This window comes from Pseudomonas sp. 5P_5.1_Bac1 (genome assembly GCF_025466015.1).
In the GTDB taxonomy this organism is placed as follows: domain Bacteria; phylum Pseudomonadota; class Gammaproteobacteria; order Pseudomonadales; family Pseudomonadaceae; genus Aquipseudomonas.
Genome location: NZ_JANLNX010000117.1, coordinates 1 through 56,532, shown reverse-complemented (window position 1 = coordinate 56,532; position 56,532 = coordinate 1). Strand labels below are relative to the sequence as shown.

Genomic DNA, 56,532 nt, shown 5'->3' with positions numbered 1-56,532 from the left:
ATAGAAAAAGGTTATAGAAATTCTATTTTCATCCTTGATCGCTTTGATCTTATAACCAAAGAAAACAATGAAGTAAAGCCAAACCTCGGTTCTATTAATAAGTTAGGCGGAAGCAGTGCCGCCGTATGGTCCTTAGCGAAAAATGAACCCGCAATCGCAAAATGCATCGAAAAACTTTCTCAAAATCCTAACATTACCGGGGTGGAACTAGGTGATTTCCTTTCTTCTGAATATCAAATGCCTTGGACTGATGCCTCCAAATCAAGAAATGGTAATAGCCTTAAACAATGGTCGAGCTGGGTCAAGGATGGTATCGATTCATCTCTAATACCTGAGCCACCAGGACGGGCCAAGTAAAAATGCGCATCATTAACTATCAAATAAAAGGAGAATAAAAAAAGGAAAAGGGAACGGCTTTATTTTCAGAAAATAGATCCGCTCTCTTTTCGTTGAAACCAACTCTTACCAGCCGACAAATTATAACCCTAAGCTTTTCTTTAGAAAGCAGGAATAGGGGACAGATTTATTTATTGGGCAACAGTCCGCTTCTGGCCGTTTTCCGCCTGTCGTGACGGGCCGAAATCGACCCAATTGCTGGCTGTCGTAACAGTTGCCTGCCTAGCGTGGATATCTTTGCCAGCGCTATTGTGCGCACCATGTACCCACAAAAAATGGAGCCCAATGATGAGGGCAGAACGCTATCGAGTTCGCTTAATGTTCGAATGGGGCGGCGGTTGCCTTTGGTGTGGAAACAATATTGCCCGGGATAAATTTTCTGTAGGGCCTATTGAAGAGAGGCTACCACTCAGTAACGAAGTCCAGGCAATGCTTAACGAGCTTTCACAGTGGCATGACACCTCGCTGAACTGGGACTACCCACCTGATCCCGGCCCTTGGAGTGCAGATGATTACGCAAGATTTGACGAGGCCGCCGCTACTGAAATCCATCCAACAGGAATTGGGTGAAGAATTCGAGGTGGTGTACGAAAAACTTTGGCTTATCGGTGTGAGCCTTCGACCTGATTCTGATAACGAAAGGATGCAGCTATAGATCGGTAGCCCACCTTTGCAACAGGCCGCCACAACCCAAAGCAGACATTTCAGCTTCTTGATCAGTAGTAGCCCCCGCCAGTCCTAAAATCGAGACGGCGGTTCATTTCCAGCTTTGATCTGTGAAAAGACATGGTCTGGATCTGCCTGGCACCAATATCTGAACAGAAGGCGAGGTTCGGTATCCCCAAAATACTGACTCAGGAAGCTCTCGGCGGGGATTAGCAATTTAGTTTCTGGCCATTGCTGAGCTAAAACACCTATGTGCTTGCCTGACGAACAAATAATCCACGTCGCCTTGCCTCCACTGATGCCAGGCAGGTAACCCATACCTTGGATCGCTTCGAACAAAGCGCGCAGTGTTACTGCTGGATCAAGCCTGATTGATGTCCTATGACTTTCCAGATCATCCCCTGCATGCACGCTATCCCGATCAATTTGAATGACCAACATGAATGTTCCTTTTTAGCGTTGTGTAGTCACTAGAATGCCAGCGTAGGAATGCCAGCAGCTATCTGTCTACAGTCCGCTTCTGGCCGGTAGCAGCCCTTAAAGAAGGTCTACTTTGGGTCGAAAGCAGCAATCCACAACCGGCTGCTAACAACCCTTAGCGGACTGGCCTTCTGTTCATTTGCAGCCGTATGTCAGTGGCGTAGCCCTACTGCGGAGAACCTGTGGCGCCGCCGCCCTGGTTTTGATGCCCGCTCGGCAGGCACAAGCCCGAACGCACGTAAAACCGTCGGCCCCGCTGACATTTACTGGGCCGAAGTCATATTCGTCATGAAACGTAAACACCTGCAGCGGCTGAAGGCAGGGTATTCACGCTTGCTTGAACACAAACGGCTTCATGTCTTGGATATTCCCGACGATTACCGCTACATGGACCCCGAACTGATCACCATCCTGGAAGACACCTTGACGCCCTGCCTCAAGGGCTAGCCTTCGCGTCTATCTGGCGTCACGCGCATCAGATTGGCAGCTCAGCACCAAAACTGCCACTCACCGATTTAGTGCTTGATCCCGGCGAAGCAGTCGCCATCGGCGTCGAAACTTGGTACATCGAAGCGGTGCTGAAGGCTGTGCACCAGAGGTTGTGCTGAGCCGACGCCAGGGTGCTGCCATAGAAAATGCCGTAACCCACGCTCAACCACTACGGCCGACGCCATGCCCCAGCCCACAAGGCGGTTACCTAACCCCGAACGCCCTGCCGGCTCAGCCCTCAGGTATGCCTGCTTCACCGGGCCGTTGCCGGCAGTGAACGGTGGCCCCGCTGCTCACCAACTTCCACAGCGAAGTCGCTTCATCCCGCTCAATAACCCCCTGCGCTTCAAGCCGCTCAAGCGTGTCCACCGCCCGTTGATAACCAAACAACGCGATCCGCTGAACCATCGAGATGCCAAAAGTCTCATGCGCTTTCAGGTGCGCCAGAAGTTCCAGGTCGTTCATAGTTTCTGTCCTTTCATGAAGGGTGTAATCGTGCAATTGTCCGAAGCCCTTCAGGGGGTCGATTTGCGTCAGCACCACCAACAATGTGCTCCATTCCCGCCCACCATCGTCTGAACCCACACCTCCGCACCCCAGGCATTTCCCGATGCAAGCACTGCTGCAAGACATCCTCGACCAGGTCCGCCCGTTGCTCGGCCAGGGCCAGGTAGCGCAATACATCCCTGCCCTCGCCCAGGTCGAACCCGACCAGTTGGGAATCGCCGTGCACGGCCTGGACGGTCAGGTGCATTGCGCGGGCGATGCGCACACGCCCTTCTCGATCCAGAGCATTTCCAAGGTGTTCAGCCTGGTCCAGGCGATCGGCCACAGCGGCGAGGCGATCTGGTCGCGGTTGGGCTACGAGCCTTCCGGGCAGGCGTTCAATTCGCTGGTGCAGCTGGAAGTGGAAAAAGGTAAACCGCGCAATCCCTTCATCAACGCCGGGGCGCTGGTGATCTGCGATATCAACCAGTCGCGCTATGCCACACCAACGCTGTCGATGCGCGACTTCGTCCGCCGCCTGGCGGGCAATCCGCGCATCGTCAGCGATGCGCTGGTCGCCGACTCCGAATACCAGCACCGCGCGCGCAATGCCGCCATGGCCTACCTGATGCAGGCGTTCGGCAACTTCCATAACGAGGTCGAGGCGGTGCTGCGCAGCTACTTTCACCACTGCGCGCTGTCCATGAACTGCGTCGATGTGGCCCGCGCTTTTGCCTTCCTGGCCAACAGCGGTTACTGCCCGCACAGCGGCGAACAGGTGCTCAGCCCGCGCCAGGCGCAACAGGTCAACGCGATCATGGCCACCAGCGGGCTGTACGACGAGGCCGGCAATTTCGCCTACCGCGTCGGCTTGCCGGGCAAGAGCGGCGTGGGCGGCGGCATCGTCGCGGTGGTGCCGGGCCGCTACAGCATCTGTGTGTGGTCGCCCGCGCTCAACGCCTCGGGCAACTCGCTGGCGGGATTGCGCGCGCTGGAATTGCTGAGCGAACGCATGACCGGATCGGTGTTTTCGGCGGTGCCTTGAGCGGCCGTGACATCAAGCGATAGTGCCGCGAGGCGGGCCCCCGCGGCACGTTCGCCTGCTTAGAACTTCAGTTCCCACTGCCCCATCAGCGCATGATTGCGGCTGTTGCTGCCCAGTTCGCCGCTGTATCCCAACCCGACCGACTGCCGCGCGCTAACGCCCAATGTCAGGCCAGCCTCAACCACCAGGCTGTCGCGGTCCAGCGCGCTGCCTTCGACGCTGAACGCATCGCCGCCGGCGAGGAAGGCCTGGCGGGTGCGGGTGTCGAGGCTGCCGTAGGTGTGGCGCCAGCCGAGGCTGGCCCGCGGGGTCAGGCTCATGCCGTTGTCCAGTTGGCCGAGGTGGGCGATGCGCACGCCGAAGGTGCTGGTGAGGTTGTCCTGGGTGTCGGCATCCACTGCCAGCGCGGCGTTGCCGCCCTTTTCGCGGTAGCCGTCGCGGTGGTAGCGCTGGTAGCCGAGGTTGGCGAACGGCTCGGCGTTGAAGCGTCCGCTGCCCAGGGCATAGCCCAGTTCGGCGAAGGCTTGCTGGCTGTCGGCGTCGTAGTCGCCCTTGATCCGTTCGTTGAAACCGCTGAAGTCCAGGCTGCGCTTGCTGTCGCCGTCGTGGGCGCTGTAGGCGGCACCCAGGCGCAGGGCCAGCGGTCCGCTCTGACGCAAGGCGTAGACGCCGGCGTGCCAGCTATTGACCTTGCCGTCGAGGCCGGTGGCATCCAGGCGGGTGCGCGAGTAACCGCCCAGCACGCCGAGGCGCCAGTCGCTGCCGACCGCCCAGTCGAGGCCCAGCACCAGGCCGCCGGTGCGTTGTTCCAGGGCGCTGCCGCCGTGGCTGCCATCGACCTTGCCGTAGCTGCCGAGGGCTTGGGTCCACAGCCGGCCGCGGGCGTTCGGGTCATTGAGATCACGCACGCCCTGCGGCAGGCCGGTGGCCGCCAGCACCGGGGTGTCTTGCTCATCGAGGCCGACCAGCAGGCCCGCCGTGCTGCCCATCGATTGCATCGCACCAAGCATGCTGCCGCCGACCTGCGCGCTGCCGGCCAGGGTCGCGCCGGCAAGGTTGGCGGTGCTGCTGGCGCTCAGTTGCTCGATGGCGTTGCCCGCGGTGGCGGTGGAGGTATTGAGCAGCGCGTTGTACAGCGCGCTGTCGCTGCCGAGGCTGCCCAGCGCTCGGGCCGCGGTGCCGCCGTTGGCGCTTTGCGTGTACTGCGCGAACGACACGTCGTTGCGGGTGTAGTCCAGGCCAACCGAGGTGCCGCTGTAACTCAGATTCGGAGTGAGGAAGGCGTAGTCGCTCTCGACCTTGCCGAACGTGCCTTGCACCGCACCGGCGTTGAGCACGGTGTAATGGCTCTTCCACGGGTAATCGCCCGCCGACGGCTGCACATGCAGGGTCGCGCCGTTGAGGCGGGCGGTGCCGCCAACGCTGATCGGCGCGCTGCTGCCATCGGCATTGACGCCATACACCAGGCTCGCGCCGCTGCCGAAGTTGAGGTCGCCCTTGACCGTGACCACGCCCAGCCCCTTGTTGGTCTGCAGGCTGCCGTTGACCGTCAGGCCGCCGACCGAGCCGCCACCGGCATAGACGCCACCGGCATCCACCACCAGCGCGCCGAGGATGCTGCCCTGGTTGACCAAAGTCGCACCCGAGGTGACGCTGCCGCCCTGGCTGAAATCGTTCTGGCTGCTGAGGGTCCAGCGACCGCCGCTGACCACCAGCTTCTCGAAGTTGGCGCTATTGCCGAAGCTGCCACTACCGTCGAGGGTCAGGGTGTCGATCCCCGCCCCGCCGTCCACCAGGCCGTTGAATACACCGCCGGTGGTGACGATCAGGTGGTCGTTGCCGCCGCCCATGCTCAGCGCCAGGCCGTTGCCGCCGCTGAGGGTGCCGCCGTTGGTGACGGTATCGTCGTAGTCGCCGATCAGCTTGATGGCGAAACCGCGCTCGCCTTCGATCCTGCCGTAGTTGCTGATCGTGGTCGCGGCGACGCCGGCGCCTTCCGCGCCGTCATCCACCAGGATGCCGTTGTCGACGCTGCGGATCACGCCCGTGGCGGTGTTGACGATACTGCCGCCGCCCATGGCGATGCCTTCGCTGCCGTTGGGCCGGCCGCCGCTGTCGACGCCCTTGGCGCCCAGGCCCTGGATCGTGCCTTCGTTGTAGATGTGGCCGATCAGGTCGATGTCCACGCCGTCACCGTCGCCGTTGATCTTGCCGTCGGCAATGGCGCCTGTGATGACCCCGCCGGCGTAGTTGAACACGGTGCCGGAACCGTCGGAGCCGAAGCCCGAGCCGTTGCGCCCGGTGACAGCGCCATAGTTGTACAGGGTGGCGTCGGTCTTCAGGTCGATGCCGTGGCGGTCGGCGCTAACGGTGCCGTAGTTGTAGACGGTGACGCCGGTGGATTCGCCGATCTTGATGCCGTCGTATTTCTGGTCCTTGCCGTCCTTGTCCTGCGGCGCGGTGTCGGTGCGGATCAATCCGTAGTTGGTGATCACCGCGTTGGAGCCGGTCTTGATCGCGTCGTTGCCCACCGAATGGATCACGCCGGTGGCTTCGTTGGTCAGCGTGGTGGTGAACTTCGGAGTGTTCAGGGTTTCCAGGTCGATCGCCTGGCCATCCACGGTGGACTCGATGGTGCCGGCGTTGACGATCTTCAGGCTGCCGCCGGCAACCGGGTTGGTCTGGATCCGCAGGCCATCGTTGGTGCCCTGAATCAGCGCGCCGGCGCGGTTGTTGATGACGAAGTGGCTTTCGTCCTCGCCATCGCTCTTGGTGTCGATGCCGCGGGCGACGGTGGAGCGGATGATCCCGGCGTTGTCCACGCTGACCGTGGTGCCGCTGGTTTGCTTGGGCAGGATCACACCGTCATCGCTGCCGGCGACGATGCTGCCCTGGGCGGTGACCTTGAGGGTGTCGCCCTTCTTCAGTTCCAGCGTGTCGCGGGTGGCGCTGCTGATCAGGTAGTCCTTGGCGAAACCGGACGGGGCGAAAGAGGCACTGGCGAGTGCGACGCAGAGGGCAAGGCGATGCGGCGTGAAGAGCATGGTGAGCGACCGTTATCCTTATTGAAAGGCGCTCAATATGGCGGCGGGATATGACGGTTTGATTGATCGGCTCTATCGAACCGCGCCGGTCAGTTAACCGTCCCGCGAGCCGGTCTGCTCCAGTTGCTCCTCGAACCAGCGCAGCACCGCCTGGCACCCCGGGTGCGCCGCGCCGCTGTCGCGCAGCCACAGCGCGTAGACACCTTCGGTCTTGAGCGGCTCGCCGAACGGCAGGATCAGGTCGCCGCGGGCCAGTGCGTCATGGGCCAGCATGCGGTCGGTCATGGCGACGCCGAGGCCACGGGCCGCCGCGTCGAGGGCCAGGTCATCGAGGTTGAATTGCAGGTGCTTGTAGCTGCGCGGCTGGTGATCCGCCTGCGCCTGCAACCACTGGGTCCATTCGTGGCGCGCGGTCGAGCCGTGGATCAGCGCATGGCCGGCCAGCTCGTCGAGGGAGCGCGGCGGCAACTGACCGTCGCCCAGCACGGGCGCGCAGACCGGAATCAGGTATTCGTCGAACAGCGGCGTCAGCGCGCGGCCGTCGAGGCCTTCGCGCAGGTACAGCACGTAGGCGTCACAGTCGCCGCTGGTGTCCACCACTTCGCCGCTGACCGTCTCTATGGACAGGCACAGTTCCGGGTTGGCCGCGTAGAACGAACTCAGCCGCGGCAACAGCCAGCGCACCGCCAGCGAAACGAAGATGCGGATGCGGAACGGCCGCTCCGACGACGGCGGCGCGAGCCGTTCGCCGAGGGCGCGCAGGTCCTTGAGGATCGCGCAGGACAACGCATACACCTCGCGCCCCGCTTCGGTCAGCGCGACCTTGCGGCTGGTGCGGTCGAACAGCGCCACCCGGTAATGCTCTTCCAGTTGCTGGATCTGCCGGCTGACCGCGCTCTGGGTCAGGTGCAACTGGCGGGCGGCCTCGGTAAAGCTGCTGCTGTCGGCGACGTGAACCAGCGCCTGCAGGGCCTGGAGCGAGGGTGTGCGAAAGAAGTTATCCATGCGTTTTGAGAATGCCTGAATGAATTTTTAACGTTAGAAGACCGCCGCCAACGCTCGTAAATTAAGGCTTGTCCAGCGCCTCGCGACATCACTTCCGATAAGCCAGGGGCATTGATTGTGGAGAGCCCGATGTCAATTGACAACCGCTGTGGATGGATCGCCCTGGCCGGCGAATCACCGCCCCGGCAGCGCCTCGAGCGCAACCTTCAGGCCGACTGGCTGATTATCGGCGGCGGGATCACCGGCTTGTCGGCGGCGCACAGCCTGGCGGCGCAATTCCCCGACCAACGCATCGTCCTGCTGGACCGCCAGCGCGTGGCGCAAGGTGCTTCGGCGCGCAACTCGGGCTTTGCCGTCAGCCACGAATTGCCGGCGGCAAGCGAACTGCTCGGCACGCCCGGCTTCGCCGGTTATCAAGTCGCCTCGCGAATTGGCGTAGCGGCCGGCCAGGAACTGCGAGGGCGCATTCACGACCTGGGCATCGACTGCGAATTCGATGAAGGCGGCTATCACTTCGCGGTGCACCGGCCGGAGCACCTGCGCCACGCCGAAGCGGCCATCGAAACCCTCACCGCCGTCGGCGCCGACGCCCGCTACCTGGAAGGCGGTGCCTTGCATACCCGCCTGGGCAGCGCGTTCTACGCCCGCGCCATTCATTGCGCCGGCGGCAATGCGCTGCTGCAGCCGGCCCGCTATGTGCGCGGCCTGGCCGACAGCCTGCCGCCAAACGTGGAAGTGTTCGAGAACAGCGCGGTGCTCGACCTCAAACGCAGTGGTGGCCACTGGCACGCACGCCTTGAGGCCGGCGAGGTCCGGGCGAGCCGGGTGCTCGGCTGTGTCGGCGCGTTCCTGAACCGGGTCGGCGTGCACCGCAGCGGCACCTTCCCGCTCGAACTGAGCGCCAGCATCACCCGGCCGCTGTCCGAGGCGCGCTGGCAAAACCTGTTTGGCGAACGCACCTGGGGCGTGCTGTCGACCTTGCCGGGCGGGGCCACGGTGCGCCTGCTGCCGGGCCGGCGCCTGCTGATCCGCAATACCGTGGAATACCGTCAGGCCGACCTCGATCGCGCCGGCTTGCAACGCCGCCAGCACGAACACGTGCGGGGTTTGCAAAAACGCTTCCCCGGCCTCGACGCCAGGGACATCGAATACACCTGGACCGGCCACCTGAGCGGCACGCGCTCCGGCGAGCCGTACTTCGCCCGGGTCGACCAGGACTTCTACGCCGTGTCTGGCTGCAACGGCTCGGGCGTGGCCCGCGGAACACTGTGGGGCCGCTTGCTCGCGGACATGGCGATCGGCGCCAGCTCGCCGCTGCTCAGCGATGTCCTCGGCCAGGCCCACCCCGGCTACCTGCCGCCACGCCCCTTCTTCGACGTCGGCGCGGTTGCGCGGATGGGCTGGGAAGTGCGCCGTGCCCGGCTGGAACGTTGACGAACCCGGCGCTCGCGCCCCTTGCAACAACAAAAGAGAGAGCAAGATGATCACACGTACCTGCCTGCTCGCCGCCTCGGCGGCGCTGCTCAGCGTCGCGGCGCATGCCGCCGACAGCGTCAATATCGCCAACTGGAGCGGCTACGTCGCCGATGACACCCTCACCGAGTTCACCCGGCGCACCGGCATCCAGACCACCTACGACCTCATCGACAGCAACGAAACCACCGAAGCCAAACTGATGACCGGCGGCAGCGGCTACGACCTGGTCAGCCCGTCCAACCATTTCCTGCCACGGCTGATCAAGGCCGGCGCCATCCAGGAACTGGACCGCAGCAAGCTGCCCAACTGGAACAACCTCGATCCCAAGCTGATGAAGCTTTTGGAGAGCAGCGATCCGGGCAACCGCTATGCGATCCCGTACATGTGGGTCACGGTGGGCATCGGTTACAACGAGGACAAGATCAAGGCGATCTTCGGCAACACCGACGTCACCCAGTCCTGGCAACTGCTGTTCGACCCGGAAAATATCCGCAAGCTCAGCCAGTGCGGCGTCGCCTTCCTCGACAACCCGACGCAGATCCTGCCGATCACCCTGCGCACGCTGGGGCTCGACCCGCACAGCGAAAGCCCCGCCGACCTGAAAAAAGCCGAGGCTGCGCTGCTCGCGGTGCGTCCTTCGATCAGCTATTTCCATCAGTCCAAGTACGTCAGCGACCTGGCCAACGGCAATATCTGCGTGGCCATCGGCTTCAGCGGCGACGTGCTGCAGGCGATGAGCAGCGCGCAACATGCCAACAACGGCGTGCACCTGAACTACAGCATCCCCCGCGAAGGCTCGACCATCGCCGTGGACATGGTGGCCATCCCGAAAGCCGCGCCGCACCTGGACGCTGCCTACGCCTACCTGAACTACCTGCTCGACCCCAAGGTGATGGCCAGCATCAGCAACGCGGTGCAATACCCCAACGGCAACGCGGCCTCGCTGCCGTACCTCGACCCGGCGCTGCGCGACAACCCGGCCGCCTACCCGCCACAAGCGGTGCTCGACAGCCTGTTCCCGATCCAGACCCTGACGCCCTCGGGCATGCGCCTGAGCACACGGTTGTGGACGCGGGTCACCAGCGGCAAGTGAGTCAGCCGGCGCGTTCAGCCGCCCGCGTGGCGGCTGAACGCGCTCTTTATTACCCGCAACTGTAGGACCCTTCACATAATCGGCAATGAAACTTTACCGGCACTCGCCCTCTAAGCATGATCGACCGCCCGCACCCATGGAGGATCCTGCGCATGCTCGGCGCCCTGCTCGACAAAGTCTTCAACCGCCCCCTCACCCAGGACGGGTTCGCCCAAAAATTCATCAAGGCCGCGCGCGACGCCGGCTTCAGCGGCCCCCTCACCTATGCGCCGGATGACTTCCGGATCGAACACAGCGAGGGCGCCTACTTCAATCTGCACAACGCCTTCCGTGATTATCAGAACGCTGAGCGCCCGCAGCGGGCTGCTGCGCTTAACGGCTACATAGCGACCTTACTCAGAGCCCGCGACACCGGGCCGCGTTCGTTCGAGGAGGTCAGGTCGTTGTTGCGCCCGGTCGTTCGCAACCTCGGCATGCTTGAAGAGGTCCGCCTGCACACCGTCCGTACCGAAGGACTGGATGCGCCGTACAGCGTGGCCCAATTGCCGGTGGGCAAGGACTGCGTGGCGCTGCTGGCGGTCGACTCTCCCGAAGCCACCTCCACCCTGACCAAAGGCCCCGAGGAACACTGGGGCGTGAACATGGAACAGGCCATGGCGATTGCCATGGACAACCTGCGCGCAACCACTGCGGATGCCTTCGACGAGGTCGTGCCGGGGCTGTATGTCGGGCGCTGGGGTGACGGCTACGACACCAGCCGGGTGCTGCTGCCGGACGTGTTGCAGCGGGCGCCCGTCAAGGGCCGGCCGGTGTTCATGATCCCCACCACGGATGTCTTGCTGGTGGCGGGCGACAAGGACGAGGAGGCGATCCTGCACATGGTCGAAGTCAGCCAGAAAACCATGGAAAACGGCCGCACGCTGTCCAGCCAGGTCTACACCTACGACGATCAGCGCATCGTGCCCTTCCCGCCCGGCAACGAAGCTCTGGAAATACGCCGTGCAAGCCTGGAGCGCGTGCTGCTGCAAGGTGCCTATCACATGCAGAAGGAGTTGCTGGACAAGATCCATGAAGCGCACCAGCAGGACCTGTTCGTCGCGACCTACCAGCTTTTCCGTCAGTCCGAAGACGACGTCCGGACCTTCTCGGCGTGCAGCTGGACAGAAACCGTGGACACCCTGCTGCCGCGTACCGACCGCGTCGCGCTGGTGCAATTGCGCGACGACGGCACTGCCGACACCCGGGTGGTGGAATGGAATGATCTGGAAACCCACCTGAGCGAGTGGCTGCAACCGACGGGCACCTACCCGCCGCGCTACCGAACCCTTGGGTTTGCAACGCCGGAGCAGTTGAGCCGGTTGACGCCGCTTAGCTGATTTCCATGCGCCCTGCTGCGCGGATCACCAGCGCAGCAAGCGCGGCCCGAGCAGCGCGCCCAGCACTGTCGGCAGCGACATCCCCAACAGGTACCAGACACCCCAGAACGGCACGCCCATTTCCGGGCAATGCAGGCAGTAGACCAGCGTTGCCGTGGCGCCGGCCAGCAGGCCGCCGGCGGCACCCGCCTGGCGCAGGCGGGTCGGCGCCAGACCGCGCAGGGCCCAGAACACCGCGATGAAACTGGGTGCCGAGAGCAAGGCGATATTCAGCGGGCAGGTGCGCCAGGTGCGACCGAAGATCAGGTCGGCGCGGGCCTCGACCGGCGCACCGGCCAAGCTGATCGCAGCCCCCGCCCAGACCAGCACCAGCGGCAGGCCAAGCAACGCCCAGAGCGCGCCACCCTTGACGCCCGGGCGGGCCAGCCGCTGGGTCAAGCCGATGCCGAGCAGTGCCAGACTGCCGGGCAAGGCAACCTTGGCCCAGAACAGCGGCGTACGCACGACCTCGGCAAAATCACTGCGCACGCCATAGATGGCAACGATCAACAGCAGCGCGCAGGCCACACCGCCGAGCAACGCAAGGCCCAGACGCCTCGCCAGCGCATGGCGGTCCACCGGTCCTTCAGCGGCGGCCAACAGGGCAATCAGTTCATCGGTCTTCATCGTCGCCTTTACCTCGAATCAGCTTGGCGAGAGCCTTGAGCCCTCGGTGTATGCCCACCTTGACCGCAGAGCCGGAAAGCCCGGTGAGACGCGCGGTTTCCTCGACCGACAGGCCCTCCAGTTTGACGTGGACGATGGGCAGGCGCTGACGGTCCGGCAGTTGTCCGAGCAACTTGCCCAGGTCGCGACTGGCCTCGGCCGGCGCCTCATCGCTGGCGGCGAACAGGTCGCTGTCGTCGTCCAGCACGTCGTGCAGCGAATCACGCCGCGCGTGACCGCGAAAGTGATCGGTCAGCTTATAGCGGGCGATCGCCTGCACCCAGGCGGTCAGCGGCTGTTGCGCCTGGTAGGTATGGCGGGCGTTGTGTACCGCCAGCAGCACTTCCTGCAGCAGGTCTTCGACTTCCGCCGGACGCTGCGCCAGGCGCCGCCGCAGCAAGCCGCGCACATGCACCGCCAATGCCGCGAGGAATTCGCGATAGGCCACGGCATCGCCCGCCAGCCCGTTCAGCAGCAACGTCTGCAGGTGGGACTCGCGTTCGTCCAGCTCGTCCTGTGAGTTAGTTCGTTGCATTGGCCGCCAGGGTTACACCAGTGGGTTTCTTTTTTCATCGAAGCATCGCCGTCACCTGCGACGCAAGCGCGAGAAACAATTTCATCACTCCAGGGGCCACCGGAGAATGCTCAAAAAATATTTTCAGGGTGCTGTAACCCGATCGGCCAGCGCGGCGAATTACTCCATGAGCCGCCGGTAGATCACCACGGCACATCCCCTGGAGAAAGCACCATGAACAACTTCACTCGCCTCACCGCCGCCCTCGTCCTCGCTTCGCTGGCAGGTGCCGCCATGGCCGATGACACCACCAGCAAAGCCGCCAGCGGCGCCGCCATGGAGAAGTGCTACGGCGTCGCGATGGCCGGCAAGAACGATTGCAAGGCCGGTGCCGGCACGACCTGCGCCGGCAGTTCGAAGAAAGACTACGACGGCATGAGCTGGAAAAACGTCCCGGCCGGCACCTGCACCTCGATCAAGACGCCCACCGGCATGGGCTCGCTGACACCGACTCAGCACTAAGCGCAGGCCACCGACCATGAACGGGATCAACGCAATGGGCGCCGGACTCGGGCTCAAGGCCGAACACTACGCGCAAGCCCTGGCGTGCGAGGCTGAGGACCTGTGGTTCGAGGTCCATCCGGAAAACTACATGGTCGGTGGCCCACGCCTTGCGTGGCTGGAGCGGATCGCCGAACGGCATAAGCTCTCGCTGCACGGTGTTGCGCTGTCACTGGCAGCCGACGCCGAACCGGATGCGGCGCACCTGCGCCGCCTGCGGGCGTTGATCGACAGGGTCAGGCCGGCGCTGGTGTCGGAGCACCTGGCCTGGTCGACCTGGCGCGGCCAGTACCACCCAGACCTGCTGCCGTTTCCACGCAGCGACGAAGCACTGCAACGCATCACCGACAATATTCTGCGCACCCAGGACGCCCTGGGACGCTGCATCGCCATCGAAAACCCCAGCCATTACCTGCGCCTCGACGGCCACGACCGGGACGAAATCGACTTTCTCGGCGAACTGGTGCGGCGCACCGACTGCTCCTTGCTGCTGGACGTCAACAACGTCCACGTCAGCGCGCACAACCTCGGTTTCAGCGCGGCCGACTACCTCGCACGCTTTCCCGCCCAGGCGATCAGCGAATTGCACCTGGCCGGGCACAGCGAGGACAACCAGGGCGCCCTGTTGATCGACTCCCACGACGCCAGCATCGCCGAACCGGTGTGGGCCCTGTACCGCCAATTGATCCAGCGCATCGGGCCGCGCCCCACGCTGATCGAACGCGACGGCAATATCCCCGCGTTCAGCGAGCTGCTCGGCGAACGCGATATCGCCCAGGCCATCCTCGACCAGAACGGAGCCACACCATGAACCTGACCCTCGGCCAGTTCCAGGATGCCTTCGTCGCCTCGCTCTATGGCAACCCCGCAGAGGAGTTGGCGGCACTCACCGAACAACCGGCCTTCGCGGTGTACCGCAATACCGTGCTGGCCGGCGCCGTCGACGCGCTGTGCGCCAACTTCCCCAGTGTCGAGCGGCTGGTCGGCTACGACTGGATGCACGGCGCCGCAGCCGCCTATGCGCAACTCTCGCCGCCGGGCGATCCACGGCTGATCCGATATGGTGCCGGCTTCCCGGACTTTCTCGATGAGCAGACCGGCGCTCAAGGTACGCCCTGGCTGGCGGACGTTGCGCGCCTGGACTTCGACTGGGCGGCAGCCTTCAGCGCGCCCGTCGACCCCAGCCTCGACCTCACCGAACTGGCCGGCATGAGCGCCGCCGACCTTGCCCGCTGCCACCTGCGCCCCCGCCGCGGCGTGCGCTGGCGCTGGTTCCCGCTGCACCCGGTATTCAGCCTCTGGCGCCACAACAGAGAGGGCCTCGACTGGCCGCCCGCACAACCGTGGATCGCCGAAGGCGCGTTACTAACGGGCGACGCCGACGGCGTAATTCACCACCCGCTGGACGCCGGCGGCTGCGCCTTTCTCGATGCCTGCGCTGTCGGCCATGCCCTCGAACAGGCCGCATTGCTCGCGGAAAAAACCCAACCCGACCTGGACTTCAACGACCTGCTTGGCCGGCTGCTCCAGGCCAGGGTCTTCCTGCCCCTCTCACTCGCCTGAGGTTTCGCCATGGACATCACCCACCCCGCCGCCACCAACCGCTCGCTGCGCCAGCGCTGGAACCGCATCGCCGACTACCTGCAGCACCTGCTGGGCGATAGCGTGTTGTGCCTGGTGGCGCGATTGGGCATCGCCTCGATCTTCTTCCTCTCCGGCCGAACCAAGGTCGAAGGGTTCCTGAGCATCACCCCCAGCACCTACGAACTGTTCCAGAGCGACTACGCCCTGCCGCTGGTCTCGCCGTGGCTGGCGGCGCATCTGGCGACCTACGCGGAACACCTGTTCCCGCTGCTGCTGGTGCTCGGCCTGTTCACCCGTCTGTCGGCATTGGCGCTGCTGGGCATGACTCTGGTGATCGAAATTTTCGTGTACCCCGATGCCTGGCCGGTGCATTTGTCCTGGGCGGGGTTGCTCCTGCTGCTGGTCGCCCGCGGCGCGGGAGCAGTTTCGCTGGACTGGTTCTTGCGCGTGCGCTGAGCAGCGCGCGAGAAAAACTGTACAGGGAATTTGACTTGTACAGTTTTAGTCATACTCTCTAGGTATACCTGTACAAGATTTGTATTTTGTACAAGATTGCCTCGGAGATGCGAATGTCCAGCTACCTGCAATCCTTTGCCAACCGCTTTGCCACGCTGGATGCGGGCAGCCTCTCGCGGCTGGATGAGTTGTACAGCGACACCATCGTGTTTCGCGATCCCCTGCACGAAATCAACGGCCTGCCAGCACTGCGGGCCTACTTCGACCAGCTCTACGCCAATGCGCAGGACATCCGCTACGACTTCCACGACCTGGACGAAGTCGGCCCCGGCCGCGGCTACCTGCGCTGGACCCTGCACTTTCGCCATCCGCGCCTGGAGGGCGGCAAGCTGATCAGCCTGGACGGTTGCAGCCACCTGCGCTGGACCGACCGGGTTCACTTTCACCGCGACTACTTCGATGCCGGCGCCCTGCTCTACGAACACCTTCCAGTGATGGGCAGCCTGATCGGCTGGCTCAAGGGCCGGCTGGCATGAGCCGCTGCTGGCTGACCGGTGCCAGCAGCGGCATCGGCGCCGCGTTGGCGCTGCGCCTGCTGGAGCAAGGCCATCAGGTGGCGCTCGGCGGTCGCAATGCCGAGACGCTGGAGCCGCTGGCCCTGCGCTTCCCCGGCCAGGTGCTGCTGGCCACCGGCGATGTCAGCGACCCGCAGCAGGTCGCGGCCATCGTCACCGAGATCGAACAGGCCTGGGGCGCACTCGACCAGGTGATTCTCAACGCCGGCACCTGCGAGTACCTCGAACCCGGCCATTTCGATGCTGCCCTGGTGGAACGGGTACTGCACACCAACCTGCTGGGCGTCAGCCATTGCCTGCAGGCCGCGCTGCCGCTGCTGCGACGCGGGCAACAGCCGCATCTGGTGGTGACCGGCAGCTCGGTGACCTGGCTGGCCTTGCCGCGGGCTGGCGCGTATGGCGCGTCCAAGGCAGCGCTGCGCTACCTGATCGAGTCGCTGCGCATCGAGCTGATCGCCGAAGGCATCGACGTCACCCTGGTCAATCCGGGCTTTGTCGACACCCCGCTGACCCAGCGCAACGACTTCCCCATGCCACAGATCTGGAGCGCCGAGCGTGCCGCGCGGCATATCGCCGAACGCTTGCCGCGGCGCCCGCTGGAAATCAATTTCCCGACCCTTTTCACCCTGGTGCTGCGTCTGCTCGGCGCACTGCCGGCCCGCTGGCGCCTGAAGCTGGGCCAGCGCCTGGCGCGCAACGAACAGGACTAGAACCCATGCGTATCGCCATCATCGGCAGCGGCATCGCCGGCCTGACCTGTGCCCACTTGCTGTCCCGGCGCCACGAAATCACGGTGTTCGAGGCCGCCGACTGGATCGGCGGCCACACCCACACCGTCGATGTGCAGTGGCAAGGCCAGCACTACGCGGTGGACACCGGTTTTATCGTGTTCAACGACTGGACCTACCCCAATTTCATTCGCCTGCTCGATCACCTCGGCGTGGCTTCGCGGCCGACCGAGATGAGCTTCTCGGTGCACGATCCGCAAACCGGCCTCGAATACAACGGCCACGACCTCGACAGCCTGTTCGCCCAGCGGAGCAACCTGCTGTCGCCGGGTTTCTGGGGCATGCTGCGCGACATCCTGCGCTTCAACCGCCAGGTGCTGGCCGACCTCGACAGCGGACGGATCGACGCCGCCACCACCCTCGGCGACTACCTGCGGGCGCAGCGCTACGGCCAGCGCTTCATCGACCACTATGTCGTGCCCATGGGCTCGGCGATCTGGTCGATGTCGCGCGCCGACATGCTCGGTTTCCCTCTGCAATTCTTCGTGCGTTTCTGCCGCAACCACGGCCTGTTGTCGGTGAGCAATCGCCCGCAGTGGCGGGTTGTCGAGGGCGGCTCGCGCGGCTATATCGAGCCGCTGTGCCGGAGGTTCGCCGAGCGTATCCGGCTGAACTGCGCGGTAACCCGGGTCAGCCGCGACGAAGGCGGCGTGCCCCTCACCAGCAGCAACGGACCCGAGCGTTTCGACAGCGTGGTGTTCGCCTGCCACAGCGACCAGGCGCTGGCGCTACTCGACGCGCCCAGTGGCGCCGAACGCGAAGTGCTCGGCGCCTTGCGCTACGCCAGCAACGAGGTCGTCCTGCACACCGATACGCGCCTGCTGCCAAGGCGGCGCAAGGCCTGGGCCAGTTGGAACTATCGCCTCGGCGGTACGCAGCAGGCACCGGCCGCGCTGACCTACGACATGAACATCCTGCAGGGCATCGAGGCGCCGGTGACCTTCTGCGTGAGCCTCAACCAGACCGCGCAAATAGACCCGGCGCAGATACTCGCGCGCTTCGACTACGCCCACCCGCAATACAGCCTCGCGGCCGTGGCGGCGCAAGCGCGTCACGCCGAATTACAGGGCCAGCAACACAGCTTTTACTGCGGCGCCTACTGGGCCAACGGCTTCCACGAAGACGGCGTGACCAGCGCACTGCGGGTCGCCGAACACTTCGGAGAACACCTGTGAACAGCAGCCTGTGTCACGGCTGGGTCAGCCATCGCCGCCTGACCCCGCGGGTGCATGCGTTTCGCTACCGGGTCGGCATGCTCTACGTCGATCTGGACGAACAACCGCAACTGCTCGGCCTGTCACGCTGGCTCGGCACCTCGCTGCTGGCGCCGTTGAGCTGGCGCGAGCGCGACTTCCTGCCCGCCCTGACCCGGCAAGGCCAGTCGCTGGCCGATGCTGCGCGCACCCTGGTCGGCCAGGCCACCGGCGAAACGCCCGAAGGCGCCGTGCACCTGCTGACCCAGCCGCGCAGTTGGGGGTTGTCGTTCAACCCGGTGAGTTTCTATTTCTGCCATGACCGCGACGGGCGCCTGGCGGCGATCCTGCTCGAAGTACGCAACACGCCGTGGCGCGAGCGCTTCCACTACGTGCTGCCGGTGCAGGCCGGGCGACCCCGGCAGTTCGCGGTGGCCAAGGCCTTTCATGTCTCGCCGTTCATGCCGCTGGACATGGATTACCGCCTGCGCTTTTTCCTCGATGCGCAGCACATTCGCATCCACATGGAAAACTGGCGCGAGGGCCACAAGGTGTTCCAGGCCGACCTCGCCCTCAGCCGCCAGGCACTCACGGCCACATCCCTGCGCCGCCATATCCTGGCGTTTCCGTGGATGAGCCTGCGCACGGTGACCTCGATCTACTGGCAGGCCCTGCGCCTGCTGTTCAAACGCACCCCACTGCATGACCACCACGCCAGCCAGGACAGCCTGGGACTTGGCCGACACACCCGCGAGGAGTCCGAGCATGTCCATTCCCACCCTGACCGTTAGCAAGTCCACCGGGTTGAGCCCGCTGCTCGGCAGCCTGGCCAGAACCGCGGTGCTCGCGCAACTGCGGCGCTTGCGCCAGGGTCACTTGCGCCTGACCTGCAATGACCGCCAATGGACGTTCGGCGATGCCGACAGTCCATTGCAGGCCGAGGTCGAAATCACCGACGAGGCAGCCTGGAGCCTGGTCGCCAGCAACGGTTCGATCGGCGCCGGCGAGGCCTACATTCACGGCTACTGGCGCAGCCCGGACCTGGCGGCGCTGACCCGCCTGTTCGTCGCCAACCTGGAGGTCCTCGACGCCCTCGAAAGCGGTCTGGCGCGCCTCGGCCGCCCGGCGCTGCGCCTGCTGCACCGGCTCAACCGCAACAGCCGCCGCGGTTCGCGGCGCAATATCCTCGCCCATTACGACCTCGGCAATGCGCTGTTCGAACGCCTGCTCGACCCGACCATGATGTACTCGGCGGCGCAGTTCGAAAGCCCCGAACAAAGCCTTGAACAGGCGCAGTTGAACAAGCTCGACGGCATCTGCCGCAAGCTCGACCTGCAGGCCGATGAGCACCTGCTGGAAATCGGCACCGGCTGGGGCAGCCTGGCCATTCACGCGGCCACGCACTATGGCTGCCGGGTCACCACCACCACGCTCTCCGACGCCCAATACCAACACACGCAGGACCGCGTGCGAGCGCTGGGCCTGGAGCAACGCATCACGGTGCTGCGCGAGGACTACCGCGACTTGCGCGGAAGCTTCGACAAGCTGGTGTCGATCGAGATGATCGAGGCAGTCGGCCATCGCTACCTGCCCGCCTATTTCCGCCAATGCGCCGCGCGCCTGAAGGAAAACGGCCTGATGCTGCTGCAGGTGATCACCATCCGCGACCAGCGCTACGCCCAGGCGCGGCGCTCGGTGGATTTCATCCAGCGCTACATCTTTCCCGGCGGCGCCCTGCCCTCGCTGAGCGTGCTGCTGGACACCGCGAGCCGGCAGACCGCGCTGAACCTGATCCACATGGAAGACTTCGGCCAGGACTATGCGCGTACCCTGCGGCACTGGCGCGACAACCTGAACCAGTCCCGGTCTGCGCTGCTGGAGCTGGGGTATGACGAAACCTTCCAGCGCCTGTGGGAGTTCTACCTGTGCTACTGCCAGGGCGGTTTCGAAGAGCGGGCAATTGGCGTCGCCCAGTTGCTGTGGGCCGGTCCGACTGCGCGGCGAGCGCCGCTGCCGGGCGCCTGAGGTGTCCCGCGCCTGGCTGCTCGGCAATGCCCTGTGGTTGCAGGCGGGTTGGTGGGGTTGCGTGCTCGGCGCGCAGCGGCCGTGGTTGTTGTTGCCAGTACTGATCGGCCTGTTGATTCATGTGCGCTATTGCGACAACCCGAAAGCCGAGTTGGCGGCGTTGCTGCGGGTCGGCCTGGCGGGTTGCCTGCTGGACAGCGGGCTGGGGGCGATTGGCGTTTTCGCCTTCGACCAGACGCCGCTGCCGCTGTGGCTGGCGCTGCTCTGGCTGGTGCTGGCCAGCGGCATGCGCCACAGCCTGGCGTGGGCCGCACGTCCGCTCTGGTGGGGGGCCTTGCTGGGGATGCTCGGCGCGCCGCCAGCCTACCTCGCCGGCGCCCGTCTTGCCGGTATCGAACTGCCGCTGGGCAACCTCAACACCGCACTGCTGCTGGCGCCGCTATGGGCGCTCTGGCTGCCATTGTGCTTGCGTCTCTCCGCATGGCGCTGAGCGCGTCATAGCGCATCCCCGGCATCCAGCCGCGCCAGCAGCGACTCGCCGCGCAGCCACAAGGCGTCACGACGGGCGCTGTCCATCGCGTCCAGGCCCCGATAGATCATGCTCAGGCGCGGGTTATCGGCCAGCGGCTGGCGGTGACGCATGAGGAAATGCCAGTACAGGGCGTTGAACGGACAAGCGTCCTCCTCCACCGCCCGCTCGACCCGGTAGCGACAGGCACCACAGTGGTCGGACATGCGCTGGATATAGCGCCCGCTGGCGCAGTAGGGCTTGGACCCGAGGTAGCCGCCGTCGGCATGCATGACCATGCCCAGGGTGTTGGGCAGTTCGACCCAATCGAAGGCGTCCAGATAGACCGCCAGATACCACTCGCAGATCGCCGACGGCACGATGCCGGCCAGCAACGCGAAGTTGCCGGTGACCATCAGCCGCTGAATATGGTGGGCGTAGCCCAGCTCCAGGGTCTGGCCGATCACTTGCGACATGCAGCGCATGCCGGTCTGTCCGGTCCAGTAGAACTCGGGCAGGGCCCGCTGGTTATCGAAGGTATTGAGCTGCGCGTACTCGGGCATGCGCAGCCAGTAGATGCCGTGCACGTACTCGCGCCAGCCGATCAACTGGCGGATGAAACCCTCGGCCGCATTGAGCGGCACCCGCCCCTGGCGATAGGCGCTGTCGACGTCGGCGCACAGTTGGCGGACGTCCAGCAAACCGATGTTCAGCGCCGCGCTGATGCGCGCATGGAACAGAAACGGCTCGCCCTCGGCCATGGCGTCCTGGAAGTCGCCGAAGGCCGCCAGACCGAAGTCGAGAAAATGCTGCCACAGGGCCTGGGCCTGATCGTGGGTCACCGGGTAGTCGAAGGCTTCGACGCTGCCGTAGTGGTCACCGAAGCGCTCGCCCACCAGGGCGATGACCTCCCGGGTGATCGCGTCACGCTCGAAATGCGCCGGAAACGGTCCGCGCAGCCCACGGGGCAACGCCTTGCGGTTGTCGCTGTCGTAGTTCCAGGCGCCACCGGCCGGGCTGCCGTCGGGCTCGACCAGCAGGCCGCTGCGTTTGCGCATGCCGCGGTAGAAGTGCTCCATGCGCAACTGCGACTGACCCGCCGCCCAGCGGCCGAACGCCTGACGCGAACAGAGAAAACGCCGGTCCGCATGCCACACCAGCGGCAATCCGCTTTCGCGCAGGGCCTGCTCCAACCGCCATTCGCCGCACTCGGTCAGGTGCACTTCGTCCGCGCCGAACACCTCACGCCAGCGGCACAGTTCGCCAGCGATGCTGCCGCTGTTGTCCGGGGCGTCCAGACGCACGTACTGCACCCGCCAGCCTTGCTCACGCAGGGCCTCGGCGAAATGGCGCATGGCACTGAAGATCAGCACGATCTTCTGCGGGTGGTGCGGCACGTAGCGTGCTTCACCCTCCACCTCGGCCATCAGCAGCACGTCGCGGGCGGGGTCGAGGGCGCGCAGCGACGCCAGGTCGAACGACAGTTGGTCACCCAGCACCAAGCCGAGCCGGGCAGCTTCAGTCACCCGCGTTCGCCTCCGGCAGGCGACGGAAGAACAGCGTCACCTGCCCCACTTCCACGCCAAATTTGCGCATGCTGGTGCGGTTGATCAGGGTGTCTTCGTCCATCAGGTACATCCAGTCGTCCATATCCAGCTCCCAGTGGCGACCATCGACCGGAACGTCCAAACGATAGCGCCAGTGGAGCGCGTTGCCGGCCACTTCGCCAACGGCCTCGCCGATCACATCGCCGGCCCGCCCGCGCCAGCGACCCTGGCCGTCCGGCGTCAGCGTCCAGGTGCGCTGTTGGCGCGTGCCGTCGCTGTAGACGAAACGCTCGTCGAGGATCAGCCGTTCGCCTTCGCGGCGACTGTCGACGCGCACATGAAAACGCTTGGTCACTTCCCCGGAGCGGTTCTGCACCATGCCCCAGGCCTGGACCGGGCGGGAAAAGAACGCCACCAGGTTCAGGCCGGGTTGTTCCTTGGCATAGGTCTGCACATCGACGTTGCCGCAACTGCCCAGCAGCAGGCAGCCAAGCAGGATCAGGATTCTGCGCATGTCACTCTCCTCGATCGGCCTGCCCCAGCAGGCGCTGGCGCAGTTGTGGATCACGGGCCCGCGGGTCCAGCCAGATGGCGAAGAACGCACGGGCAAAGGCGGCGTCGTCAACCTCGCGGCGCAGCTCGCCGTCGACATAGAAACGGCAGCCACGTCCCGGCAGATACAAGCCGGTGATGCGCATGCCGGGACGCACATCGACAAAGGCGCCGTTCATGGCCTCGGTCCAGCGGTCCAGGGTGGCGGCGTCCAGGGTCTTGTCGCCGAGGCGGCGCATTTCCTCGAGGCTGGCTTCGACCAGCGTGTCCCGGGATAGCGAGCGGTGGTAGATGAGTTCCAGGGCGAAGGGCTGCTGCAGGTCCGGCGGTGTGACCGGGCTCCACAAGCGGGCGCTGTAGAGGCGCAGGCCAAACCAGGTGAATTCGCCGCTGCCCACCAGCCGGGCATCGGGCAATGCGGGCCGCCAGTCGGCGGCTGCGTTGGCGGTCATTGCCAGCAACAGGCAAAGCGAAAGCAGGGTGCGTCGCCGGTGATAGCCTGTGCTGGGCATGTGAAAGAACCTCGAAAGCGCTGCGAAATATTGTACAAGTATATTCTCTTGTACAACTTTAGCCTGAGCGGGTTCATTTCTGTAGAGGTTTTCTTGCAGGCTGGCAGATGGTCGGTGTTCTCAGGAACGAGCGCCGCATAGGCGGCGCATCGCGAGCAAGCTCGCTCCTACAGCGTTTTGCACAGTAGAAGCGAGCTTGTCGGGGCGATGATCCGTCGCGAGGTGATCAGGCATCCGCCAACACCAGATCAGCCCCCTTCTCCGCCACCATCAACACCGCAGCATGGGTGTTGCCGGAGGTCACATTAGGGAAGATCGACGCATCGATCACCCGCAGCCCATCAAGGCCATGCACTTTCAGGCGCTTGTCCACCACCGAGCTGGCTTCGTCGGCGCCCATGGCGCAGGTGCCGCACAGGTGGTAGATCGAGCCGCTGTTCTCGCGGAAGTACGCCAGCATCTGCTCGTCGCTGTCCACCGCCGGGCCCGGCAGCACTTCTTCGACGGTAATGCCCTTGAGCGCCGGGGCCTGCATGATCTTGCGCATCAGCCGGCTGCCCTGGATCACTTCGTCGATGTCTTTCTCGGTGCTCAGGTAGTTGGGGTCGATCAGCGCCGCATCGCGGGGGTTGCCCGAGGCGATTTCGACATGACCTCGGCTGGTCGGCCGGCACGGGTTAAAGCACAACAGGAAGCCGGAGTACGGTTCGGGCTTGAGACTGGCCTTGTTGTTCTTCGGGATCTGGTACGACAGCGGGTTGAAATACAACTGCAGGTTGGGGTTCTGCTCGCCCTCCTGACCACGGAAGAAGCCACCCGCCTGGTTGACGCTCATCGCCAGCGCGCCCTTGCGCGTGAACAGGTATTGCAGGCCCAGCTTGAGCTGGCCGAGCAACGAGCCGAGCTGGTCATTGAGGGTCGGGATATTGGCCTTGTAGTAGTAGCTGACGCACAGGTGATCCTGCAGATTGCGGCCCACCGCCGGCAGTTGCCTGACCTGCTTGATGCCGTGCTTGTCCAGCAGCGCGCGGTCGCCCACCCCGGACAGTTGCAGGATCTTCGGTGTATCCACGGCGCCGGCGCAGAGGATGACTTCCTTACGCGCGATAAAGCTGCGGCTGACACCGTTCTGGCTGACCAGCACGCCACTGGCGCGATCGCCTTCGAACAGCACCCGGTCGACCAGCGCATGGTGTTCGATCGTCAGGTTCGCCCGGCTCAGCGCCGGGTGCAGATGGGCGAAGCTGCTGGAGCAGCGCTGGCCGTTGCGGGTATTGACGTCGTAGATGCCGGCGCCTTCGAATTTCGGCCCGTTGAAGTCTTCGCTGCGCGGATAGCCCAGCTCTTCGCAGCCCTTGAGGAAGACGTCACAGATCGGGTGGGTCTGGCCTTTCATCGGGGTGATGCTGATCGGCCCGCTGCCGCCGTGATAGGCGCTGTCGCCCAGCGGGTGGTTCTCCAGCTTGCGGAAGTACGGCAGCACGTCCTTGAAGCCCCAGCCGTCGTTGCCGTTGGCCGCCCAGTCGTCGAAATCATGGGCCTGGCCGCGCACGTAGATCATCGCGTTGATCGAGCCCGAACCGCCCTGCACCTTGCCGCGCGGGGCGTAGATGGCGCGATTGGCGAGTTGCTTCTGCGGCTGGCTGTAGTACATCCAGTTGAAGGTCGGGTTGTAATACATCTTGGCGAAACCGACCGGGATCTTGAACCAGAACGAGTCGTCCTTGCCGCCCGCTTCCAGCAGCAGCACCGAGTGCTTGCCCGAGGCCGACAGCCGGTTGGCGAGGACGCAACCGGCAGCACCCGCGCCGGCAATGATGTAGTCGTAAGTCATGCAGTTACCGCGTAAGTCAGAGTGAGCGCCGCCCGTTGCCGGGCGAGCGTCGGGTCAGCCCTTGGCCGGCGAGGTGTCGCGCACGTCGGCCGGGGTCGGTGCCATTTGCAGGTGCAGGCGCTGGCCGGTGTAGGGCGTGTGCTTGCGCACCACGTCCATGTTCAGCTCGACACCCAGGCCCGGTTCGCTGGACGGGATGATGTAGCCGTCTTCCCATTGCAGCGGCCTGGTCAGCACTTCGGCATGGAAGCCGCCCCAGGTCTCGATGCTTTCCTGGATCAGGAAGTTCGGCGTGCAGGCCGCGAGCTGGAAGCTGGCCGCCGCGCCGATCGGACCGTTGTAGAGGTGCGGGGCAATCTGCGCGTAGTACACCTCGGCCAGGCTGGCGATCTTCTTCGCTTCCAGCAGGCCGCCGCAGCGCGCCACGTTCATCTGCAGGATCGACGCACCGCCGGCCTGCAGCAGCTTGAAGAACTCGTACTTGGTGGTCAGCCGCTCGCCGGTGGCGATGGGGATGCTGGTCTTGCCGGCCACCTGGGCCATGGCGTCTTCCTGGCCCGGCGGGATCGGCTCTTCGAACCACAACGGGTCGTACTTCTCCAGGCGCTTGGCCAGGCGGATCGCCGAAGACGGCACCATTTGCCCGTGCGTGCCGAACAGCAGGTCGCACTTGTCGCTCACCGCCTCGCGGATCTTGCGGCAGAAGGTTTCGCAGCGCTCCAGCACTTCCAGGGAAATCTGGTGCCCGGAGTACGCGGTGTACGGGCCGGCCGGGTCGAACTTCACCGCGGTGAAGCCCTTGTTCATGTTCTGCACCGCGCATTCGGCGGCCAGGTCCGGGTCGTCGTAGTCGTACTCGCCCTGGCTGTTGACCGGGTACAGGTAGGTGTAGGAACGCAGGCGCTCATGCACCTTGCCGCCGAGCAGTTCGTAGACCGGCTTGTTCGCCGCCTTGCCGATGATGTCCCAGCAGGCCATTTCCAGGCCGCTGACCACGCCCATCATGGTCAGGTCCGGGCGCTGGGTGAAGCCGCTCGAATAGGCCTGACGGAAGAAACGCTCGATGTGGTGCGGGTCCTGGTCGAGCAGGTAGCGCTCGAACACGTCCTCGATGATCGGCAGCATGGCCTTGGGGCCGAAGGTGGCGGCGTAGATCTCGCCGACGCCTTCGATACCGCAGGCGGTGCGCAGCTTGACGAACAGCCAGTACATGCCGCCGATGTGCGGTGGCGGTACGGCGACGATATGGGTTTCGAGAGCGACGATTTTCATCTCAGGCACCTGTGTTCTGAAGTCGGTTGTTGCGCTTGACCCGGGCCCGCAGTGCCACCGCGGCCAGGGTGCCGATCAGGCCCACGGCGCCGATGTAGCTGAAGTACAGCTTGTAGCCCAGGGCGCCAGGGTAGTGTTCGGTGAGGTAACCGTTGATCAGCGGAATGAAGGTGTCGGGCAGGTAGCCGACCACCGAAACGATGCCGATCGCCAGGCCGGTGATGCGCAGCGGAATGGCGCAGGTATCGAGGATTGCCCAGTACAGGCCACGGATGGCGTAGGTCATCAGGCCGATGAAGATCACCGTGGCGATCAGCAGGCCGAGGCTGTTCAGCGCCGGGAAGACGATCAGGCCGAAGATGCCCAGGGTGGCCAGGAGCATGGCGACGATCAGCACCGAGACGTTGCTGAACTTGTCACCCAGCCAGCCGCCGCCGATGCCGCCGATGGGGCGCATCCACAGTTTGATGGTGGTGATGGTGCCGGCCATGACGGCGGTCATGCCGCTGCCTTGCAGGTAGTCGGAGAAACTGTAGGTGGCCCAGAAGATGTGGTAGCCGCAGAACACAATGGCGGTCACCAGCCACAGCTCGGGGATCCTGACCAGGGTCGCGAGGTCGCTCAGCAGGTTGAACTTGCCCTTCTCCACCGCCTCGGTGCTTTCCATGGACTTGGGGTCCTTGAGCAGCACCAGCACACAGCCGATGGCGATACAGGTGAAGGAGTACAGGTAGACCACATGCTTGAAGCCTTCGGCGACCGATTCGCCGCGGGTTTCGGTGGCAAAGGCGAACAGCGCCAGGGCCACCGTGGCCAGCAGCGCTTCCACCAGGCCGCGACCGCCGTCGAGGATGCCGAAGAAACGGCCCTGCTCGGAGTGCCGGGCGATCATCTTGACCCGCTTGAGCACCGAGGCCCAGAAGGTCAGGCCGGTGGTCAGGCCCCAGCAGCCGAAGATGATCAGCAGGCCGGTCATCGACGGCGCGGTGGAATACCACAGGCCCAGCGCGCCGGTGGCCACCAGCGAGAAGAAGATCAGGAAACGCGGGGCGATGCGGTCAGCCAGCCAGCCGCTGGGCAGGTAGCTGAGCAGGAAGAGGGTGCCGAGCATGGAGTACAGGTAACCCAGCTCGCTGTGGTTGATCTGGAATACCTCGAGCATGGTGGTCTGGTAGACCTGCCGCAGGTAGAGGATCGGGTAGATCGCGCCGGCAGCGAGCACCAGCAGCATCAGTTGGAAATAGCGACTTCCCTTGTCGCTGGCGCCCGCGACGGGGGCGGCGGAACCCTGGACAGCAGCATTGGCAGCATGCTTGGACATTCTTGAGACCTCATTGTTTTTATTGGTATAGCGGGTTCACAGCGACAAGTTTCACGCTGCAAGCCACAAGAAAAACGCACCACGCACGGCTCTTGCTTGCAGCTCTGCGGCTTGAAGCTTGCAGCTTCAGTACTTCATGACCACCAGTCGGGTCTGGGTGAATTCGAGCATTCCGTGCTTGCCGTCATCGCCGCCCAGGCCCGAGCGTTTCCAGCCGGCGTGGAAGCCCTGGTACGGGTCGGCCGGGGTGCGATTGACATACAACTCGCCGGCCTCGATGGCGGCGGCGACCTTCATGGTGGTGCGGTAGTTTTCGGTGTAGAGCACCGACGACAGGCCGAACTGGTGGTCGTTGGCCATATCCAGCGCCTGGTCGATGCTGTGGTAGCGCAGCAGCGCCAGCACCGGGCCGAAGGTTTCTTCCTGGACGATTTCCATGTCCTGGCGGCAGTGGCTGAGCAGGGTCGGCGGGTAGAAATGACCCGGGCCCTGCGGAATGAAACCGCCGGTCTCCAGCACCGCGCCGACCGCGACCGCGCGCTCGACCATGGCGTGGATGTTGCGCCGGGAGGCGGCGTTGACCAGCGGCCCCATCCGCTGCGGATCCTCGGCACGGTCGCCGAAACGCACCGCGGCGAATTTCTCCTTGAGCAGCGCCAGCAGGCGGTCGTGCACGCTTTCGTGGGCGTAGACCCGCTCCACCGCCGTACACAACTGGCCGCAGTGGGTGGTCTTGGAACCGACGATATCGTTGGCGGCCTTTTCCAGGTCAGCGTCGGCTTCGACGATCACCGGGGTCTTGCCGCCCAGTTCCAGGGACGGCTTGGCGATGTTTTCCTTGCAGTAATCGAGGACGATGCGCCCGGCGTTGACGCTGCCGGTCAGGGTGATCAGGCCCACCGCCTTGTGGGTGCAGAGGCTGGCGGCGGTGGCGTGGTCCATGGTCAGGATGTTCAGCACGCCCGCTGGCAGGCCGGCCTGTTGTGCGGCGCGGGCAATTTCAAAGGCCGACAGCGGTGTGTTGTTGCTCGGCCGCACCACCACGGTATTGCCGGCGATCAGCGCCGGGGCGACTTTGCGCAGCAGGGTGTAGACCGGGTAGTTGAACGGAATCAGGCAGGCCACCACGCCGATCGGCTCGCGGTGCAGGAACAGGCGTTCGTCGGGGGTGTCGCTGGGGATGATCTCGCCTTCGATGCGCCGCGCCCACTCGGCGTGGTAGCGGGTGATTTGCGCCGCGTAGCGGGCCTCGTTGCTGGCGTCTTCCAGGCTCTTGCCGGACTCGGCGGCCAGCGCCTCGCCGATCTGCACGGCATGGGCGTCGAGGGCGTCGGCGAAGGCGCGCAGATGCTCGCCGCGCTCGATGCTGGTCAGCTTGCCCCAGGTTTTCTGCGCCACGGCAGCGGCGTCGACAGCGGCGATGGCCTCTTCTACGGTGGCCGCCGCGACCTGGCCGACCACGCTTTCCGTGGCCGGGTCCTGCACCGCAATCAGTGCCGCGCCGGCAGGCTCGATGAAGTGGCCATCAACAAAATTTCGCTCGATTCGCATCGTGGGTTGCCCATCGTTGTCACGTTGTTATTGACGGGCAGTGTTGTGATTCGGGGGCGGATGGACAAACGATTAATAGCGCAGGGGAACATTCGAAAAAGGCATGTTAGTGGTATTTTCCAAGGCCTCATCGCCGCGGCCCGGCGCACCGACACGCCAGCGATGAAGCCCCAGAAAGTCATCTCAAACAGCCGGACTAGACGGCTCCAACTGCCGCTGCGCCAGCCAGATTTCCTCCTGCAGCCACTGGCTGAACAACTGCAACTGCGGCGCATCGCGCTGTTCCGGGCGGGTCACCAGCCAGTAGGACTGATGCCCGTCCACATGCACGTTGAGCACCTGGGTCAGCCGTCCGCCGGCCAGTTCGGGAGCGACCATGTGCCAGTCGGCGATGGTGATGCCCAGGCCATCCACCGCAGCACGGATGGCCAGGTCCAGCAGGTCGAACTCATAGCCGCCCTGGGTATCCACGCCGCTGATGCGGGCGGCGTCCAGCCAGTGTTTCCAGGTGAGGTAGCGCTGGTCTTCGCGGGCCAGCACATGCAGCAACGTCATGCGGTTCAGGTCGATGCCCTGTTCGTCTTCCTCCCGGGCATACAACGACGGCGCGCACACGGCGATATGCCGCTCCTGAATCAGCAACGAGCTGTCCAGGCCATCCCACTCGCCGTTGCCGAAGCGGATCGCGCAATCGAGGGTGGCGGTTTCCGCGAGGCTGTCCTGCAAGCGCGTGGTAATGCTCAGTTCCAGCTCCGGGTGGCGCTCGCGCAGGCGCCCCAGCCGTGGCATCAGCCAGCGGCTGGTAAAGGTCGGCGGGGCATTGAGGTGCAGGCGGTTGGAATGGGTTTTCTGCTGGATGCTGCGCACGGTCATCTCGATCTTGTCGAACGACTGGTGCAGCGCCCGCAGCAGCACGCGCCCGGCATTGGTCAGCTCAAGGTGATGATGCCGGCGTTGCAGCAGATGCTCGCCCAGTTGCTCCTCCAGTTGCCGCACCTGACGGCTGACCGCGCTCTGGGTGACGTTGAGCAACTCGGCGGCGCGGGTGAAGCTGCCGGTGCTACCGGCCACCTCGAAGGCTTTGAGTGCGTTGAGACCTGGCATTTTGCGTTTCATGGAAGGCGCTCGGAAGACGGCTGACAAGGTTTGCAGTATTCCACGCGACAAGGACTCTTCCTACAAAGCCGACAAAATTCTCAGGCAGTAACCTGCGTTAAACGCAGGTTTGTCTCTCGATTTAATCGTTTGTCCCGCAAACGCCTGATGGCAACACTGCGCGCGTCTCACATAACAATAAACGAGAGCCGCCACATGCCCTTCACCGCTTCCCTGCGCTTGCAGTCCGTTTGTCTTGCCGCCTTGTCCAGCCTCGCCGTCCCGGCCATGGCGGTGCAGGTCACCGACCACCTCGACCTCGGTGGTGCCGTACGCGCCCGTTGGGACTACGACCCGGACCGCGACATCCAGAAGTTCAACTTCGACACTGCCTTCCTCACTGCCAAATACACCTCCGACACCTGGATCGGCGCCGCCAAGTACCGCTTCTACGGGCGCGCTTACCCGTACAAGTACACCAACAATGTCGGCGACGTGGCGTTCGCCGAAACCGCCTGGGTCGGCTATCGCTTCAACCCGGACCAGCAGATCCAGGTCGGCCTCAACCAGATTCCGTTCGGCCTGCAGCCGTACTTCGGCAGCACCTTCTTCGAAACCCTGGGCAACGTCATCGGCCTGGAGGATGTCGAGCAGATCGGCGCCAAGTACATTCAGCAGGTCGGCGACTGGAATATCCAGGCCGGCTACTACCTGCGCCCGGCCTGGCAAGGCAAAGGCACCAGCAATGGCCGCACCTACTCCACCGTGGTGTCCTCGGCCGACAGCTACGTCGAGGACGGCAGCGACAACCGCGAGCGCAACACCGCAGTGCTGCGCCTGGCCAAGGCCGTGCAGCTGGGCGACTGGAAATCCGAGGTCGGTGTGTCGGGCATGACTTCCACGCTGAAGAACAACGACACCGGCGACGACGGCCGGCGCAATGCCGTGGCGGTGCACTACCTGGGCAAGAACGGCCCGTGGGGCGTGCAGTTGATGGCGGCGCGGCAACAGATGTCACCGCGTAATGAAGGCACCGATGAAGTGGTCACCTTCGGCGGCTACGACGGCACGTTCAACGTCGCCAGCCGCGGCAACTTCTACGTTGCCGACCTCAGCTACGACGTCGACGGCAAATACCTGTTCGACCAGCTCAGCGGGATCAAGCTGTACGCCAACTACAGCGCCTTCGACAAATCAGCCTCGGGCTTCGACACCTCCGAGCGGCTGATTCTTGGCTCGTCGTTCTCACTGAGCAAATTGTGGATCGCCACCGAATGGCTGATCGGCAAGAACGATCCCTACATTGGTGGCAGCAGCTATGCGCAGAGCCTGGGCGCTGGCGGTAGTGATCAGTGGGAGAACCAGATTTACGTGAATATTGGTTACTACTTCTAGAAGCGCTGGAGCGGAGCTGCCAAACACATGCTCTATTTTGGCGCATCGCGAGCAAGCTCGCTCCTACAGGGGCATTCGCCGGTTCAGTGACCTGTAGGAGCGAGCTTGCTCGCGAAGCGCCGGATCAACCAAGACCGACACATGCCGTGCTCATCCGATCTCATAACCCCAACTACCGCCCCGGCCACACCACCGCCTGAGCCGCGATCACATGATGCTTGCTCGCATCGAAGGTGATGCTGGGCGAGCCATGCAACGCATAACCCAGCGCAAGCATTTCGGAAATGCGCTGGCAAAACGCGGAATCGTCGCGGCCGGTGATCAGGCGATAGACCGGCAGGCCATTAGGTGGAGTCGAGTTCATGGGTCTTCCTTGCGGGCCAGTGGATCAGGCCCGCGATCATAGCATTCAGCTATTTCCCCGGTGATCGCCTTCCCCGCCAATCGCCCGCGCCGCCCGTATCAGCGACAAATGCGTCAGCCCCTGCGGCAGGTTGCCCAAGTACTGGCCGCTGTCGGGATCGACCATCTCGGAATAAATCCCCACGCCGCGCCCCAGGCCATCCACCGCTTTGTCGAACCCGTCTTCGGCCCGCGCTTGCTGGCCGAGCAACGCCCAGGCTTCGATCATCCAGAAGGTACAGGCGAGGAAGCAGCCTTCCTCCAGTTCGACCTGGCTGTAGCGGTAGTGAAAAGCGCCACGGCCGAGTTCCCGCTGCACCGCCTCCAAGGTGCTGCGCAGGCGTTCCCGCTCGGGGTAGCTGAAGCGCACCGCGAGGGCGATCGAGGCGTCCAGCCGCTCGCTGTCCGGATAGAACTGGTAGCCCTGCAGCGTTTCGCTCCAGCAATGGGCTTCGATCCAGGCGTGGATACGCTGGCGCTCGCGGTCCCAGCGATCGCGGCACGTGGTGGGCAGGTGGCCGTGGTCGGCCAGTTCCACCGCGTGGTTGAGCGCCTGCCAGCAACTGATTTTCGAGGTGGTGTAATGGCGAATTTCCGGCAGTTCCCAGATACCTGAGTCAGGCTGGCGCCAGGTGTCGGCGCATTGGTCGGCGATGCCGCAAAGCAGCCTCGCACTGCGGGCATCGAGGACGTTGCCGCAGGCGATGAAACTGCGCACCGTCTCGAAGATATCGCCGTAGATGCCGTGCTGGATTTGCCCGGTGGCATTGTTGCCGACCACCGGCGGCGAGTATTTGTAGCCGGGCAACGGCAACGCACGGGCGCCCTCGCCCACCTCGCCTTGCAGCGTGTAGAACACCCGCACGCCGTGTTCGCTCAGGCGGTGCAGCAGCCAGGTCAGCGCCGCCTTGGCTTCCGGCTGGGCGCCCATGGTGAGGAAGGCCTCGATGATGTAACCGGCGTCCCGCACCCAGGCGAAACGGTAGTCGTAGTTCTTGGTGCCGCCGATGCGCTCGGGCAGCGAGGTGGTGGCCGCGGCCATGATCGCCCCGGTCGGCGAGGACAGCAGCAACTTCAGCGCCAGGGCGCTACGCACTACCAGGGTCTGGTACGGGCCGTCATAGCTCAGGCATTCGCTCCATTGCAGCCACTCGCGGTGCGAACCGTCGATACGCGCGTCGATCAGTTCCAGGCTCGGCACCACCAGCGGTTCATCGCGCCCGCTGACGATGGCCATGACCACCTTTTCGCCGGCCGCCACGCGCACCTCGGCGCGCACGCCAAGGTCGTCCTTGCGCTGGATCTGCAATTGCTCGCTGTAGATGAACATGCCGAGGATATGCCCGGCGTGAAACACGCAGCCGTTGCCGGTCGGGGCGAGAAACGGCGAGACGGTGTCGGCCTGGGTGCCGAAGTCGATCTTCACGGTGAAGTCGACGTGCCCTTCCACACCCTCCAGACGCCGCCCCAGCTCACCCCAGGGCAAGCGCCCGGCCGGGCCGCTGTTGAGCGACTCGACCAGGCGCACACGGCCACTGTCGGTGATGAACAGGGTTTCCAGCACGTTGCTGCCCGGCAGGTAACGGCGCTCGACGCGGTACGCCTGCTTCGGCGTGATCGCGAAATAGCCGCCATGCTGCGGCGCCAGCAGGCGGTCGAACAACGGCGGCGAGTCCATGTGCGGCACGCACCACCAGTCGATCGAACCGTCCCAGCCCACCAGCGCCACCGAGCGCCCGTCGCCGAGCGCCGCATAGCCTTCAAGCGGCAGCCAGCCACCGGCGTCGCGTTGCGGTTCGCCATGCTGGATGCCTTGTATCACGCGGTCTTCCACGGGGTCGCTCCGAAGTGGGGGTGTTTCCTTCGGACCGGTGGAGCCGCCGGCAAGTTCGCCTGGATCGCGCCTCAGAACTTCGCCCGCAACGCCACGTTGAAATTGCGTGGCTCGCCGTAGAAGTTCCAGTAGTTGTCGTTGCCGATGGTCTGGATGTACTTCTTGTCGAAGACGTTATCCAGGTTGTACTGCAACTCCAGGTGCTCGTTCAGCTCGTAGATCGCGTGCAGGCTGGTCAGGGCATAGCCGCGCTGCTGGATCTGGTAATTGGCCTCGCGGTTGGTGATCTTGCTCTGGGCGTACACGCTGCCGCCCACCCGCGCCTTGTTCAGCACACCCGGCAGGCGATAGTCGGTGGCGATCTTGAACAGGTGCCGTGGCGCCAGCGACGAGTAATCCTCGCCCTTCTGTTCGCCGCCGATGTACTTGGACTGCACGTAGGTATAGCCCGCCGACAGGTTCCATTCCTCGGTCAACGCGCCGTTCACCTCCAGCTCCACGCCGCGATTGCGGACTTTCTCGGAAGGCTCGTAGCAGTTGCACGGCAGCAGGTATTCGGCGCGGCCGGTCTGGTCGGCCTGGAACAGCGCGACGCTGGCATTCAGGCGCTTGTCGTAGAACTCGCCCTTGAGCCCCAGCTCGTAGTTGCTGCCGGTCATGGGGTCGAGGATCGAGCCGCTGGCGTCCAGGTTCGCCTGCGGCTTGAAGATTTCCGTGTAGCTGGCGTAGGCGGACAAGTTGTCGCTCAGTTCCTGGACCAGGCCGGCGTACGGCGTGATCTCGCGGTTTTTCGCGTACTCGGTGTTGCGCGGGATGCCGGTGGTGTTGGTCATGTTCTCGGTCTTGAACCAACTGACCCGGCTGCCGACGATGAACTTCGTGCTGTCGGTCAGGCTGAAGCGCGCCGCGCCGTAGACTCCGGATTGCTCCTGGGTGATGTTGTACTTCCACATGTTGGCGTTGAGCCCGGTCGGCTTGGGCGGGTTGAAGCCGGACAGGTCGTTCATGTCGAACTGATAGCCGTAACCGGCATCGCGGCCGCCGTGGTAGTCGAAATCGTCCTTGCGCACGTTGGCGCCCAGCACCAGTTCATGGCGCCGGCCCAGCAGCTCGAACGGGCCGGTGGCATAGCCGTCGACGCTGGTCTGGGTGTCGTCATAGAAGAAATGCCGCGGGTTGAGGCTGAAGCGGTCGCCGCTGACGCGCCAGGTGTAGTTGCCGAGAAAGTCCGACTTGGCCTTGATGTGGTTGGCGGCGACGATCAGTTTCCAGTCGTTGTCGAAGCTGTGCTGGATGTCGGCGAAGAAGGTGGTGTTGTTCTTGTTCAGCTTGTTCCACTTGCCGGTGAGGTTGGTCGAGCGCGACAGCGGGTAGAAGGCGCCGTCCTTGGCCGTTGGCAGGGCCGACCAGTCATAACCGGAGTTGCGGTCCTTCTGGTAGGAGAAACCCAGAGTCGCCATGGTGCTCGCCGACAGGTCCATTTCGACGATGCCGTAGAACAACTGGTTTTCTTTTTTCACGTTGTCCATGTAGCTGTTGGCGTCGTTGTAGCTGATGACCGTGCGCCCGCGCAGTGTGCCCTGCTCGTTCAGCGCCGACGACAGATCGACCAGGGTGCGGTAGTTGTCCCACGAGCCCACCGAGGTTTCCACCAGCGCCTGGGGTTCGGCGGTCGGCCGCTTGCGCACCAGGTTGATCGCCGCCGATGGCGTGCCCGCGCCTTCGGTCAGACCTGTGGCGCCGCGCACCACTTCGACACGGTCGTAGATGTCGGTGGCCGGTTTGGAGATGGCGTCCATCGAATAGGCGTTACCGACGTTGGTGGGCACGCCGTCGATCTGCAGGCTGTCCACCAACTGGCCGCGGGCCTGGTACAGCGAGCGCTCGCCGCCGTTCTTGATGACGATCACGCCGGTGGTGTTTTGCAGCACGTCGTCCAGGTCTTTCATGTTCTGGTCGTCCATGCGCTGGCGGGTGACCACGGTCACCGACTGCGGGGTTTCACGCTGGGTCATGTTCAGCCGCGTCGCGGTGGTGGTCGGGCCACGGGTGGCATACGAGGTGCTGCCCTCGGTGACACTCCCCGCCACCGCGCCGGTCACGGACGTGGCGCCGAGTTGCACGGCATCCTCTTGCACCGCGGCTTTTTCCAGCATGACGCTGCCAGCGCCGGTGGCGTGCCAGATCAGCCCGCTGCCCTGCAGCAAACGCTGCAACGCCGCCTCCGGTTCCTGACTGCCGCGCACCGCCGGGCTGCTCAGGCCCTGCACCAGCTCGCCGTTGTAAATCACCTGCAAACCGCTCTGCTCGGCCAGTTGATTGAGCGCCGAACCCAGCGACTGCGCGGGAATATCGAAAGCAACCGGCTCGGCCCACGCCAGCGCGGGCAACAGGCCCATCAGCAGCGTGGCGCGGCGCAAGGCGACGACGAGTGGACGGATACCGGTGGTGACGTGACGCATGTAAATCTCCCTAGCGAATGCAACGTATTATCGTTTTCGCCAAGGAAGACGGGTGACGCGCGCAGACCCGTAAAAAATTTTCACTTCAGCGTGGCTGCATCACCAGCACATAGTCGGTGTAGCGCTTGATAGTCATGGGGAACGCCTGTTCCAGGGTGGTCAGGGCGTCATCGAGGCGGTCGACGCGGAAGGTGCCGCTGACCCGCAATCCGCGCAGGCTGTCGTCGCCGATCAGCAGGTAGCCGGGGCGGTAGCGCTGCAATTCGGCGAGCACGTCCTCCAGCGGGGTCATGTCGAACACCAGCCGGCCATGCTGCCAGGCCAGGGCCTTGGCGGTATCGACCGGCTGCTTCGCCAACAGCGCCCCGCCCTGCCAGGTGACCTGTTCGCCGCCCGCCAGGGTGACGGCCGCGGCGTTGCCCTGCACCGCCACCCGCCCCTGGGCGACGGTGACCTGCACGCCGTTGTCCTGCTTGCGCACCGCGTAGACCGTGCCCAGCGCCGTGGCACTCAAGTCACCGGCGGCGACACGGAACGGCCGTTGTGGATCGTGGGCAACCTCGAACATCGCTTCGCCTCTGCGCAGGACGATCTCACGGCGGTCATCGCGCAGGGTGACATCAAGCGCCGAATCGGCGTCGAGGAAGATCCGCGAACCGTCGGCCAGGGTGATGCGCTGCTGTTCACCGCGGGCGGTGCGGTAGTCGGCATCCCAGGCCTGCTGCCGGGCCAGGCCGAGGCTCACGCCGATCACCAGCACTGCCGCCGTTGCCCAGTGCCAAATTCGCGGTGACCGGGGTCGCTCGACCGCAACTTCGACCTGCCCCGCGAGCTGCCACAGCCGCCGGGCCTCGACAAACGCCTGCTGGTGCTCCGGGTGTTCCTGGCACCAGGCGCGGGCGGCATCGACATCGGCCGGGCTGGCGTCGCCCGAAGTCAGGCGCACCACCCAGGCATGGGCAGTGGCGTGCAGTTGGTGGTGGGGATCGTGGCTATCGGACATGGCGGTCAACGCTGAAGACTTCGGCGCAAAAAGTCCAGCGCACCGGCGAGGCTTTTCTCCACCGTGCTCAGGGAAACGCCCAGCTCGCGGGCGACGTCCTTGTGCGCCATGCCCTGCAGCCGGCACATCAGGAAGATGCTTTTCGCCGGTTCGTCCATGCGCTGCCAGGCCGCATTCAGCGCTTCCAGCTCCTGGCTGGCGGCGACCGTGTCGATGAGTTCGGGGCTTTCGCCGGTGACTTCGAAGAGATAGGCCAGGCCCTGGTCGTGACGCTCGCGGGACGCCCGGCTGCGCACGTGGTCGATGACCAGATTGCGGCCGATGCGGAAAATGAAGGCGCGCAGATTGTCCACCGGCTTGCGTGGTCGCTGGCTGAGCATGCGCAGGTAGGTTTCCTGGGCGAGGTCGGCGGCGGTCTCGGTGCTTTGCAGTTGCCGATAAAGAAACACCCGCAACTCACGCGCATGCGCCTTGAAGGCCCGCTCCAGTTCTTCGGTGGTCATGCTCGACATGGCGGCCCATTGTCACTGCGGTGCGAGGGCGCAGACTTTATCGAGAACCATTCGCAAATTCAATCTCTTCGTCGGCGGCGTTTTTCTTTCTGGGCGGTGGCGTGATGTCGCGGCACTTCGCGAGCAAGCTCGCTCCTACAAGGCTCCCCCTCACCCGGTAGGAGCGAGCTTGCTCACGAAGACAGGCAACTACCGTCTGGTGCCGGCACCCGCATTCCTGCACAAAACGGATAGAACCGCCCCCCGCCTCCAGCGAACACTAGCCCCGTCGGCACCGACCACCCACTCGGTCGCCTGCCTTCGAGTGCCTAAACAACTACCCGCTAGAGGTTTGCATGAACACCCCCGCGCATCAGCTGGCCACCTGGCTGAAGCAACACCAGATCACCGAAGTCGAATGCATTGTCAGTGACCTCACCGGCATCGCCCGCGGCAAGATTTCCCCCACCAACAAGTTCCTCGGCGAAGGCGGCATGCGCCTCCCGGAAAGCGTGCTGCTGCAGACGGTCACCGGCGATTTCGTCGATGACGATATCTACTACAGCCTGCTGGACGAGGCGGATATCGACATGTTCTGCCGCCCCGATGCCGACGCGGTGTTTCTGGTGCCCTGGGCCATCGAGCCCACCGCGATGGTGATTCACGACACCTACGACAAGCAGGGCAACCCGGTCGAGCTGTCGCCGCGCAACGTGCTCAAGCGCGTGCTGCAGCTCTACAAGGACAAGGGCTGGACGCCGATCGTCGCGCCGGAAATGGAGTTCTACCTGACCAAGCGCAGCAGCGACCCGGACTTCCCGCTGGAGGCACCGATCGGTCGTTCCGGGCGCCCGGAAAGCGGGCGGCAGAGCTTCTCGATCGATGCCGCCAACGAATTCGACCCGCTGTTCGAGGACGTCTACGACTGGTGCGAGGCCCAGGGCCTGGACCTCGACACGCTGATCCACGAAGACGGCCCGGCGCAGATGGAGATCAACTTCCGCCACGGCGACGCGCTGTCGCTGGCCGACCAGATCACCGTGTTCAAGCGCACCATGCGCGAGGCGGCGCTCAAGCACAACGTGGCGGCGACCTTCATGGCCAAGCCGATCACCGACGAGCCGGGCAGCGCCATGCATATCCACCAAAGCGTGGTGGACAGCGAATCGGGCCGCAATATCTTCGTCAATGACGACGGCTCGATGAGCGAGCTGTTCCTGCACTACATCGGCGGCCTGCAGAAGTACATTCCCAAGGTGCTGCCGATGTTCGCGCCGAACGTGAACTCGTTCCGCCGCTTCCTGCCGGACACTTCGGCGCCGGTCAACGTCGAGTGGGGCGAAGAGAACCGCACCGCCGGCCTGCGTGTGCCGCCCTCCTCGCCTGAAGCCATGCGCGTGGAAAACCGCCTGCCCGGCGCCGACGCCAACCCGTACCTGGCCATCGCCGCCAGCCTGCTGTGCGGCTATCTCGGCATGGTCGAGCGGATCGAGCCGAGCGCGCCGGTCCAGGGCCGCGCCTACGAGCGCCGCAGCCTGCGCCTGCCGGTCACCATCGAGGACGCGCTGGCGGCCATGGAAGAGTGCCAGGTGCTGGAGCAATATCTCGGGCGCAAGTTCGTCCAGGGTTACGTCGCGGTCAAGCGCACCGAGCACGAGAACTTCAAGCGCGTGATCAGCTCGTGGGAACGGGAATTCCTGCTGCTGAGCGTCTGACCCGACCACGCGCCGTCGAAAACAAAAACAGGATGGACAGGAGCCGCTATGAAACTGTTGAAACGCCTTGTGCCCTTCGCCTTGCTGGCGCTGCCGCTGGCTGCCCAGGCGCAGCCGAGCGTGAGCATCTACAACTGGACCGACTACATCGCGCCCGACACGCTGACCGGTTTCCAGAGCAGCACCGGAATCAAGCCGGTGTACGACGTGTTCGACTCCAACGAGACCCTGGAAGGCAAGTTGCTGGCGGGCAAGACCGGCTATGACGTGGTCGTGCCCTCCAACCACTTCCTCACCCGTCAGGTCGACGCCGGGGTGTTCCTGGAGCTGGACCGTAGCAAGCTGCCCAACTGGAAGCACATGGACCCGGCCCTGCTCAAGCTGCTGGAGCAGAACGATCCCGGCAACCGGCATTCGGTGCCCTATCTGTGGGGCACCAACGGCATCGGCTACAACGTCGAGAAGGTCAAGGAAGTGCTCGGCGTCGACCATATCGACTCCTGGTCTGTCCTGTATGAACCGGAGAACCTGAAGAAGCTGCAGAAGTGCGGCGTGGCCTTCATGGACTCCGCTGACGAACTGATCCCGTCGATCCTCAACTACTTGGGTCTGGATCCCAACAGCACCAACGCGGCCGACTACGCCAAGGCCGAAAAACGCCTGCTGGAGCTGCGCCCCTACGTGACCTATTTCCATTCGTCCAAGTACATCTCGGACCTGGCCAACGGCAATATCTGCGCGGCGTTCGGCTTCTCCGGCGACGTGCTGCAGGCCGCCAACCGGGCCAAGGAAGCGAAGAACGGCATCCAGATCGCGTACAGCATTCCCAAGGAAGGCAGCAACCTGTGGTTCGACCTGATCGCGATTCCCGCCGACGCGAAAAACCCCGACCAGGCCCACGCGTTCATCAACTACGTGCTTGAGCCCAAGGTCATCGCCGAGGTCAGCGACTACGTCGGCTACCCCAATGCCAACGTCGACTCCAAGGCCTTCATCGACCCCGAGACACTGAACAATCCCGAGGTCTATCCGCCGCAGGCCGTGCTCGACAAGCTGTACATCTCCAATGCGCCATCGCCGAAGATCATGCGGCTGATGACCCGTAGCTGGAGCAAGGTCAAGTTCAACCAATGAGCCGGGACACCGTGATGAATCGAACCGGCGAACATGCCGCGTCGTACTACGCCGCCACCGCGCGCGACCGCCACACCTACCCGACGCTGGATGGCGAAATTCGCGCCGACGTGTGTGTGATCGGCGGCGGCCTGACCGGCGTCAACACCGCGCTGGAACTGGCGCTGCGCGGTCATTCGGTGGTGCTGCTGGAAGGCCGGCGCATCGGCTGGGGCGCCAGCGGGCGCAACGGCGGCCAGTTGATCCGCGGTATCGGCCATGACGTCAGCGGCTTCGCCAGGTACGTCGGCGAAGACGGTGTGCGTTACCTGCAACGCGCCGGCGAAGACTCGGTCACCCTGGTGGCGGAGCGCATCGCCGAATTCGCCATCGATTGCGACCTGCGCTGGGGCTTCTGCGAGCTGGCCAACACCCCGGCGCAGTTCGCCGCGATGGTCGATGAACAGAAGGCCTTGCGCACGTCGGGTTATGCCCATCCCATCGAACTGGTAGAACCCGGGCGCATGCACGAGGTGGTGGCCAGCGACTGCTACGCCGGGGGCCTGATCGATATGGGCTCCGGGCACCTGCACCCGCTGGACCTGGTCACCGGCGAAGCCCGGGCGGCGAGCCAGCTCGGGGTTCAGGTCTTCGAACAGAGCCCGGTGCTGCGCATCGAGCATGGCAGCCAGGTCACGGTGCATTGCGCCCGCGGCCGGGTACGGGCGGACAGCCTGGTGCTCGGCTGCAACGCGCACCTGGACGAACTGGAACCGAAGCTGAGCGGCAAGGTGCTGCCGGCGGGCAGCTACGTCATCGTCACCGAGCCGTTGCCGGAAGCAGTAGCAGCGCAGTTGATCCCGCGCAACCTGGCGCTGTGCGACCAGAAAGTCGGGCTGGATTACTACCGCCTGACCGCCGACCGCCGCCTGCTGTTCGGCGGTGCCTGCCACTACTCCGGTTCCGACCCGAAAGACATCAGCGCCTACATGCGGCCGAAGATGCTCAAGGTGTTTCCGCAACTGGTTGACGTGCGCATCGACTACCAGTGGGGCGGGATGATCGGCATCACCGCCAACCGCTTCCCGCAGGTTGGAAGGCTGAGCCAGCACCCGAATGTGTACTTTGCCCAGGGCTATTCCGGGCATGGACTGAACGTCACCCACTGGACGGCGAAGTTGCTGGCGGAAGGGATTTCCGTGGGGCAAAGCACCGGGCTGGATGTGTTCAGCGCGGTGCCGCACCTGACGTTTCCGGGCGGGAAACTGTTGAGGTCGCCATTGTTGGCGTTGGGGATGCTCTGGTATCGGATGCGGGAGGTGATGGGCTAACTGCGGGTTGGCAATTGAAGCGCCCTCAAGATCGAATATCGCCTGCGCGGTGATCGATCCTGAGGTCGATGAAGAGAGGGAGGCAGGCACCTCACGCGACCACAGCCCCCCTCACTGCGTCTTCCCTTTCAATCACCAGTCATACGTCATCTGCACCGAAGCCACTCGCTCCTGCCCGTAGTAGCAGCCGAACGAGTAGTTGCAGTCCGACACATACTCCCGGTCAAACAGGTTCTGCACGTTCAGGCTGGCCTGCAAACCGCGCAGGCTCGGGTCGAAGCGGCTCAGGTCGTAGCGCACGGTGGCGTCATACACGACCCACGCCGGCACGTCGAAGGAGTTCGCCGAATCGCCCGGCTTGCGCCCGGTGTAACGCGCACCCGCGCCCACGGTCAGGCCGTCGACGCCAACGCCGGTGAAGTGGTAATCCGCCCACAGGCTGGCCGACACCGGCGCCTGGGACTCGTTGCGGTTGCCTTGATCGCCGTAGGTGCTCTTGGTGTAGAACGAGTCGATGTAGGTCGCCGCCGCCAGCACGTCGATGTTGTCGATGCTGGATTTCACTTCCAGCTCCACCCCGCGTGAACGCACTTCGCCGCTTTGCGCCTGGTACTGCGGGTATTCGGTGTCGCCCGTGAGCACGTTCTTCTGCTTGACCTGGAACACCGACGCGGTGATCAGGGTCTTCTCCAGCGGCTGGTATTTCAGCCCCACTTCGTACTGCTCGCCCTCGGTCGGTTCGAAGGCTTTGCCACCCCGCTCCGGCGCGGCGGTGCCGATGGTTGGCAGGAAGGATTGCGAGTAGCTGACATAAGGCGCCAGGCCAAACTCGGTGACGTAGGTCAGGCCGACACGCCCGGTGAATTTGTTGTCACGCTGCGAGGCGATGGAGTGGGCCAGCAGGTCCTTGTTGTCGATCTCGGCCCAGTCCTGGCGACCGCCGACAGTGAGGATCCACTGGTCGAGGCGGATCTGGTCCTGGAAGTACAGGCCGGTCTGGCGCACGGTGTTGTCCCACTGGGTGTCGAGCACCGGGGTGACGCTGGAGCTGTCGAAGTTGTTCTTGCCGTAGAGGTTCACCGGCAACACGTTGTAGGCGTTGTAGCCATCGTACTGGCGGGTGAAGTGACGGTAGTCGACGCCGGTCAGGGTGGTGTGCTGCAAGGCACCGGTGGCGAACTTGTACTCCAGGTTGTTATCGACCGTGTAGGCGATGTTGTGCTGGCGCCAGTCGAGCTTGACCCGATTGGCCTGGGTGTAGTCGGTCACGTTGTTGGCGTCGGTGACGAAACTGCGCAGGTAGAAGCCTTTGTAGCGGTCGCGCACGTCGGTGTAGCGGGCGGTGGAGCGGAAGCTCAGGTCGTCGCTGAAGGCGTGGCTGAAGTCATAGCCAGCGATGTACTGGTTGCGTTTGTAGTCGTTGTAGTGCGAGTCGCCAGAGAAGAAATTGCGGTCGATGCGCTCGCCATTCGGGCCGCGATCAAGGGAGCCGATGCGCGGCAGCGACTGGTAGTCGGCCAGACCGTCATCGCGCTGGACCTGCGCCAGCAGTGTCAGCGAGGTGCTGTCATTCGGCGTCCAGGTCAGGCTGGGCGCCAGCAGCAGGCGTTCAGCATGAGTGTGGTCGACCTGGTCGTTGCCCTTGCTGCTCAGGCCGATCAGCCGATAGCTGAAGGCGCCCTGCTCGTCCAGCGGACCGCTGCTGTCGAAGGCACCGTTGACCCGGTTGTAGCTGCCGGCACCGAGCTTGATCTGATTGCGCGCTTCGCGGGTCGGGCGCTTGGACACCAGGTTGATCAGGCCACCCGGCTGGTTCTGGCCGAACAGCACCGAGGACGGGCCCTTGAGCACTTCGATGCGCTCCAGGGTGTACGGATCGATCTGCGGCGCGCCGCCCAGGCTACCGGCATACGGCACATAGGCGCCGTCGAAGTACAGCGGGGTCGGCGCGAAGCCACGGCTGGTGATTTCGTCGGCGATCGCGTTGCGGTCAGTGAAGCCGCCGGTGCTCAGGCCCGGGGTGTAGCGCAGGGCCTGGGTCAGGTTGCGCGCGCCCTGGTTCTGCACCTGCTCGGCGGTGACCACGTTGATCGCCTGGGGGATTTCCAGGATCGGCGTGTCGGTCTTGGTGGCGGTGGCGCTGCGGGTGGCGACATAGCCGTCCACCGGGCCCCAGGCCGACTCGACCGCAGTGCTGTTGATGCTGGTGCTGTCCAGTTGCAGGGAACCGTCGCTGACCGCCGGCAACAGCGAATAGCTGCCGTTGGCCTGGCGCACCACTTGCAGACGACTGCCCGCCAGCAACTGGCGCAGGCCGGCGTCGACGTCGTAGCGGCCGCGCAGGCCCGGCGATTTCAGCCCGCGAGCATGAGCCGGATCGAAAGACACGGTGATGCCAGCGGTGGCGGCAAATTGAGTCAGCGCGGCGTCCAGCGATCCGGCCGGAATATCGAAGGCGGCTTCGGTGCGGCTTTCAGCCATGGCCGGCGCGACGCCCACCAGCATCACCGCTGGTGTGGCCAATGCGGCGCCCAGCAGCGCGCCATGAATGGCCCGGCTCAGCGCGGAAGTTTTCGGTGCAGCGGAAGTGCGGTCAGTGGAACGGGACATGCGGTTTCCTTTCGCCCTGTGGCAGTGATGAACGGCGTCTCTGTGGCGCCTCTACCTACAAGTCGAAGCTGGATGAGAATCGATAACCCCCTGAGTGAAAATAATTCTCAGGCCGCCTCGACCCGCGTCCAGAACCGGCTGAAACGGCGGATACGCACCGGCAAGGTGGTGGTCAGGTTATCGAGGACGATATCGGTGTCCGCCAGGTGGAAGGCCCCGGAAATGCGCAAGTCGCCAATCGCCTCGGTGCAGCCCAGATGCCCCGGTCGATAGCGCTGCAACTCGGTGATGAAGTCGCCCAACCGCCAGTCGTTGGCCACCAGCATGCCGCGGGTCCAGGCGTCGACCTGGGATGGCGCCGGTTGCAGATCACCCATCTGCGCGGCGCTGAAGCTGAGTTGCTGACCCGCCTCCACCCGCACCGCGACCTGCGCATCGGCGCAACGCACTTCCACCGCGTGCTCCAGCACACAGACCCGCGTGCGCTCGCCCTCGCGGCGGACGATGAAGCGCGTGCCCAACGCGCGCACGCTGCCCTGCGCGGTGTGCACGACGAAAGGCCGCGACAGCGTATCTCGAGCAGTTTCGATGAGAATTTCGCCGTCCAGCAGGTTCACCTGACGCAGTTGCGCGCTGTAGCGGATGTCCACGGCACTGGCGGTGTTGAGCTGCAACTGGCTGCCGTCGTCCAGACGTAGCGAGCGGCGTTCGCCCGTGCCGGTGCGTTGGTCGGCCAGCAACGTCTGCATCGGCGTGCTGCGCCAGGCCAGGCTGCCCGCCCCTCCCGCCGCCAGCAGGATCGACAGGACTTTGAGCACCTCGCGACGTCTCGCCCTGGCCCCGGCCAACGTGGTCCGGGCCAGTTGCGGCGAAACCTGCTCGAACTTGCCTTGCAGGCGTCCCAGCCGTTCCCACGCCTGCTGATGCAGCGGGTCGCTGAGCAGCCAGTGCTGGTGTGCGGCGCGGGTCGCCGCGTCCGGCTCGCAGCGCAACTCCACATACCAGTGGGCGGCGGCTTCGAGGATGTTGCGCTCCAGCACAGCGGCCATGGCCTACTCCTCCACCAGCAGCAGGCAATGAGTCAGGGCGCGCACGGCGTGTTTCTTCACCGTGGTCACCGAGAGGTCCTGGCGCCGGGCGATCTCGACGTAGCTCAGGCCGTCGAGCTGGGCCATCAGGAAGATTTCGCGGGTGCGGGCGCCGAGGCCGTCGAGCAGACGGTCGATGTCCATCAGCGTCTCGATGATCTGCAGGCGGGTTTCCGGCGAAATATCCACCGGTTCCGGGCGCGCCGCCAGGGCATCAAGGTACGCCTGCTCCAGCGCACGACGACGGAACATGTCGATCATCAGGCTGCGCGCCACCGTACTCAGGTACGCCCGCGGCTCGCGCAGGTCGGCGGCCTTGCGCAAGGTGAGCACGCGCATGAAGGTGTCCTGGGCCAGGTCCGCCGCGTGGTCGACACAGCCCAGCCGGTTGCGCAGCCAGCCGCACAGCCAGGAATGATGATCCTCGTACAGCGAGTGCACGGCTTTTTGCAGCGAGAGGTCGACGGAAGACATGGCAGGAAACCAGGCGGTAACAAGTGGTAATGAATCTCATTTAACAGGAATAATATTACCCTTGGCAACCCTGGTGTCATTCCTCGCTTGCGTCGACCGGTCGCCCTCACCCGACGCGCTACCCCAGTTTTTTTAAGGCCTGAGAGCACATATTTACTAATTTATCCCGCGCCCGGCACCGCTCAAGATCCGCTCCAACAAGAAAAGGCACCGGCCTCGCCGATGCCAACCGAAGTACCGCAGCGTACTCATCCTTGCCTTGGAGTCCGTCATGACCAACGCAGCGTCACCCGCACCGCTTATCGAAAAACACACGATCGGCTACGTGCCGCCCGAAGATCGCCATGGAAAGGTCCGGGATCTGTTCACCCTCTGGTTCGGCGGCAACATCGCGCCGCTGCCGATCGTCACCGGGGCCCTCGGGGTCCAGTTGTTCCACCTCAATCTGGTCTGGGGCATCGTCGCCATCCTTGTCGGCCACCTGGTCGGCGGCGTGCTGATGGCCTTGCACTCGGCGCAGGGCCCGCAGATGGGCATTCCGCAGATGATCCAGAGCCGCGCCCAGTTCGGTTCCCTCGGCGCCCTGCTTGTCGTAGTGATCGCCGGGGTGATGTACATCGGCTTCTTCGCCTCCAACATCGTCCTCGCCGGCAAATCACTGCATGGCGTGGTGGACAGCGTGCCGGTGCCGGTGGGCATCGTCATCGGCGCCCTCGGTTCGGGGATCATCGGCATCATCGGCTACCGCTTCATCCACGTGCTCAACCGCATCGGCACCTGGGTGCTGGGGATCGGCATCGTGCTGGGCTTCGGCTACATCCTCACCCACATCCAGACCGACGATTTCCTCACCCGCGGCGGCTTCAACCTCTCCGGCTGGCTGGCGACGGTGTCGCTGGCTGCGCTCTGGCAAATCGCCTTCGCGCCCTATGTATCGGACTACTCGCGCTACCTGCCGGCCGACGTGCCGGTGGCGGCGACGTTCTGGACCACCTATCTGGGTTCGGCGCTGGGCTCGAGCCTGTCGTTCGTATTCGGCGCGGTGGCCGTGCTCGCGACTCCGGCGGGCATGGACACCATGGATGCGGTCAAACTCGCCACCGGCGCCATCGGCCCGCTGATGCTGGTGCTGTTCCTGCTCAGCGTGATCAGCCACAACGCCCTCAACCTGTATGGCGCGGTGCTGTCACTGATAACCCTGGTGCAGACCTTCGCCTGGCGCTGGATCCCCACCGCCAAGAGCCGGGCGGTGCTGTCGGTGATCGTGTTGCTCGGTTGCAGCATCGTCGCGGTGTTCGCCTCGAAAGACTTCATCGGCCACTTCGTCGACATGGTGCTGGTGCTGCTGGTGGTCCTGGTGCCGTGGACCGCGATCAACCTGATCGACTTCTACGCGATCCACAAAGGTGACTACGACATTCAGTCGATCTTCAAGGTCGACGGCGGCATCTATGGGCGCTACAACCCGCAGGCGCTGCTGGCCTATGCGATCGGTATCGCGGTGCAGATTCCGTTCATGAACACGCCGCTCTACGTCGGGCCTGTGTCTGCGCATATCAACGGGGCTGATCTGTCGTGGCTGGTGGGGTTGGTGGTGACTTCGCCGCTCTACTACTGGCTGGCGAACCGCGACAGCGCGTACCGGCGGCGGCAGGTGAGCGCGAAGCTGGCGGCCGGGGTTTGAGTCAGGTCGTCAGGTGGTAAAAGCACCCGCTCTCTGTGATGGAGGGCGGGTGTTTTTTGTGGGGTGGCCTTCGCGAGCAAGCTCGCTCCTACAAGTACAATACGTACCCGCGAAGGCGGCCCTGAAAAGGTCACCTGCTTCTTGACTGACTGGCTGGCGTTTACGCATTGCGTTGACGCATTCTGTAACAACCATCCTGCGCAAACAGATGGCATTACCCTCATATTCCTCCGTTTCTCGAGAGTGATCACTCAATGCCCTGGGTCAAACGTTCCATTGCCGTTCTCTGCCTGATATTGGTAACAGTCGCTGCGCTGTGCTTTCACCACTATCTCCCACGCCACAAGGTGGTGCACATCACCGGTGTCGAAGTGAAAAGGATGGACGCAGATGGTGTCATCAATGCAGAAAATCCTGCAGATGGCCCTACCCGGGACGTGTACTTCATCAACACGGTATCGTCGGACGCTGATCGTGAAGTCGTCGTCTACCGCAATGAAGACACTGGCTGGGGGTTCCCTTGGTACTTCAAGTTCGACAGCGCTGATCTGCAGGCCAAGGCCCAGGACTATTCCCGTGATCAGAGCCAGCTAGCGGTGATTCGCTACTACGGGTGGCGCTTCCAGATCTTTTCAATGTTCCCGAACATCACTGACCTCAAGGCAACCACCAGTCGCTCGGAGCCCTTCCCGGTTTTCAACACTATCTTCTTCAGCGTGCTGCTGATCGTAGCTGTCACCGTCGGCCTTGTGATCCGGCGACGGCTCCGGCTTAAGCGCGCGCCCATGGTCCCGAGTGACTCATCGCGGTAACCAGCGTATGTGAGGCTGGCGTAGATACCAACATGTGGCTGGTGGGTTATAAAAAGCAGTAAGCGATAGCCCCCAGCTCCATTGGCACCGATAGCCAGGGCTCAGCCTTGGCTATCGTCCGAAACCGGCCTCGGCAGAGTCAGATCTTCACACACGCAAACAGCGCATTCCCCGAGGCCTGATCCCACGGCACCAGCTTGTCGTAATCATGCTCCAGCACATGCACCTCGAAGTACGACTCCAACAGCGCCCGCAGTTCGTCGAAGCTCACCGCCACCATCGGGTGTTCGTCATGCCAGACCTCGGTTTCCCCCGCCAGCGTCCGCTCGATGCTCAATCTCAGCGACTGCCGCTCGCCCTCCCCTTCGTAATGCCAGGCTGAACGAAACGCGAACCGGGCCTCATCGAGTGTGTCGGTGTGGGAGACGAACGAGCCGTTGTCGATCCGCTGCTTGTCCACGGCGTTGAAGCAGAACACGCCACCCGCCGCCAGCGCCGCATGCACGCTGGCGATGCAGGCTTTGAGCCGTTCGATACCGCCGCTGTAGTGGACGGAGTAGAGAAAACAGGTGATCAGGTCCACCGGCTCGGCCACGCTGAAACCACACATGTCCCCCAGTGCAAACTGCGCCTCAGGGCATCGCAATGCAGCCCGGTCGAGCATGGGCTGATTGATGTCGAGCCCGGCGCTCTGGTAACCGGCATCGATGAAGTGACGAACATGAGGGCCGGTGCCGCAGGCAAGGTCCAGGTGCCGTATGCCGCCATTGCCGAAGAGCTGCTGCAGGCGGTGGACGCTATGGCTTTGCGCGCGGTAGTCGATGCTGGCGCACATCAGGTCGTAGTAGCCCGACAGGTCGGTATAGAGAGCGTTGCCGGACATGGAAACCTGGGATGTGAAGGGGGTCGAGGGGGCGGCATTGTAGCCGAAGCGAATGCAAAAAAAGCCCGGTGAAGCAGAACTTCACCGGGCCTTCATCACGTCAACAGATCACCTGCCTCGCGACAGGCGCCGCTCTGCCTCAGGCGAGGTCGAAACGGTCCAGGTTCATCACCTTGGTCCAGGCGGCGACGAAGTCTTTGACGAACTTCTCCTTGGCGTCGCTGCTGGCATACACCTCGGCGTAGGCCCGCAGAATGGCGTTGGAGCCGAACACCAGGTCGTTACGGGTGGCGGTGTATTTCACTTCGCCAGTCTTGCGGTCGCGACCTTCGAACAGTTCGGTGGAATCGCCCACGGCTTTCCACTGAGTGCCCATGTCCAGCAGGTTGACGAAGAAGTCGTTGCTCAACTCGCCGACGCGATGGGTGAAGACGCCGTGCTGGCTGCCATCGTAGTTGGCGCCCAGAACCCGCAGGCCACCGACCAGTGCGGTCAGTTCCGGCGCGGTCAGGGTCAGCAACTGCGCGCGGTCGATCAGCAACGACTCGGTGCTGGCCGGGCTGTCAGTGTTGCGGTAGTTGCGGAAGCCATCGGCCAGCGGCTCGAGGTATTCGAAGGACTCGATATCCACCTGGTCCTGACGCGCATCGACCCGGCCCGGAGCGAACGGTACATGCACGTTCACGCCGGCAGCCTTGGTCGCCTGTTCGATACCGACCACACCCGCGAGGACGATCACGTCAGCCAGCGATGCCTTGTTGGCCGCCTGCTGCACCGCCTTCAGGCGCTCCAGGGTGCCGACCGCGATTTCGTTGACCGCCCAGTCCTTCTGTGGCGCCAATGCCAGGCGCGCACCGTTGGCACCGCCGCGCTTGTCGCCGCCACGGAAGGTCGAAGCCGAGGCCCAGGCCACCGAAACCAGTTCGCTGACCGACAGTCCCGATTCGGCGATCCGCGACTTGAGGTCGGCGATATCGTCGGCGCTTGGGTTGTACAACGCGGCCGGCAGCGGGTCTTGCCAGATCAGGTCTTCGTTCGGCACTTCCGGGCCGAGGTAGCGGGCTTTCGGGCCCATGTCGCGGTGGGTCAGCTTGAACCAGGCGCGGGCGAAGGCATTGCTGAACGCTTGAGGATCGTTGAGGAAACGTCGCGAGATCGCTTCGAAGCCGGGGTCGAAACGCAAGGTCAGGTCGGTCACCAACATGGTTGGCTTGCGTTTTTTCGACGGGTCGAACGGGTCGGGCATGATCTCCGGCGCGTCCACCGCTTCGAACTGAATGGCGCCTGCCGGGCTGCGGGTCTGCACCCACTCGAACTTGAACAGGTTTTCGAAGAAGTTGTTGCTCCACTGGGTCGGGGTCTGTGACCAGATCACTTCCAGGCCGGAGGTGATGGCGTGGGCGCCGACACCGCTTTCATAGGTGCTGGCCCAGCCCAGGCCCTGGGCTTCGATGCCACCGGCTTCCGGGTCGACACCAACGTGGGTGGCGGCACTGGCACCGTGGGTCTTGCCGAGGGTGTGACCGCCAGCGATCAGCGCGACGATTTCCTCGTCATCCATCGCCATGTTGCCGAAAGTAGCGCGGATCGCGGCGGCTGCCGAAGCGGGGTCGCCGCTGGCGTTGGGGCCTTCCGGGTTGACGTAGATCAGGCCCATTTCGGTGGCCGAGAGCGGGCTCTTGGCCAGGGTTTCCGGGTCACGGTGGGTCAGCCAAGCCTTCTCGTCGCCCCAGTTGACGTCCAGGTCCGGTTCCCACACGTCCTCGCGGCCCGCGCCGAAACCGAAGGTGCGGAAGCCCGAGGACTCCAGCGCCACGTTGCCGGCGAGGATCATCAGGTCGGCCCAGGAAATTTTCTGTCCGTACTTTTGCTTGATCGGCCACAGCAGACGACGCGCTTTGTCCAGGCTGACGTTGTCGGGCCACGAGTTCAGCGGCGCGAAGCGTTGCTGGCCACGGCCCGCACCACCACGGCCGTCCACCGTGCGGTAGGTGCCGGCGCTGTGCCAGGCCATGCGAATGAACAAGCCGCCGTAGCTGCCCCAGTCAGCCGGCCACCAGTCCTGGGAATCGGTCAGCAGCGCCTTCAAGTCGGCCTTGAGCGCGGAGTAATCGATCTTTTTGAATTCTTCGCGATAGTTGAAGTTCTCCCCGAGCGGGTTCGAACGGTCCGAATGCTGGCTAAGCAGCTCTACACGCAGTTGATTGGGCCACCAGTCACGATTGCTGGTGCCGCCACCGGATGTATTGTGGAACGGGCACTTACCTTGGTTCGACATGCTGCTTTCTCCTTTTTCCTCAGCAGACCGGCCCTCTGTGTTGCGACCGACGATAGAGCAAGACTAAAACGGCACCACCGATGAAACAAATTTATGAATTTTATTGAATCGATAGTCATTTACTTCTTGGCGACATAAAGGAAATATCCGTCGATCATTAAGTTCCATTCCGTATGACGAATCGTCGACGGGCGGTGGTGGCTGCGGGGAGAAAGTAAAGCAGAGACACCGGGACTGCTCCACAGCCCCGGCTTGATGAGCGGCTCACGGATCGAGCGTCAATCAGAAATCGACTGTGGCCGACAATTTCAACGTCCGCGGTTCACCCTGGGTCAGGTAATTGTTCGCCGTCGACGCCGAAGCCCAATACGCCTTGTTCGCCACGTTCTCGACATTGGCGCGCAGGGTGATGTACTTGTCGTCCGCCTTGAAACCATACCGTGCGCCCAGGTCGACGCGGGTCCAGGCCGGGATGTTCAGCGTGTTGGTGGCGTTGACGTACTCTCCGCCTGTACGCAACAGGCGACCACTGACCGCCGCCCCTTCAACGCCTGGCACATCCCAGTCCGCGCCGACGTTGAACTGGAAGCGCGGCACGCCCGCAGCGCGGTTGCCGTCGGTGGCGCCGTTGGAGGTTTTCTTCTGTTCGGTGTCCATCCAGGTCGCACCGGCCAGCACCCGCAGGCCATCCACCGGTTCGCCGAACAGGTTCAGCTCGACACCCTGGTTGATTTGCTCACCATCGACGCTGAATACGTTATTCGTCGTGGCATTGTTCGGTTGCTCGATGCGGTACACGCCGAAGGTGGCACCGTAGCTATCCCAGTCGAGCTTCACGCCGGCTTCGGTTTGTTTGCTGCGCTTGGGCGGGAAGACCTCGTCGCGGTTGCTGACTGTGGACGGCGCCGTCGGGCCTTGGGCCAGTCCTTCGATGCGATTGGCGTAGAACGACACATGCTCCCAGGGCTTGATCACGACGCCATAGACCGGCGTGGTGATGGACTCTTCATAATTGGCGTTGCGCGCACCGCTACTGGTCGCCCAGGCGTCAACTTCGATGGTTTGGCGACGTACACCGAGGGTCAGCAGAACACGGTCATCTATAAAACCAAGGGTGTCGGACAGGGCGATACTTTTGATGCGATTTTTCCCGACGATGCGTGGGTCATGGATATCGCTGCCGAAGTAGGTGTTGGTCGGGCGGGGAATCTGGATCGGGTTGTAGAGATTTCCGGGCTGGCGATTTGCAGCCAGGATCGCCTCGAAGGACGAACGCTGCTCGCCCCACATGCCGGACAGGCCGAAGTTCATCTGATGGCTGACCGCACCGGTGTTGAAGCGACCATTGAGGCCGGCCACCGCGCTTTTGTTGTCTTCGTCATGGGGCGAATAAAGAAAGCCCGTACGCGCACTGCCGTCGTTGCCGACATAAAGCGAGGAATACTCGCCATTCTCCCGGGTGTGCTTGGCACCGATACCGGCGTAGGCGGTCCAGTTGTCGTTGAGGTCGTACTCGCCGTTGAGCATGCCGTAGGTGTCTTCCAGCTCCGACCAGGTCCAGTCCTGGGCGTAGTTGTCTTTGGCCGACGGTGCGTCCGGGACCTTGGTGCCGTTGGGGTAGACCACCGAGCGGCCGTTGTTGATGCGCTGTTTCTGATAGCCGAAATCGGTCGACAGGCGCAGGCGCTCGCCGCGGTAATCCAGGCCAACAGCGATCAGCGAGGTGCGTTTGCTTTCATCGTCAATCGCGGTGTCGCCGCCGCGTTGGGCGAGGTTGATCCGCGCACCGAAGCGGTTGTCTTCGCCGAAGCGCTGGCCGAGGTCGAGGTGGCCGCCGACCTGGGTGTCGCTGGTGTAATCGAGGGTGACGCTGCGGGTCGGGGTGTCCTCGGCGCGCTTGGGCACCAGGTTGACGCTGCCGCCAATGCCGCTGCCCTGCGGTGCGACGCCGTTGAGGAAGGCGTTGGGGCCCTTGAACAGTTCAACCCGCTCCACCGCTTCGGTATTGATGATTTGTCGTGGCAGCACGCCATAGAGGCCGTTGAAGGCGATGTCATCGCTCTGCAGCGGCAGCCCGCGAATGGTGAAGACTTGGGAGAAGTTGCCGAAACCCGCCGACTGGCGCACCGAGGCGTCGTTGAGCAGCACGTCACCGATGGTGCGGGCCTGCTGATCGGCCATGGCCTTGGCGGTGTAGCTGGTGACGCTGAAAGGCACGTCGTTGATCGAACGGTTGCCCAGCACGCCAAGCCGCGCACTGCGCGCCACCTGGCCGCCGGCATAGGTGTCGCCAGTCATGCTCGAGGCGGCATTGACGTTGGTCGCGCCCAGTTCCAGCACATCGCCGCTGGACAGCGGGGCCAGTGTGTAGCCGTTGTCACCGACGCTTTGCAGGGTATAGCCGCTGCCCTGAAGCAGCAGCGCAAAGCCGGCCTGCGCGGTGTAGCTGCCTTGCAAGCCAGGGCTGCGGCGGTCATTGAGCATCTTCGCGTCGAACGACAGCGGCACGCCGGACATCGCCGCGAACTGGGCCAGCACATCAGCCAGCGGACCCGGCGCGATGGCGTAGCTACGGGCACCATTGTTCGGCACGGGATCAGCGGCCATGACGCTGTGGGCCGGCATCAACACGGCCAGGGCGACGGCGAGGCTCAGTGTCTTCATGGCAACACGCGGTGAGCTGATTCGGGAGATGGACTGCAACGGCCTGGACGTCATTCGGAGCTCCTGTCGGCGCCTGAAAAGTGAGGGTTCACTTCCACACCGAAGGAGCGGGAAAAAGGTATCAGCCTGCGTGCGAATTTTCTCGCAGCTCAGGCAGGTTCGATGGCAACCCAGTAGCGGGTCAGGCTGCTGATGCGGATCGGCAGGGTGTCTTGCAGCAAGCGCAGGCTGGCGTCGGTGTCCTTGAGCGGAAACGCGCCGGAGACGCTGAGCGCGGCAACCGCCTCATGGCAGCGCAGTACGCCGGGGCGATAACGGCCGAGCTCGGCGAGCAGATCGCCCAGGCGCATGTTGCGGGCGACCAGCATGCCGTGTTCCCAGGTCAGGGCGGCGGTGTCCAGCGGTTCGGCGGCGGCGGTGCGGTCAAGGCCAAACGCACTCTGCTCGCCGGCCTTGAGAATCAGGCCTTGGCGCGCGTGAAGCGGCAACATCTCCACCGCTCCTTCGCTCACGGCGACATGGCTGAGCTGCTCCCCGACGCGGACGCTGAAGCGCGTGCCCAAGGCGCGGGCAGTGCCGTGGCGGGTCTCGACCATGAAGGTGCGGGATGGGTCTTTGGCAGTGCTGATCAGTATCTCGCCTTCCAACAGCCTTATCCGTCGTTCCTGGGCATTGAAGGCAATGTTCAAGGCGCTGCCGGTGTTGATCAGTAGTTGCGTACCGTCGGGCAGGGTCAGGCTTTTCTGTTCGCCGATGGCGGTGCGTTGGTCGGCGCGCCATTGCTGCCAGGGCAGTTCACGGGAGGCGATCCATACGGCGGGGCCCGCCAAGAGGAACACGCCGAGGCGATGCAGCGCCTGACGACGGCCGATTCGCTTGCTGTTGTTCAGCCGCTGAAAAGTGTCGCTGGCCACATTGCCAGGTACGGCGCGCAGATCGCCCAGCAGGGCTTCAGCCCGCTGCCAGGCCTGAGCGTGTTGCGGGCTGCGATCGCGCCAGAGCTGGATGGCGTGATGATCGGCTTCGGTGGCGACGCCGGACTGCAGTTGCACCAGCCAGTCGGCGGCTTCGCCGAGGATCAGCGGGTCGATGGACGGAGTCATCAAGCCACGCTCAGGCAAGCGAGGAAGGCGTCGCGCATGTCGCGTTTGACGGTGATCAGTGAGACGCCGAGTTGCTCGGCGATGTCGTTGTATGTCAGGCCGTCGATCTGTGAGAACAGGAAGGTCTGGCGGACGCGACTGGGCATCTCGCGGAGCATGGCATCGATGCGATGCAACGCTTCGAGGATCAGCCAACGGGTTTCCGGCGACGGGACTTCGGACTCGGGCAGGTGGGCAATGGTTTCGAGGTAGGCGCGCTCGACGTCCTGACGTCGCCACCGATCAATTACCAGGCCCTTGGCAATATGAGTCAGCAATGCGCGGGGCTCGCTGCCGAAGCATTTGCTTTGCCGTGTCAGCAGGCGGATGAACGTGTCGTGGGCCAGGTCCGCGGCATCAGTGGTGTTGCCCAGCTTGCGATTGAGCCAACCGTGCAGCCATCCGTGATGTTCGCAGTACAGGGTTTCGATATGCAGATTGAGCGCGCGATCGGTCGAGGACATAGAGACCACTGAATACATCCGCCATGAATGGCAGGGTGTAATTAAGAATTGATCGCATTCTATAGAGAAGCCAGCAGTAATGGCAATTGCAACAAGATGAGTGTTGACCGGCGGAGATGGCGGCATCTCACCGTCGACCTATGCGAAAATACGCGGCTTTTTGTTCATACGTGTGGAGATGTACAGTTTTGGTAATGCATTACTCAACAAACGGCGAGGCCGTTGCATGTGGCCGTGTTGGCAACACTCTGAGCACTACTGCTGTCGCAGATGACGTGGATTGCAAATCGTGCCAGCGCTCACTGACCAAGGTCGACGTCGCCCCGGCGAAGAAGGCGCCATCATTGGCGGAACTGCGTAAACAGCGCCAAATGGCCCAGGCGAAAGCCGCATCTTACTGCTTCAAGGCCAACTGGCGTGTACGCCTGGCCGCTCGTCCCGACCGCTGCCGCCTGCCGCGCGGCGTGGCCCCTCAGGCCTTCGTGTAAGCCAGCCCGCGGGGTTCAGCCCCGCGACTTCCTTGAAGTTTCCAAATGCC

General features: G+C 63.9%; 51 protein-coding genes (1 of these 51 only partly in view). 24 read left to right on the top strand and 27 right to left on the bottom strand.

The window, feature by feature from the left end:
* Both NTD82_RS27840 and NTD82_RS27835 read left to right on the top strand, forming a co-directional pair.
* Window positions 1-357, top strand: partial view of a restriction endonuclease gene (locus NTD82_RS27840; protein ID WP_262131038.1) — the 3' portion only. 2,385 nt of this gene lie to the left of the window's left edge; 357 of the gene's 2,742 nt are visible here — the last part of the coding sequence; its start codon lies beyond the left edge, outside the window; it ends in the stop codon at window positions 355-357.
* A 327-nt stretch (window positions 358-684) separates the two neighbouring features.
* Entirely contained in the window at window positions 685-966 is a 282-nt protein-coding gene (locus NTD82_RS27835; RefSeq protein WP_262131037.1) for a hypothetical protein, read from the top strand.
* A gap of 168 nt (window positions 967-1,134) precedes the next feature.
* Here the strand turns inward: NTD82_RS27835 and NTD82_RS27830 are convergent, their stop codons facing one another.
* Window positions 1,135-1,503, bottom strand: a complete 369-nt coding sequence (locus NTD82_RS27830) for a hypothetical protein (RefSeq protein ID WP_095155304.1) — start codon at window positions 1,501-1,503, stop codon at window positions 1,135-1,137.
* A gap of 327 nt (window positions 1,504-1,830) precedes the next feature.
* Here NTD82_RS27830 and NTD82_RS29530 point away from each other — a divergent pair, with 327 nt between their 5' ends.
* Window positions 1,831-1,989: a cellular communication/signal transduction gene (locus tag NTD82_RS29530; protein WP_371864276.1), complete on the top strand. Its 159-nt coding sequence runs from the start codon at window positions 1,831-1,833 to the stop codon at window positions 1,987-1,989.
* A 273-nt stretch (window positions 1,990-2,262) separates the two neighbouring features.
* Here NTD82_RS29530 and NTD82_RS27820 read toward each other — a convergent pair whose 3' ends face one another.
* Window positions 2,263-2,496: a hypothetical protein gene (locus NTD82_RS27820; protein WP_262131035.1), complete on the bottom strand. Its 234-nt coding sequence runs from the start codon at window positions 2,494-2,496 to the stop codon at window positions 2,263-2,265.
* A gap of 145 nt (window positions 2,497-2,641) precedes the next feature.
* Here NTD82_RS27820 and glsB point away from each other — a divergent pair, with 145 nt between their 5' ends.
* Complete coding sequence (glsB, locus tag NTD82_RS27815) at window positions 2,642-3,562, top strand: glutaminase B (RefSeq protein ID WP_262131034.1); 921 nt, start codon at window positions 2,642-2,644, stop codon at window positions 3,560-3,562.
* Between the two features lie 59 nt (window positions 3,563-3,621).
* Here the strand turns inward: glsB and NTD82_RS27810 are convergent, their stop codons facing one another.
* Together NTD82_RS27810 and NTD82_RS27805 are read right to left on the bottom strand one after the other, a co-directional pair.
* Window positions 3,622-6,606: an autotransporter domain-containing protein gene (locus NTD82_RS27810; RefSeq protein ID WP_262131033.1), complete on the bottom strand. Its 2,985-nt coding sequence runs from the start codon at window positions 6,604-6,606 to the stop codon at window positions 3,622-3,624.
* 93 nt (window positions 6,607-6,699) lie between these two features.
* Entirely contained in the window at window positions 6,700-7,611 is a 912-nt protein-coding gene (locus tag NTD82_RS27805; protein WP_262131032.1) for a LysR substrate-binding domain-containing protein, read from the bottom strand.
* A gap of 135 nt (window positions 7,612-7,746) precedes the next feature.
* On the opposite strand from NTD82_RS27805, the gene NTD82_RS27800 reads away from it, so the two are divergent.
* The 3 genes from NTD82_RS27800 (at window position 7,747) to NTD82_RS27790 (ending at window position 11,556) form a co-directional block, all read left to right on the top strand.
* Complete coding sequence (locus tag NTD82_RS27800; RefSeq protein WP_262131192.1) at window positions 7,747-9,045, top strand: NAD(P)/FAD-dependent oxidoreductase; 1,299 nt, start codon at window positions 7,747-7,749, stop codon at window positions 9,043-9,045.
* 46 nt (window positions 9,046-9,091) lie between these two features.
* Window positions 9,092-10,180 (top strand): polyamine ABC transporter substrate-binding protein, encoded by a 1,089-nt coding sequence (locus tag NTD82_RS27795; protein WP_262131031.1) that lies wholly within the window; start codon window positions 9,092-9,094, stop codon window positions 10,178-10,180.
* Between the two features lie 152 nt (window positions 10,181-10,332).
* On the top strand, window positions 10,333-11,556 hold the full coding sequence (locus tag NTD82_RS27790; RefSeq protein ID WP_262131030.1) for a hypothetical protein: 1,224 nt from the start codon (window positions 10,333-10,335) through the stop codon (window positions 11,554-11,556).
* Between the two features lie 24 nt (window positions 11,557-11,580).
* Here the strand turns inward: NTD82_RS27790 and NTD82_RS27785 are convergent, their stop codons facing one another.
* Window positions 11,581-12,222, bottom strand: a complete 642-nt coding sequence (locus NTD82_RS27785; protein ID WP_262131029.1) for a DUF1109 domain-containing protein — start codon at window positions 12,220-12,222, stop codon at window positions 11,581-11,583.
* On the bottom strand, window positions 12,209-12,796 hold the full coding sequence (locus NTD82_RS27780) for a sigma-70 family RNA polymerase sigma factor (RefSeq protein WP_262131028.1): 588 nt from the start codon (window positions 12,794-12,796) through the stop codon (window positions 12,209-12,211). The genes NTD82_RS27785 and NTD82_RS27780 overlap by 14 nt, the downstream gene beginning before the upstream one ends.
* Before the next feature lie 213 nt (window positions 12,797-13,009).
* On the opposite strand from NTD82_RS27780, the gene NTD82_RS27775 reads away from it, so the two are divergent.
* The 10 genes from NTD82_RS27775 to NTD82_RS27730 all read left to right on the top strand — a co-directional run bounded on the left by NTD82_RS27775 (window position 13,010) and on the right by NTD82_RS27730 (window position 20,447).
* Window positions 13,010-13,297 (top strand): DUF2282 domain-containing protein, encoded by a 288-nt coding sequence (locus tag NTD82_RS27775; protein WP_262131027.1) that lies wholly within the window; start codon window positions 13,010-13,012, stop codon window positions 13,295-13,297.
* Window positions 13,298-13,313: 16 nt separating this feature from the next.
* Window positions 13,314-14,147, top strand: a complete 834-nt coding sequence (locus NTD82_RS27770; protein WP_410017095.1) for a DUF692 domain-containing protein — start codon at window positions 13,314-13,316, stop codon at window positions 14,145-14,147.
* Complete coding sequence (locus NTD82_RS27765) at window positions 14,144-14,899, top strand: DNA-binding domain-containing protein (RefSeq protein ID WP_262131026.1); 756 nt, start codon at window positions 14,144-14,146, stop codon at window positions 14,897-14,899. Before NTD82_RS27770 ends, NTD82_RS27765 begins: the two co-directional genes overlap by 4 nt.
* Window positions 14,900-14,908: 9 nt before the next feature.
* The gene (locus NTD82_RS27760) at window positions 14,909-15,376 is read left to right on the top strand and encodes a DoxX family protein (RefSeq protein ID WP_262131025.1); all 468 of its coding nucleotides are present in this window, start codon (window positions 14,909-14,911) and stop codon (window positions 15,374-15,376) included.
* Window positions 15,377-15,489: 113 nt separating this feature from the next.
* On the top strand, window positions 15,490-15,912 hold the full coding sequence (locus NTD82_RS27755) for a nuclear transport factor 2 family protein (RefSeq protein ID WP_175650795.1): 423 nt from the start codon (window positions 15,490-15,492) through the stop codon (window positions 15,910-15,912).
* Complete coding sequence (locus tag NTD82_RS27750) at window positions 15,909-16,661, top strand: SDR family NAD(P)-dependent oxidoreductase (protein WP_095155318.1); 753 nt, start codon at window positions 15,909-15,911, stop codon at window positions 16,659-16,661. Before NTD82_RS27755 ends, NTD82_RS27750 begins: the two co-directional genes overlap by 4 nt.
* 5 nt (window positions 16,662-16,666) lie before the next feature.
* Window positions 16,667-17,914: an NAD(P)/FAD-dependent oxidoreductase gene (locus NTD82_RS27745; protein ID WP_262131024.1), complete on the top strand. Its 1,248-nt coding sequence runs from the start codon at window positions 16,667-16,669 to the stop codon at window positions 17,912-17,914.
* Window positions 17,911-18,723, top strand: coding sequence for a DUF1365 domain-containing protein (locus NTD82_RS27740; RefSeq protein ID WP_262131022.1), 813 nt, complete (start codon window positions 17,911-17,913; stop codon window positions 18,721-18,723). Before NTD82_RS27745 ends, NTD82_RS27740 begins: the two co-directional genes overlap by 4 nt.
* Entirely contained in the window at window positions 18,698-19,957 is a 1,260-nt protein-coding gene (locus tag NTD82_RS27735) for an SAM-dependent methyltransferase (protein ID WP_262131021.1), read from the top strand. Before NTD82_RS27740 ends, NTD82_RS27735 begins: the two co-directional genes overlap by 26 nt.
* A gap of 1 nt (window position 19,958) precedes the next feature.
* The gene (locus NTD82_RS27730; RefSeq protein WP_262131019.1) at window positions 19,959-20,447 is read left to right on the top strand and encodes a DUF2878 domain-containing protein; all 489 of its coding nucleotides are present in this window, start codon (window positions 19,959-19,961) and stop codon (window positions 20,445-20,447) included.
* Between the two features lie 5 nt (window positions 20,448-20,452).
* Here the strand turns inward: NTD82_RS27730 and NTD82_RS27725 are convergent, their stop codons facing one another.
* The 8 genes from NTD82_RS27725 to NTD82_RS27690 all read right to left on the bottom strand — a co-directional run bounded on the left by NTD82_RS27725 (window position 20,453) and on the right by NTD82_RS27690 (window position 30,170).
* Entirely contained in the window at window positions 20,453-21,991 is a 1,539-nt protein-coding gene (locus NTD82_RS27725) for a cryptochrome/photolyase family protein (protein WP_262131018.1), read from the bottom strand.
* Window positions 21,984-22,526, bottom strand: coding sequence for a DUF3833 domain-containing protein (locus NTD82_RS27720; protein ID WP_095155324.1), 543 nt, complete (start codon window positions 22,524-22,526; stop codon window positions 21,984-21,986). The genes NTD82_RS27725 and NTD82_RS27720 overlap by 8 nt, the downstream gene beginning before the upstream one ends.
* Before the next feature lies 1 nt (window position 22,527).
* Window positions 22,528-23,076, bottom strand: a complete 549-nt coding sequence (locus tag NTD82_RS27715; RefSeq protein WP_262131017.1) for a chalcone isomerase family protein — start codon at window positions 23,074-23,076, stop codon at window positions 22,528-22,530.
* Window positions 23,077-23,302: 226 nt separating this feature from the next.
* Complete coding sequence (locus NTD82_RS27710; RefSeq protein WP_262131016.1) at window positions 23,303-24,910, bottom strand: GMC family oxidoreductase; 1,608 nt, start codon at window positions 24,908-24,910, stop codon at window positions 23,303-23,305.
* Window positions 24,911-24,964: 54 nt separating this feature from the next.
* The gene (locus NTD82_RS27705) at window positions 24,965-26,182 is read right to left on the bottom strand and encodes a mandelate racemase/muconate lactonizing enzyme family protein (protein WP_262131015.1); all 1,218 of its coding nucleotides are present in this window, start codon (window positions 26,180-26,182) and stop codon (window positions 24,965-24,967) included.
* A 1-nt stretch (window position 26,183) separates the two neighbouring features.
* Window positions 26,184-27,503, bottom strand: coding sequence for an MFS transporter (locus tag NTD82_RS27700; protein ID WP_095155328.1), 1,320 nt, complete (start codon window positions 27,501-27,503; stop codon window positions 26,184-26,186).
* A 126-nt stretch (window positions 27,504-27,629) separates the two neighbouring features.
* On the bottom strand, window positions 27,630-29,054 hold the full coding sequence (gene aldA, locus NTD82_RS27695) for an aldehyde dehydrogenase (protein ID WP_095155329.1): 1,425 nt from the start codon (window positions 29,052-29,054) through the stop codon (window positions 27,630-27,632).
* Window positions 29,055-29,237: 183 nt separating this feature from the next.
* On the bottom strand, window positions 29,238-30,170 hold the full coding sequence (locus tag NTD82_RS27690) for a LysR substrate-binding domain-containing protein (RefSeq protein ID WP_095155330.1): 933 nt from the start codon (window positions 30,168-30,170) through the stop codon (window positions 29,238-29,240).
* 195 nt (window positions 30,171-30,365) lie between these two features.
* Here NTD82_RS27690 and NTD82_RS27685 point away from each other — a divergent pair, with 195 nt between their 5' ends.
* Window positions 30,366-31,544, top strand: coding sequence for a hypothetical protein (locus tag NTD82_RS27685; protein WP_262131013.1), 1,179 nt, complete (start codon window positions 30,366-30,368; stop codon window positions 31,542-31,544).
* Window positions 31,545-31,716: 172 nt separating this feature from the next.
* Here NTD82_RS27685 and NTD82_RS27680 read toward each other — a convergent pair whose 3' ends face one another.
* From NTD82_RS27680 to NTD82_RS27660, 5 genes are all read right to left on the bottom strand, one after another.
* Window positions 31,717-31,908: a DUF1737 domain-containing protein gene (locus NTD82_RS27680; RefSeq protein WP_262131012.1), complete on the bottom strand. Its 192-nt coding sequence runs from the start codon at window positions 31,906-31,908 to the stop codon at window positions 31,717-31,719.
* A gap of 45 nt (window positions 31,909-31,953) precedes the next feature.
* Entirely contained in the window at window positions 31,954-33,717 is a 1,764-nt protein-coding gene (locus NTD82_RS27675) for a glycoside hydrolase family 15 protein (RefSeq protein WP_262131190.1), read from the bottom strand.
* Between the two features lie 134 nt (window positions 33,718-33,851).
* Window positions 33,852-36,242, bottom strand: a complete 2,391-nt coding sequence (locus tag NTD82_RS27670) for a TonB-dependent siderophore receptor (RefSeq protein WP_262131011.1) — start codon at window positions 36,240-36,242, stop codon at window positions 33,852-33,854.
* 85 nt (window positions 36,243-36,327) lie between these two features.
* Window positions 36,328-37,245, bottom strand: a complete 918-nt coding sequence (locus tag NTD82_RS27665) for a FecR family protein (protein ID WP_262131010.1) — start codon at window positions 37,243-37,245, stop codon at window positions 36,328-36,330.
* 5 nt (window positions 37,246-37,250) lie between these two features.
* Window positions 37,251-37,757 (bottom strand): RNA polymerase sigma factor, encoded by a 507-nt coding sequence (locus NTD82_RS27660; protein WP_256587713.1) that lies wholly within the window; start codon window positions 37,755-37,757, stop codon window positions 37,251-37,253.
* A gap of 335 nt (window positions 37,758-38,092) precedes the next feature.
* Here NTD82_RS27660 and NTD82_RS27655 point away from each other — a divergent pair, with 335 nt between their 5' ends.
* The 3 genes from NTD82_RS27655 to NTD82_RS27645 are packed head-to-tail and all read left to right on the top strand — an operon-like array spanning window position 38,093 to window position 41,895.
* Window positions 38,093-39,451: a glutamine synthetase family protein gene (locus NTD82_RS27655; RefSeq protein WP_262131009.1), complete on the top strand. Its 1,359-nt coding sequence runs from the start codon at window positions 38,093-38,095 to the stop codon at window positions 39,449-39,451.
* Between the two features lie 48 nt (window positions 39,452-39,499).
* On the top strand, window positions 39,500-40,585 hold the full coding sequence (locus NTD82_RS27650) for a polyamine ABC transporter substrate-binding protein (RefSeq protein WP_262131008.1): 1,086 nt from the start codon (window positions 39,500-39,502) through the stop codon (window positions 40,583-40,585).
* Window positions 40,586-40,599: 14 nt separating this feature from the next.
* The gene (locus tag NTD82_RS27645; RefSeq protein WP_262131007.1) at window positions 40,600-41,895 is read left to right on the top strand and encodes an NAD(P)/FAD-dependent oxidoreductase; all 1,296 of its coding nucleotides are present in this window, start codon (window positions 40,600-40,602) and stop codon (window positions 41,893-41,895) included.
* 132 nt (window positions 41,896-42,027) lie between these two features.
* Here NTD82_RS27645 and NTD82_RS27640 read toward each other — a convergent pair whose 3' ends face one another.
* From NTD82_RS27640 to NTD82_RS27630, 3 genes are all read right to left on the bottom strand, one after another.
* Window positions 42,028-44,505 carry a TonB-dependent siderophore receptor gene (locus tag NTD82_RS27640; protein WP_262131006.1) on the bottom strand — a complete coding sequence of 826 codons (2,478 nt, stop codon included), beginning with the start codon at window positions 44,503-44,505 and terminating at the stop codon, window positions 42,028-42,030.
* A 107-nt stretch (window positions 44,506-44,612) separates the two neighbouring features.
* Entirely contained in the window at window positions 44,613-45,554 is a 942-nt protein-coding gene (locus NTD82_RS27635) for a FecR domain-containing protein (protein WP_262131005.1), read from the bottom strand.
* Window positions 45,555-45,557: 3 nt separating this feature from the next.
* On the bottom strand, window positions 45,558-46,067 hold the full coding sequence (locus NTD82_RS27630) for a sigma-70 family RNA polymerase sigma factor (protein WP_095155341.1): 510 nt from the start codon (window positions 46,065-46,067) through the stop codon (window positions 45,558-45,560).
* A gap of 271 nt (window positions 46,068-46,338) precedes the next feature.
* Between NTD82_RS27630 and NTD82_RS27625 the strand changes: the two genes are divergently transcribed.
* The gene (locus NTD82_RS27625; RefSeq protein WP_262131004.1) at window positions 46,339-47,751 is read left to right on the top strand and encodes a purine-cytosine permease family protein; all 1,413 of its coding nucleotides are present in this window, start codon (window positions 46,339-46,341) and stop codon (window positions 47,749-47,751) included.
* Window positions 47,752-48,005: 254 nt separating this feature from the next.
* Window positions 48,006-48,563 carry a DUF1523 family protein gene (locus NTD82_RS27620; protein WP_262131003.1) on the top strand — a complete coding sequence of 186 codons (558 nt, stop codon included), beginning with the start codon at window positions 48,006-48,008 and terminating at the stop codon, window positions 48,561-48,563.
* 139 nt (window positions 48,564-48,702) lie between these two features.
* Here the strand turns inward: NTD82_RS27620 and NTD82_RS27615 are convergent, their stop codons facing one another.
* The 5 genes from NTD82_RS27615 to NTD82_RS27595 form a co-directional block, all read right to left on the bottom strand.
* A complete protein-coding gene (locus NTD82_RS27615) occupies window positions 48,703-49,446 on the bottom strand; it encodes a class I SAM-dependent DNA methyltransferase (RefSeq protein ID WP_262131002.1) in 744 nt (247 codons plus the stop codon).
* A 139-nt stretch (window positions 49,447-49,585) separates the two neighbouring features.
* A complete protein-coding gene (katG, locus tag NTD82_RS27610) occupies window positions 49,586-51,724 on the bottom strand; it encodes a catalase/peroxidase HPI (RefSeq protein ID WP_262131001.1) in 2,139 nt (712 codons plus the stop codon).
* Between the two features lie 282 nt (window positions 51,725-52,006).
* Window positions 52,007-54,442, bottom strand: a complete 2,436-nt coding sequence (locus NTD82_RS27605; protein ID WP_410017094.1) for a TonB-dependent siderophore receptor — start codon at window positions 54,440-54,442, stop codon at window positions 52,007-52,009.
* A 95-nt stretch (window positions 54,443-54,537) separates the two neighbouring features.
* Window positions 54,538-55,491, bottom strand: a complete 954-nt coding sequence (locus NTD82_RS27600) for a FecR domain-containing protein (RefSeq protein WP_262130999.1) — start codon at window positions 55,489-55,491, stop codon at window positions 54,538-54,540.
* Entirely contained in the window at window positions 55,491-55,994 is a 504-nt protein-coding gene (locus NTD82_RS27595) for a sigma-70 family RNA polymerase sigma factor (protein WP_262130998.1), read from the bottom strand. Before NTD82_RS27595 ends, NTD82_RS27600 begins: the two co-directional genes overlap by 1 nt.
* A 275-nt stretch (window positions 55,995-56,269) precedes the next feature.
* On the opposite strand from NTD82_RS27595, the gene NTD82_RS27590 reads away from it, so the two are divergent.
* Complete coding sequence (locus NTD82_RS27590; protein ID WP_371864281.1) at window positions 56,270-56,482, top strand: hypothetical protein; 213 nt, start codon at window positions 56,270-56,272, stop codon at window positions 56,480-56,482.
* Window positions 56,483-56,532 lie beyond the last annotated feature (50 nt).

What these genes read in the sequence shown, in the direction of transcription:
- NTD82_RS27835 (WP_262131037.1), top strand. Translation starts at nt 685, where the DNA reads ATGAGGGCAGAACGCTATCGAGTTCGCTTAATGTTCGAATGGGGCGGC.
- NTD82_RS27830 (WP_095155304.1), bottom strand. Translation starts at nt 1,503, where the DNA reads ATGTTGGTCATTCAAATTGATCGGGATAGCGTGCATGCAGGGGATGAT.
- NTD82_RS29530 (WP_371864276.1), top strand. Translation starts at nt 1,831, where the DNA reads ATGAAACGTAAACACCTGCAGCGGCTGAAGGCAGGGTATTCACGCTTG.
- NTD82_RS27820 (WP_262131035.1), bottom strand. Translation starts at nt 2,496, where the DNA reads ATGAACGACCTGGAACTTCTGGCGCACCTGAAAGCGCATGAGACTTTT.
- glsB (WP_262131034.1), top strand. Translation starts at nt 2,642, where the DNA reads ATGCAAGCACTGCTGCAAGACATCCTCGACCAGGTCCGCCCGTTGCTC.
- NTD82_RS27810 (WP_262131033.1), bottom strand. Translation starts at nt 6,606, where the DNA reads ATGCTCTTCACGCCGCATCGCCTTGCCCTCTGCGTCGCACTCGCCAGT.
- NTD82_RS27805 (WP_262131032.1), bottom strand. Translation starts at nt 7,611, where the DNA reads ATGGATAACTTCTTTCGCACACCCTCGCTCCAGGCCCTGCAGGCGCTG.
- NTD82_RS27795 (WP_262131031.1), top strand. Translation starts at nt 9,092, where the DNA reads ATGATCACACGTACCTGCCTGCTCGCCGCCTCGGCGGCGCTGCTCAGC.
- NTD82_RS27790 (WP_262131030.1), top strand. Translation starts at nt 10,333, where the DNA reads ATGCTCGGCGCCCTGCTCGACAAAGTCTTCAACCGCCCCCTCACCCAG.
- NTD82_RS27785 (WP_262131029.1), bottom strand. Translation starts at nt 12,222, where the DNA reads ATGAAGACCGATGAACTGATTGCCCTGTTGGCCGCCGCTGAAGGACCG.
- NTD82_RS27780 (WP_262131028.1), bottom strand. Translation starts at nt 12,796, where the DNA reads ATGCAACGAACTAACTCACAGGACGAGCTGGACGAACGCGAGTCCCAC.
- NTD82_RS27775 (WP_262131027.1), top strand. Translation starts at nt 13,010, where the DNA reads ATGAACAACTTCACTCGCCTCACCGCCGCCCTCGTCCTCGCTTCGCTG.
- NTD82_RS27770 (WP_410017095.1), top strand. Translation starts at nt 13,314, where the DNA reads ATGAACGGGATCAACGCAATGGGCGCCGGACTCGGGCTCAAGGCCGAA.
- NTD82_RS27765 (WP_262131026.1), top strand. Translation starts at nt 14,144, where the DNA reads ATGAACCTGACCCTCGGCCAGTTCCAGGATGCCTTCGTCGCCTCGCTC.
- NTD82_RS27760 (WP_262131025.1), top strand. Translation starts at nt 14,909, where the DNA reads ATGGACATCACCCACCCCGCCGCCACCAACCGCTCGCTGCGCCAGCGC.
- NTD82_RS27755 (WP_175650795.1), top strand. Translation starts at nt 15,490, where the DNA reads ATGTCCAGCTACCTGCAATCCTTTGCCAACCGCTTTGCCACGCTGGAT.
- NTD82_RS27750 (WP_095155318.1), top strand. Translation starts at nt 15,909, where the DNA reads ATGAGCCGCTGCTGGCTGACCGGTGCCAGCAGCGGCATCGGCGCCGCG.
- NTD82_RS27745 (WP_262131024.1), top strand. Translation starts at nt 16,667, where the DNA reads ATGCGTATCGCCATCATCGGCAGCGGCATCGCCGGCCTGACCTGTGCC.
- NTD82_RS27735 (WP_262131021.1), top strand. Translation starts at nt 18,698, where the DNA reads ATGTCCATTCCCACCCTGACCGTTAGCAAGTCCACCGGGTTGAGCCCG.
- NTD82_RS27720 (WP_095155324.1), bottom strand. Translation starts at nt 22,526, where the DNA reads ATGCGCAGAATCCTGATCCTGCTTGGCTGCCTGCTGCTGGGCAGTTGC.
- NTD82_RS27715 (WP_262131017.1), bottom strand. Translation starts at nt 23,076, where the DNA reads ATGCCCAGCACAGGCTATCACCGGCGACGCACCCTGCTTTCGCTTTGC.
- NTD82_RS27710 (WP_262131016.1), bottom strand. Translation starts at nt 24,910, where the DNA reads ATGACTTACGACTACATCATTGCCGGCGCGGGTGCTGCCGGTTGCGTC.
- NTD82_RS27705 (WP_262131015.1), bottom strand. Translation starts at nt 26,182, where the DNA reads ATGAAAATCGTCGCTCTCGAAACCCATATCGTCGCCGTACCGCCACCG.
- NTD82_RS27700 (WP_095155328.1), bottom strand. Translation starts at nt 27,503, where the DNA reads ATGTCCAAGCATGCTGCCAATGCTGCTGTCCAGGGTTCCGCCGCCCCC.
- aldA (WP_095155329.1), bottom strand. Translation starts at nt 29,054, where the DNA reads ATGCGAATCGAGCGAAATTTTGTTGATGGCCACTTCATCGAGCCTGCC.
- NTD82_RS27690 (WP_095155330.1), bottom strand. Translation starts at nt 30,170, where the DNA reads ATGAAACGCAAAATGCCAGGTCTCAACGCACTCAAAGCCTTCGAGGTG.
- NTD82_RS27685 (WP_262131013.1), top strand. Translation starts at nt 30,366, where the DNA reads ATGCCCTTCACCGCTTCCCTGCGCTTGCAGTCCGTTTGTCTTGCCGCC.
- NTD82_RS27680 (WP_262131012.1), bottom strand. Translation starts at nt 31,908, where the DNA reads ATGAACTCGACTCCACCTAATGGCCTGCCGGTCTATCGCCTGATCACC.
- NTD82_RS27670 (WP_262131011.1), bottom strand. Translation starts at nt 36,242, where the DNA reads ATGCGTCACGTCACCACCGGTATCCGTCCACTCGTCGTCGCCTTGCGC.
- NTD82_RS27665 (WP_262131010.1), bottom strand. Translation starts at nt 37,245, where the DNA reads ATGTCCGATAGCCACGATCCCCACCACCAACTGCACGCCACTGCCCAT.
- NTD82_RS27660 (WP_256587713.1), bottom strand. Translation starts at nt 37,757, where the DNA reads ATGTCGAGCATGACCACCGAAGAACTGGAGCGGGCCTTCAAGGCGCAT.
- NTD82_RS27655 (WP_262131009.1), top strand. Translation starts at nt 38,093, where the DNA reads ATGAACACCCCCGCGCATCAGCTGGCCACCTGGCTGAAGCAACACCAG.
- NTD82_RS27650 (WP_262131008.1), top strand. Translation starts at nt 39,500, where the DNA reads ATGAAACTGTTGAAACGCCTTGTGCCCTTCGCCTTGCTGGCGCTGCCG.
- NTD82_RS27645 (WP_262131007.1), top strand. Translation starts at nt 40,600, where the DNA reads ATGAATCGAACCGGCGAACATGCCGCGTCGTACTACGCCGCCACCGCG.
- NTD82_RS27640 (WP_262131006.1), bottom strand. Translation starts at nt 44,505, where the DNA reads ATGTCCCGTTCCACTGACCGCACTTCCGCTGCACCGAAAACTTCCGCG.
- NTD82_RS27635 (WP_262131005.1), bottom strand. Translation starts at nt 45,554, where the DNA reads ATGGCCGCTGTGCTGGAGCGCAACATCCTCGAAGCCGCCGCCCACTGG.
- NTD82_RS27630 (WP_095155341.1), bottom strand. Translation starts at nt 46,067, where the DNA reads ATGTCTTCCGTCGACCTCTCGCTGCAAAAAGCCGTGCACTCGCTGTAC.
- NTD82_RS27625 (WP_262131004.1), top strand. Translation starts at nt 46,339, where the DNA reads ATGACCAACGCAGCGTCACCCGCACCGCTTATCGAAAAACACACGATC.
- NTD82_RS27620 (WP_262131003.1), top strand. Translation starts at nt 48,006, where the DNA reads ATGCCCTGGGTCAAACGTTCCATTGCCGTTCTCTGCCTGATATTGGTA.
- NTD82_RS27615 (WP_262131002.1), bottom strand. Translation starts at nt 49,446, where the DNA reads ATGTCCGGCAACGCTCTCTATACCGACCTGTCGGGCTACTACGACCTG.
- katG (WP_262131001.1), bottom strand. Translation starts at nt 51,724, where the DNA reads ATGTCGAACCAAGGTAAGTGCCCGTTCCACAATACATCCGGTGGCGGC.
- NTD82_RS27605 (WP_410017094.1), bottom strand. Translation starts at nt 54,442, where the DNA reads ATGACGTCCAGGCCGTTGCAGTCCATCTCCCGAATCAGCTCACCGCGT.
- NTD82_RS27600 (WP_262130999.1), bottom strand. Translation starts at nt 55,491, where the DNA reads ATGACTCCGTCCATCGACCCGCTGATCCTCGGCGAAGCCGCCGACTGG.
- NTD82_RS27595 (WP_262130998.1), bottom strand. Translation starts at nt 55,994, where the DNA reads ATGTCCTCGACCGATCGCGCGCTCAATCTGCATATCGAAACCCTGTAC.